Genomic DNA, 57671 nt, shown 5'->3' with positions numbered 1-57671 from the left:
CCGGTCGGCCTGACGCTCGATCTTTCCGGCCTCGACCTCAGCGGTAGGGCGGTGGCTGCTGTCGATGTCGGTTTCGACCTCGAACCCCGCGGCTTCCAATGCCGACTTGGTGCGGGTGATGGTGTGCAGCTTGGGCAGGCGGTCCCGGGACTGCGGCACGAACCAGGCCCTGATGCTGCGCCCCCAGCGCCATCCGTTGATTTTGAGGACGTCGGCGGTTCCGTCGCCCCGGCTGGTGCCCGCAATCAGGGTTCCGGCTTCGTGGGTGTGGGTGATGGTGAGCATTAGCGGGTTCCTCTCGGGGTTGCGCAGGCGTTGACGCGGGAGCCGTTCGGGGTCATGACGATGACGAATCGGCTTCTGGGGTTGGGGTAGCTCTGGCTGTTCCAGAACGTCGACATATCGGCGCTGCTGAGCAGGTTTTCGGCCCCGAGAACTCCGGGAGTCAGGGACGGAATCTGAGTTGTGAGCATGAGTTTTTCCCTCGATCTAGGCGAAGCTGTCGGCGTAGCGGGTGGCCGTGCAGGTTTCGCCCGGCTGAGTGCCTGTGGCACCTTCGGACCGGCACCCGCTGCAGGCACACCCGGAGGCGTAGCATTCCCGGGGATAGGTGTTCTCGTAATCGAAATCTGACTCGGTCATGGGTTCTCTCTCCTTCGTGAACAACTGTTTTTTTGCCCTATCTGGCAAGAGAAATCGACAGCGACCGGAAGAGGCGGAGTGCACGGATTCCCGGGCGAAATAAGCCCGCAGGGCGCGTCCGAGAACCCGGGTGACGCAAGGCACGGACGGGAGCTACGGTGAAACGCCAGAAAGGACAAAAAGGCCCATCGGACAGTGCCGCGCAGCGGCTCCAATTTGCTCCTGACGGCATCACCGTCACGGTTTCGAGACTGGTGTCACGGTGATATTTCGACCCGGGGAGCGCGAAGGGGGGAGAATTGTGGGGTATCCGGGGCCGTGCACCGCGACTTCGGGAAAGGACACCCATGACCAACCTCACGGCCGACCCGACCAAACCTCACACACCCCGGACCTCACCCGATAGCGAGAACACCCTCCTCGGACGGGTGTTCGAGGCGGTGTTGTTCGATAACGACGGGACGCTCGTGGACTCGACCAACGCCGTGAACCGGTCCTGGCTGAGCTGGGCCGAAGAAGCGGGCCTCGGCGCCTCATTCCGGGGTGCCAGCCACGGGGTGCCGGCCCGGCAGATGCTGGCCACGTTGATTCCGGCCGATCAGATCGACGACGCGGTCATCCGGTTGACCCAGATCGAGCTCGCCGACACGATGGGCATCACGATCCTCCCCGGTGCCGGGCCCCTGCTCGCGAGCATCCCCGAGCACCGGCGGGCGATCGTCAGCTCCGCCACCCGGGAGCTCTGCCTCGTTCGCCTGGCGGCCGCGGGCGTCCCGACACCGGCGACCATCATCACTATCGAGGACACGGGCCGGGGTAAGCCCTTTCCGGAACCATTCCTGGAAGCTGCCGCCCGCCTCGGGTTCGACCCGGCCCGCTGCCTCGTCGTCGAAGACGCACCCGCCGGCCTCGAAGCCGCGCGCGCGGCCGGCTGCGCCACCATCGGCGTCGAAGGAACCCATGACGCCACCGACCTGCACGCCGATCTCGTCGTCGCCAGCCTGGACAGGCTACGCATCGTCGTGCAACACAACGGCGTCAAGTTCGAACTACTTCCCGAGTAGCCCTTACTAGCGCTGTCGTCGATGCCTGCCAAAACGATAGCGAACATAACGGGGTCAGGACACCCGTGACGTGGCTGGCCTCGCCGATAGCCCTCGTGCGCAAGGGCCTTGGCCCGTGGCCTGGGCGGGTCCACGGTGGGGTGTATGAAACGGATCTTTTACGGCGGGGCGTCGTTCCTGACGCCCGACGATGTCGCGGACGCTCTCCTGGAGCTGGTCACCGTGCTCGGAATCAGCCACACCACCGAGACCCTGGACCTCCCCGCCGTGGACGATGACGGAAACACCATGATCGTGACCATGCTCGTGGGCCCGATGAGTGCACTGCTGAGCATCCCTGAGAGCTCCCGGTGGACGGGACCCGACACGACTCTGGTACTCGCCGCGCTCAACGCCCGCATCCACGCCCTGACCGCACCACCCTCGTGTTCAACAGAGGAAACGATAGCGGCCACCGACTTCGATTGGCCCGACCTGGACTTCACCGAATAGCCTAACGCGCCCCAGGAACCACCGTCGGACCAGGCCCAGACGGCCACTCATCCGATCATCCAACTGACGTGGCACCAGCTGATTGTTTCAGAAGGGCAATCAGCGAGGCACAGGCCTCGCTGACTCGATCACACGCCAGCGAACACGTTTCCCAGGAATCATGTTTGTCTGCGAGTAATTCACACGCGCTCTTCGACGCCGCGCAGGCGGCCAGACACGTGGCCAGGAGCCGGAGCGTTGTTAACCGGCCCACGGGCGAATACCAGGACAACATCATCTTCGCCAACCGGCACGTTTCCGCGCAATCGAGGTTAGCCAAGAAGCAACTAGTGCTCTCTGCGTCGCTGTCCAGCGCAAGACACGCGTCCGCGCACTCCTCACTCACCCTCACGAGCGCCGCACACGCCTCACGACACGTCAGAATCTGACGATGAATCACCACACCCCCACGTCGCTCTCGCGCATGCAAGCACCATAACCGCACCTCAACAAATCCGCAGCACGACCACCACACACCACAGCAACCACACAGGAGGGCCGGGCCGGGCGCGTCCAAGAGACATCGCGGCACTTTGTGTAAGGCGTTGGACGCCGGGGGGCCCAAGGAATGCCGCTCCAAGGAATAGCCCGTGGTTTGGGGATACCCCGTGGTTTACAAGGTCAGTGGGGAACAAGCGACGAAAGTCGTGCGGCGTGAACCTGCAGCTGCCCGGCTCAAGATGCTCGACGGTGGGATGTCGCTGAGTTCAGGAGTTGATCGCGTAGTGCTCTGGAACTGATGACCTCGGTGCGTTGCTCAATCGTGCTTGGGACACGAACGGTTGCGGCTCGCTCGTGATCCCCTCGTATTTGTCGTGCTGGGTCGCCAGCGGGAAGCCTGCCGGTTGCGAGTGAGGCGCCGAAAGATCGTTGCGACGAGGTCGAAGAGTTCCGCGGTCATCGGGATCCCTCATTCCAAGTTTTTCTTCGACAGACCAGCGACAAGGAGCGCGAGGACTGTGCCGCTGGGCGGGCGTATTGGCGGCTGCTGAGGTGGGTGAGCCCGAGGTCTTCTTCGCAGCTCCGGCCGGCCCTCCGTGGTTTCGCACCTTTGCACCGACGCCTTGGAGTGTATTGCGAACGAGCGGCGGCACAGTCCGCGCCATGGCGTCCGACGTTCGTCTTGGGCGCTGTGAGGTGCCGGGGTTGGAGATTATTTGTTGACCGTGCGGTGGGGCTGTGGCAGTGAGGTTAGTTTGCTGATGAGCGCCGTGTGGCGGAGTCGGGGCTCGATGAGCCTGTTCCAGAGGGGAGCCAGAGCACGATTCCGGCTGTGCTGATCAGGAGGGATCCCAGCACGTCCGTGGGATAGTGCACACCCAGATACAGACGCGACAGCGCAACAGCAACGACGAAGAATGCGCCGATGATGGCGGTGACGATGCGTTGCCTGCGGCTGTTAGCCAGGACGAGAACGGCGGCCCACACGAGGGAGGCGGCGAAGGCTGTGTGGCCGCTGGGGAAGCTATCGTGTCCAGTTTCCATGATCAGCGCGTGGGTAATCAAGGAGGGAGGCCGGAGCCGGGTGACGGTGATTTTCCCAATTTCTGAGGAGAACCAGCCGATAGCAGCCGTGGATGCAAAGGCCAGGGCCGTGAGTGGTTTCCTGAACGCGACCAGCAGCACCAGACAGATTAGGAGCAGGATGAGGACGTTTCCGGCCGGAGACAGCACGTTATTCACCACCATGGCAAGGACTGTTAGCGCCGTGGTCCGCTCACGGATCATGTCGACGTCCCATGCAAGGTCCGGGCCTGGGGAGCCATAAACCTTGGCCAGGGTGCCGACGGTCAGGGTGAGGGCAAATAGGGCTAGCGAAGCAGCCACGAACCACCACGAGCGGAGCGGCAGCCCCAAGGCAGGGACGGGAGGGGTGAACTTTTTCATGTCTTCCTTAGGGCACGTGGGAGGCTAGACGCCACCCGCGCTGCGGCCTCGCGGCCAGGTTGATAGGAGGTTCACCCAGGAAAGAGGGGTGGGCGGCATCGGTGCGGCGCAGCCGCTCCACGCTGTGCTCTTCCTCTTTGAGTTATCCGAAGGTGAATTTGGGCCCGACGATCTCACGGGTTATTTCATCTTCGACCTTGCCATAGGCGGCAATGAGCTTGGCCCATTCCTTGGCCCTGGCGAAAGTGAAGACCTCGCGAAAGTACGCTGCTCCGACGTCTCCCCAGGGAGTCGCATCGATGGTGTCAGCGTACCCGAACCCCGGCGGTCAATTCCCTCACTCGATCCCAGGGCCGTTTCAAAGGCCCGCAGCGCCGGTAGTACCCCCGTGGATACGGGTTCCGCACCGGTGCCGTGTCGTTCACGCCGGACTGCACCCGAAGCCGTGACGGCTCAGCCGGTATCTACACCAGAATCCCTGACAAAGACTCACCAATGTATCATCGGTCACATCAGTGCTGGCCGGAGGAAAAGACCATGATCGGGCAGGAACACGCGTTCCACACCACCCGTGGGGCCCTGGCAGGTCAGCAAGGAGGATGACCGTGAAAGTCACTCCCACAATTTTTGGCCTGCGGTTAGGAACCTTCAGGGGCGCCATGCGCGAGGGGTTAGGTAGCGGCACTGAATCCGTCGTGCTGCCCAACCAGGTGTCGTCGGGCCTGACCGGTGTGCGCCGGTGAGCGGGTTTGTTGACAGCATCCTCAATGTCACCCCAGTCCTGGCGTATCTGATCGTGGCGTGCTTGGTTTTCGCCGAGGACGCCTTATTCGTGGGTTTTGTCCTGCCCGGGGAAACCGCCGCCGTGCTAGGCGGGGTGGTAGCCAGCCGCGGACACGTGCAACTGTGGCTGATGATGGTTCTGGTCGTTCTCGCGGCGATCCTCGGTGATTCCGTAGGTTATGAGATCGGCAAACACTTCGGCCCACGCATTCTCCAAATGCGAATTCTTCGGAAAAAACATGAAAAACTTGACCAGGCGCAGGACTTCCTCCGCCGCCGGGGAGAGCGCGGCTGTTTTCCTCGGACGCTTCATCGCGTTCTTCCGCGCCGTCATGCCAGCCCTAGCCGGGACCTCGCGCATGCCGTATCCCCGGTTCTTGGCCTTCAACGCCGCGGGCGGCCTGGTCTGGGGCGCCGGGTTTGTTCTCCTGGGGTTTTTAGCCGGCAATTCCTATGAAGCCGTAGCCAGAATCGCCGGCCGTGACAGTGCCGTCATCATCGCCCTGGCAGCCCTCATCATTTTCATTATCTGGCGCGTCAGGAAGACTCGCCGGGAACGCCACCGCCCCAGCGTCTCTCCGTCCGGACCACACAACAACTCCGAGGACGACACCTCCGAGAACCTCTAGGCATGGGTGTCCGTAATCACTGCGCTCACAACAATCACGCTTGATAAGTGAAATGACGATTGATGCGTGCGTGCTGATCGTCACGCCGTAAAAATTATCGCGTTAGATGCAAGTAAGTTGCGTGAGTCGGGTTTCCTGGCCCGCGGATACCGCGGCCAGACCCGCTCACCGGGGCCGCCTCTTCTTGCCGGGCGCTGCACTAAGTTAAATAGCGAATATCAGGTGCACGTTCTCGGAGGACAGCGTCAGCTCCGCACCGAAATCGGTTTCAGGAGCTCGAGTGAAGGCAAGGTCAACCTGCCCGATGAAGGGGCCACCGCCCGAGCTTTTCTGCACCAGCGCACACCTCGATCCTTGGGCATCTTCTAGCGTGAACCATTCATCCATAACGATGGGTATTTGCGTGCCATGGTGCCCGCTGGCATGCAGATCATTTCCGCGCAGTCGGATCAGAACGTACTCATCCGTGAGCTCGACCAACTGCAACTGCACGGGCAGCCCGGTCTGGCTGAGAATGGTTGGCACGGACGACATGCTGAAACGCTACTCCGTTGTCCCATACACCGCGTCGTAATACACAGCACCACCAATTCCGGCCCAAGCGTCAACTTCAACGCCCTCCTCAGGCACCGGACAACCTCGATCGGTGCCTGAGGTCAGCGACGTTCCAGGACCAGCCGAGCGAAACATCCCCGCTGTTGACGGCGACCCACCCAACAACAGGCCACACCAAACGGTGCCCGTTACGCCGCCTCGCCCAGGTACTGCCACCGGTTCTCAGGGTTGAGCACACCCGCACCCACCAACTCGAGCGCAGCACGGTGATCAGCACGATTCGTGCTGGCTCGCGGGTACCGCGGCCACACCCGCTCACCCCGCCCGCTCGCCTCAAACAAAGGCCGGCTCGACACGTGCGGGCGCCTCGGCCGGCTCCTCGGGGCTGAATGCATCGTGGACAGTTCCGCTTGCCACCACGCCCACACTTCCCGCTCGATTCGATACCGCTCCGCCCGAACCAACAGGGTTCCCAGCACGTTCAGCTGCGACGCCGCCTGATTCCGAAGATCCTGCTTGGACCTGGCCCACCCATCACGGTGAACAACCAGGAGCTTATAACGCCGCAAACGACTAAGGATCGTGGCCGTATGCCGGGCTGTGACGCCCAAAAGACCAGCAGCTGAATCAACAGTGAGACTCGGGTACTGCCGCAGCAGGGCATAAAGCTTCCCCGCCAGATGCCCCAGGGCCCCGCGCGTGAAGAGATCATGTCGTTGATCCGTAAGTTGCTCCTCCAACACGGCCACCAGGTGGGTCCGGGTGTTAAAGAGCTCAGCCACAGAACGAGCCGGCGCTGACGTGTTTTCGTTCGGGGGGCGGGGGTTATCTAATGGTTGTGACCGGACTGTTCGAGGGGCTGTGGATAACGTGGACGCTAGGCGCCATTCGGCGGCGTTGCCATCGTCGCTAGCACTGACCCGTTCGACATACCCGGCCTTGGCGAGGGCTATGAGAGCCGCTGCTGCGGTCGTACGTCCCAGGCCCCCCATCGGGCCCAGGTCCCGGATCGCGGCGGCCACCGTGCGCTTACCCGTCTGCAAGGTCAAGTAGGCCAGGGAACTCAGAATGGTCTGCTGATTGGAGGACGCCTCCGTACGCCCCCACCGGCCCGGGCTGACCCGGAACCGGGTCAGGAGAGCCTGAACGTCAGTCACGATCCCGTCCAGCTCCGACAGGTCCTGCGGCTCCCGTACAGCCGGCAGGGGGCGTTGGAGCGCGGCGTACTGCTGAGCCTTATCCCACTGCCGGCCCAGCCGGGCACGCGCCTCACCTGCGGCCCGGGGCCTGCGAGAACCTCGCCCGGTGTTCTTCGTCCGGAAATGCTCCAAACCCGGTGCCGTTTTCACGGCGTGTTCCACGTCGGCCAGCTGCCAACCCGCGTTCGCCGCCGCCAGCAAACACATAAACCCCGTCCAGCTCGGGTTGCTGCCACCGTCAATAGTGGCCATATGGGCGCTACCAGCGGCACTCAGTCGCCGGTGCGACCGGTGGTCTGCGGTGACCGGTCCCGACGGGGCACTATCCTCCGCGCGCAGGGAAGGCCTACGCGCCTCGAGCACCGCGGCCAAAGCGGCCAAGTCCGCGATCGTGGTTGACGGGGCGATCAAACTGTTCACACTCCCACGCAACACGGTAGAACTACTCCCATCCCGGTGCGGCGACAAGGGCGGCCGCGCCGCACCCGTGACCGTGTTCAGCAACATGCCATGGTCCAAACGACGGAAATTTGCCCGCGCCGCACCCGCCACCAAGGCAACCACGCCCTTCGAAGCGCCCTCTTGGAGCGCGAGCCAAATATGACGGCCACCCGTCCCCGAGGACTGACACACCACATGCTCAATCGACAAAGCACCCAACAAGCCCGAAAGCACATCACACTCATCGACGGCTTCCTCCATCAACTCCGCGTCAACGCCATGCTTATCCTTGCCATCAAAGTCAAAACAAAGGACCCGGAATAACCCGGCCTCATCAGCCAGATTCAACGCCCACGGCGTCGTGGGTGCAAGGGGACCGACCCGGTGGATCAGAGGGTAACTATTCTCATCCACACGCCCATACGCGTCGCGCTTCATCACACGAACCTGACCCCGCGGACTCATCCGACGCGTCAAAGCCCACGCATCCCATTTTTCGGAAGACACGCCCACAAAAGTCGAAGAGTCAGGTACTAGGTCAAAAACGTGCACATCGGTTACTATGAGAACACCTCCTCCTCGGAGTGGGTACACAAAAGCCTCCGGTTCATCCGGATCTTTTGATTGGCTCCAACCTCTACCGCCGGCAAGCAAGAGAAGGTTTGAGCTACGAAACTTAGAAGGCCCGTCGCGAAAGCGGCGGGTCTTTTCGTTTAAGCGACGTCTGCGATAGGCAGCTCCATCTGACGAATAAGGATGTTGGTCTTGGGGGCGTACTCCGGCATGCCGAGGTCGTGGGCAAGCAGAATCGCAAGATAGTCGCTCATCGAGATACCGAGCTCATCGACTCGGCCTCGCGCGGCTTCCGCCAGCAGCGAGGAGGGCCGCGTGCCAAGAAGCTCGCGGGCTCCCTTGGACTTCCTTCCACCGTTTGATGTACGCATGGGACTACTCAACCGTTAACCGGTAACAGTTATCTCGACATTGGTTCGGCGTGTCGGACATTAGTCCTCCCGAATGTCTTGATGCTCGTGTCGCGGAGCTTCTGGCGCAGCTGAGATTTGCGGATGATCCAACGGTTAGCGACATGGAACGCGGGAATCTCACCGTTGTGCAGCCAGGTGTAGATCGTTTGCTCTGTTATACCCATGAGCAGCATGAGGCGGCTCCCCTATCCCCGAAAAGAGCCGGAGCGGACTGGGCGTGGGGGAGTGGTTAGCCAAGGAGGTAGGCGACGGTGGCGCCGAGGTCGTCGGCGACTAGTTCGCGGCACGCCCAGAACGTGGTCTTAGCCGGCCTGCGCTTGCTGTCCTCTGGGGCGTCGTCCTGGACGTAGCCGAGCCGGCCTAGGTCTTTCAGCGCTTCATGCACGGAGTTACGAGACATGACGTCTTCGGGAATGAGGTCGAAAAGCTCGGTGTACGTGCGGGATTTTTAAAGAAGAATGCGCAACACGATCGCTCGTGTGGGGGCGGAATAGGCCTCATGGAAACGGTCGACCCGTTCGGGAGCATTGATTCCAGGCATGTCGTTCATTTTGTCGGAACTCCCAACGTTCTGGTGAGGGCGGAAGTAGGCGATGGCGGGGCGTTCATGGCCATATCCAACAAACATGGGCATCACGTTTGAGTGTCGGTGACACATGGTATAAGCGACGTGAACCTCAGTCTGTGTCGGCACTTTGGGGGACACATGTTCAATTTCCCGGTGAAAAGGCAAAAATTATATCCCAAACTTCGAGAATCACCCCCGTTTGGGTGGATTTTCGGCGTGAACATGGGACACTGGAGAGGAGGTCGGGGGACTGCTCTATCTCCCTCGAATATGTAAAAAAACTATTCGAGTAGGAGAATTTATGGCGGACAACAGTCAAGGAAATGAAGGCACTGTTTTCGGCGGCGCGGCACGCGCAAGCCAGTACATCGAAGAGGACACCTGGAAGCGCCCACCAGAGGGGCAGGAACCAGCCGAGGAAACAGCGGAGCTGGACCAGTTCAAAGCCGACATCCCGGCTGTGTCACCACTCGTCGTCATCCCACCGTGGTCATCGGCCGACGCCTTTGCGGAATCGTCCCTGCCGACTGATTCAACATCAGTCCTGTTCGGGGGACCGGCAGCAGCATCGACTGCGACCGACTCGGGAAAGGCCACCACGGGTTTCCGCGGCGCTCTGGCCAGAATGGGGTTCCCGGTCAAGCCGAGCCCGGAGGAAGTGGAGGCCCGCCGTGTTGCGTCGGCGCGTCTGGCGGCTGAGACCGTGGTGCGGCAGGCGACGTGGACGCGCGCCGTTTCCGTCCTGGTGAATAACCCCAAGGGTGGGACGGGGAAGACGCCCACAGCGGTCATCCTCGCAGGTGTCATCGCGTCCATCCGTGGGGGATCAACGGCGGTCCTGGAAGTCTCCGACGATCCGGGAGCGCTGGGCTACCGGGCCGAAGGGAACCCGAAGCTGGGCTTGGGGGAGCTGGTGCACGATATTGACCAGGTCAAGACCGCCGGCCGACTCCACGGCTACACCGCCCCTCAAACGTCGTTCGCTGACGTGATCGCCTCGACCGGACGGCGGGACCGACTGACAGGTGAGGCCGTGATCTCGCTCTGCAAGGTCATCGATGAGTTCTACGGGATCCGCGTGATGGACTCGGGTAACGTCACGACCTCCTCCGCTTTCCAGGGCGCGGTCTCCGTCGCCGATGTGCTCGTCATCCCGGTCATGAACGCCGGGGATTCGGTCCTGGAAGCGATCCAGCTACTCGAGGAACTGCGCGAGGCCGGTGGCCAGCCGCAGCGCCTGGCCGACGCCGCGATCGCGATTCGGCTCACGGATGGCCGCCCTGAAAACAAGGCCGTCAGTGAAGAGGTCGCGCGCCTCCTGAAAGAAGCTGGCGTGACGTCGCTGCACGAAGTCCCCTACGACGCCCACATTGCCCAGCGTCAGCAAATTACCCTCGCCAAGCTCGCTCCCGCGACCCGTGACGCCTTCACGGCCGCCGCGGCGGCCGTCGTCATTTCCCTCAAAAATACGGTCTCGACCGACCGTTGAAAGAGCACACACCAATGAACGACCTGATTTACACCGCCCTCGCGAACCTGCCCCTTTCCGTGGACAACCCTCTCAATGGGTTGATCCCCGATTTCTCGTTCGGAGGAACCCAGTTCACCCAGCTGTGGCAGAAGCTCATCACCGCGATTTGGGGAATCTCGATCCTCATTTCGATCGTGTACCTGGCCCTGGGTTTGGTGAGCATGGCCGGCGCTTCCAGTGACGCCAACCCGAACCCGCAGCAGCACGCTCAGGGCCGCAAGAAAGCACTCTGGGCGGCCGTCTCCCTGGCTGGCCTCGCCGCTCTCGCACTGATCGTGGGCGCGATCCTCACTTTCGTCGGCTAACAGCCCACCCCCTAGGAGGCACAGCATGCGCATGTACACCAAAGCCGGCCGTAGCCGGTGGCCCTATGTCATCGGCGCAGCCGTAGTCGTGGTCGGCGTAGCCGGCGGCATCGCCTACTCGGCCGCCCAGCCGGGCGAGCGAACCGCAGTGGCAACAAGCGAACCGAGCGCATCCGCTCCCGCAACCCCGGGACGCTCCGGCGCGGGCGACGGCGGAGGGGACGTAGCGCCCACTGGCTGCCTCGGCGGCCAGGACCGCACCGCAGACATGGTCCTCGCCGCCCAAAAGTCGGCGAAGCACACCTCATTTGGAGCCGTCGAAGTAGCCACCTCGTTCTATCGCTTCCTGTGGCAATATCCCTACCCGTCGGTCGCGGACAGTGGGACGGTGAGCACCACGGTTATGGCCGATACTGCGACAGACGTATGGAAGGACATTGCGGCGTCTTATGTGGCCGCAGGCAATGATGCTACCCAGGGAGTCGTGCCCGCTGGAACGCCTTTTCACACTTCGACAACGAACGGGCTGTGGCGCGTTACCGAAGATTCCACTGTTGACCGCGTGACCGTGGAGCTTGCGGTCGGATACGTAATTGACGGCGCACTTAGCCCGAGCAAGGTAGCCGGAATTGGTCTTGTTATGGTTTGGCAGAACTCCGCTTGGCATGTCGAGAGCGGCACAGCTGTGGACCAGACCAAGCTGGCCGCTGGCGGCCAGCGATACACGGGCGGCTGCTAGTGAATGTCGTGGGGTTGCTGCCCGCCGCCGCCAAGCCTGAATGCACCTTGGGGACGATTCTTTGCGGTGCACAGAGCATCGGTGGGGCAATCGGTGACATAGCCAATGGTGTGGGGGGTGCTGTTGGTGGTGCTGTGGAAACAGCGAAGGGTTTCGCGAATTTCTGGTCTGACCCGGCTGGTAACTCTTTCAAGATGTTGCAGGACGGCGCTAAGGGCCTGGCTGATGATGTGTTGCCTGCGATCACGCATGCGACCCTGCCTGATTTGACGGCTGATTGGTTTATCAGCTCGTATCGGATCAGTTTTGGCTTGGCCGTGTTCGTGCTTGCTGCTTTGCTCATTCCGCAGTTCGTCCGCACCGCCCGTGGACAGCAGTCGGGCCGGGACCTGGCGGAATCGTTGGGCTTGTACGCGCCACTGTTCCTCGTCGGTGCAGCGTTTGGCCCGGCAGTGGGTGCGGTTCTGGTGAAGTTCTTCGGCGCACTGTCGGACTCGCTCATCAGCTGGGGAGTGAACACGTCCGCGCAAACGATCGTGGACAAGTTCTCCGAGATGTTGAGCCACGACGACAACGGCGCGGGCCTGGCCGGCGGCGCGATCGTCGGAATCATTCTCATGATCTTCATGATCATTGGCCTCTTGATCGTGGTGCTGATCCTCATCGTGCAGCTCATCACACTGTATTTCTCGGGGGTGCTGTTTCCCCTCGGTTTCGTCTGGATCGTTGACCCGACAAAGCGCTCCTTCGGGTTGAAGATCTCCTATCTGTGGTTTGGCATCCTGGCGTCTCACCCGTTGCTGTTCTTCATGCTCGCGATCGCCTATTCGATGGTGTCAAGCACCATCAATGTGTTCGATGGAAACGCCACGCTGCAGCGCACGGTAACGCTGGTGGTGTCGATCCTGTCGCTGTTGATCGCAGGGCTCTCGCCGGTATTGCTGACCAAGTTCGCACCGGTTCTGCCCATGGGCGGCAGTGGCGGGGCTCCTTCCCGCGCCGGCAATATTGGTTCTACTTCTATGCAGCAGGCCGATGCGAGAGTCAGCGACTCTGGGTCTAGCTCACAGTCCGATAGCGGCGGGTCCTCTCGCAGCGGTGGGGCCGACTCCACGTCGTCTCGCGCTGGCATGTCCAGTTCCGGAGCTTCCAGCTCCGGCGGGGCTGGCGTTGAGTCTGAGGAGGCTAGCTCCTCGATCACCGCGGCCACTAGAGGCAGCGCTGCAGGCGGGGCAGCGGCAAGCGGTGGTGCAGCTGCGGGCGGAGCCACCGCGGCCACCGCCGCGGAGGGTGCGGCGGCCGCTGGCGCTGCTGAGTCCTCAACGGGTGTGGGTGCCGCTATCGGCGTCCCGACAATGATCGTGGCCGGCGCTATGGCAGCCGGTAACGCCACGAAGAAGGTCTCTGACTCTGTGGGCGCGGCCGCGGCTGAACCAGTCGATGACCATGAAGACCACTACGGGAAGGACTCGACCTCATGAGTAACACCAAGGACACCGCGATTCGTTACCTCGGCGGCGAGTCTGGCCACCGGTCCTTCTTCGGCGGTACGTCCTCGAAGGGCCGCACGATTGGTTTGGCCGTGTTCGTCGTGGGCGGCATTATCGGCATGGCTTTGACTAGTTCTTTGGTTGTGTTGCTGATCGCTGCCGGCGGTGCCGGGGTGACGATGCTTGTTACCGCGCGCACGCACCGCGGCACCATCCTGCAGCGTCGGGCCAAGAGGTCCCGGTGGCGTTCTCGTCAACGTCTGGGCACGGACGTGTACACGCCGTATGACGATGAGGAGTGGGCCCGGCTGCAGCAGCTCGCCACGGTCGGCACCAAGCCGGAGAAGGCCGCCGCGGCTCGGGCTCTGGCTCAGATGAGGGCGAACCCGGACGGCGCCGACGGGATGGGTTGGCTGCAGTACGCGGCGAACCTGCCGGGTATCGCCTGGCATGCCCCGATTGGGCAGCAGCCCTACCTCTCGGTCGCGTTCAGCGTTTCCGGGCAGCTTCGGGGGATGGAGACCGCACAGGCCCTCGTGCGGGCGTCTGCGGGTTGGGGGCGGTTCTTGGCCCGCCGGGCTTCGCCGTCGTCGCTGATCAGCGACATTCAGCCGCTCACTCGTGTGCTGCCGCCGGACTCGGCGCGGCAGCAGCTCTGGGTGACCAATCGCCTAGAGACCGAGACGACGGAGAACCCGTGGACTCACGCGCAGCGGGAGTCTTTCTACGCGCAGACCAGGTCCTATGACCAGGTCATCCGCCGGGCCAGCGCGGACGCCATGGTGCAGCGGCATTACGTTGTCGTGTCCTGGCCGCTGACTCAGCAGTTCACGGATGCGGCCGCGAAGTTCGGTACGGGTCGTGACGCGTGGCGGGCTCTGATGGACGATGAAATCGGGGCTACCGTGCGCGGTCTGACAGACGCGCGTGAGGGTGACGTGGTCGCGTTGACGGCCAAGCAGACGGCCGCGCTGATTATTCACCAGCAAAACCCGAGCATGCCCATTGACCTGGTGCGCCAGGTCGAACCCACACAGTTCGGGTTGGCCTCGCATGATGAGTTCTCGGCGCATGTGGTCGAGAGCTTCGATCCCACGTTCGTGCACCCGGGCGAGTCAGACGAGAACGCTCCGGCGGTGACTTGGTGGCACCGCACCGCCGCGATCCATGGGGAGAACCTGGCCGTTGCCGGCCGGTCACCGTTGTGGAGCTTGGACCTGCTCATCGGGCGGGAACTCACCTTTGTCCGCACGGTTTCCTTCCACCTGCACTTGGTCCCCGCGGGCCAGGCTAAAGCCGCCGCCCGCGCCGACGTTGTGCGCGATATGGCCGGTGTTGTTGCTGACCAGGAGAAGGGCCGTTTGGTCTCGGACGACTCGACCACCAGAATGTCGGCTGCGCAGCGGCGCGCCGCGGACCTGTCCGCCGGCTCACACCACCACGGCGTTTCCTGGGTCGGTTACATCACCATTTCCGCCGAAAGCCGCGACGAACTCGCGCAAGCCTCACGGCAGCTCGAAGAAGCCTGCTCCACCGGTTTGGGCATCGACCGCCTGGACTGGCAGGACTCCTTTCAAGCCGCCGCTTCTGGCAGCACTTGGCCGATTGGGCGCGGGCTCCGCGCTGACTCGGCGTCCTTCGCAACCCGCTTCATCGGCCGCCTCTCCGGCCGGAGCGAGAAAGAAGCAATCTCATGAGCAACACCCGCATCAAGACCAAGCCGGCCGCATCTGCCGCCGGCGAAAACGTGGCTATGCCGCGCCGGCAGCCGCGCCTGGCCAAGATTCCGTTCCTGAAAATGTTCGTCGCCCCGGAGGCTCTGGCCCCGGCGCTGACCGGTACCGAGAGCGCGGCAACAGGTGGAAGCCATGCGCCGCTAGACGTGACACCGTTCAGCCTGCCCGGCTCCCGGCTGCGCTCATCGCCCTCCGCGGCCGCCCGCGGTTGGTACGCACCCGCCCTCGCCGGGGCACCGACGACGACACGACAGGCGGAGATTTTGAATACGGGCATCATCGGCGCCCCGACCGGGATCGAGGGAGTCGTCAACGGGACAGACAATTTGTCGTCCACGATGATCTGCCACGACGCACCGACCGCATACAACATGACACCTAGGCGCATCACCAGCCCCAACGTTCTGGTGCTCGGCACGGTGGGTTCTGGGAAATCATCATTCACCAAAACGGTGATGGTCATGCGGCCGTTGCTGCTGCGCAATCACCGCGCCGTGGTGTTTGACAAGAAGGACCAGGGCGGCGAGGGCGAATACTCCTCCGTGGCCCGCCGCCTGGGCGCAGAACCGTTGCGGTTCGACCCGGACGGTTCCGGCACCCGCCTGAACCTGATGGACCCCCTGATCGCGCAAGGTACGGGTCTGCAGGGGCAAATGTTGCTGATCAACGCGGTTGCGCGCATCGCGCGCAATGACCTGCCGGCTTCGGAGTGGGAAGAGAAAGCGACCCGCTTCGCCCTGCAGGAATTGTTTATCCAGCGGGACGTGGCCGGCATCACCCGCCCGGCCACCACGGCGGATTTGCTGCCACACCTGGGCGACGTACCGGCGAACCAGCATTTGTCTGACCGTGCGAAGGAACGATTCCACCAGGCTGGTTTGTCGATCCGTTTCGGCCTGGAAAACCTGTTGGAAACCTACGCGGGAGTCTTCGATGGGGAGACCAGCCGAAACGTTGACCTGGCACACAAGCTGACGACCTTCGACGTGTCCCAGCTCCCGGACGACGGCCCTGCGGTGCCCACGGTTATGGCGATCGGCAACATGTGGCTGATGGGCCGGTTGAGGGCCGAGCGCGGGTACATCACCAACGTTGTCTATGAAGAGGGCTGGCACATGATCGGCGGGCCCTCCGCTCGCCTGGTCAAGGCCAACCAGAAGCTCTCCCGGTCCTTGGGTATCTCCAACGTGTTCGTGATGCACAAGGGCACCGACATTCCAGAAGACAGCCCCGGCTACACCGTTGTCCAGGAAGCACAGACGGTTTACGCGTTCCGGCAGGACCGCGACGAGGACGCTAAGTGGGTCACTCAGACGTTCAACTTCGCCGCGGACACCGCGGAGACGCTGATGAAACTGGACGTTGGAAACTGCGTGTTCAAGTACGGTTCCAACCCGGAAACCCACATGTACCACGTCCGCTCCGATTGGGAAATCGACGTGACCAACACCGACGAGGCCATGGCAGCCGGCGCGGCGACAGCGTAACCGGGGGAGGGGGACACTATGGGAAAGCTTGGGGGCGTAGCCCTACTGATCGTACTGGTCTTCGCCTTTACCGGCATCGTGTTCGTCACCGGCGGCGGGAACAACTCCTGCGCGGTAGCGGCCACCATCAGCCCCGCCACGGCGACCGGCCTGAAACCTGTGGCCGGGTATTCCGGCGACCAGCTCATCAACGCCGCCGCGATCATCACTGCGGGCGCGGCCGCGGGCGTGAACGTGAAAGGCCAAACGTTGGCCGTGATGACGGCCATGGGCGAATCAGGCCTCCGCAACATCGACTACGGCGACCTGGCCGGGCCCGATTCCCGGGGCCTGTTCCAACAGCGCGACACCTGGGGCACCCTGGCGCAGCGCCTGAACCCGACCGTGTCGGCCGGTTTCTTTTTCAACGCCTGGTGAAGGTCCCGAACTGGGAGACGGTCACGCCCACCGCGGCAGCTCACGCCGTGCAGATCAACGCAGACCCTGACCACTACACGCCCTACTACGCACCCGCAGAGTCCGTTGTTGCCGCTCTGTTGGGCGGTGACGCGGCCTGCGCCGCGACAGCAGTTACCGGCAGCAATGCGCAGCAGCTCGCGGCCGACCTGGTCGTGAAAATCGACGCGGGTAACATCACCGGGATCGCACCGGACCACCTGAGGGAAATCCGTTGGATCGCCGCGGGTGAGGTGCACGCGAACTGCGGAATCAACCTGGCCATTTTGCAGGTCATCACCATTGCCGTGAACACGTTTGGCAGCGTCGGGATCTCCGACATTAACCGGCTCTGCACCAACCAATACTTGGGCAACACGGACAGCTCCCACTGGGCTAACGGGGGCGGCCACGCCGTGGACTTCTACTCCCTGGACCGCACCCCGACAACGGGCGCGGACGCTAACGCAATCAAGCTCCTGAAAACCCTGCTACCCCTGATGCCTGCGGGCTCCGCCACAGGCCAGGTGCAATGCCGTGCGAAGGCGGGGACCTCGCTGGAACTGGCGGGAGTGCGGCAGTTCGAGGACACCTGCAATCACGTTCACCTGCAGGTCGATCCCGCCTACACCGGCTCACTCAAAGCCGACCCGGCGAAGGCCAGCTCATGATACGAGTCAGCTCGCTCACTTCCTTGGCCATTCCCTCGGCCACGGCCGAGATGATTGCGACCTCCGGGCAGCTGCTCGTGGTGCTGGGCGTGATCGGTGCCGGTGGCGCGGCAATCATGTTCGCAGTCGTCGCGGTTAAGCGCCGCCGCCCGTCTGTTGCGGCCTCTCTGAGAAGCCTGCAACGCGGGACTGTTGCGCTCTTCCTCGGCGCGGTTCTCCTCGCGGCCCTGGGCATTGTGGTGGTGGGCAATGTCTGAGGCAGCTTCCATCGCCAATCTCGCTAACGAAGAGTGGACGATCACCAACACCGTGCACGACGTCGTCACCGTGGACCTGTGGCTGAACGTCGCGCTGCGCCGGCACACCGAGGACCTGGCCGGGATAACCAGCCAGGCCGTGCCGGTTCGCTACCAGCTGGACGGCGTGGACATCGACGCTGACGTGTGCGCCGTGCGCGCAGTCCTGGACTGGCTGCATGAGGCCTACCGGGTTGCGAAAACGTATGACGTGACGACACGGCCGGAGCGCTACGCGCTACTGCAGCGCCTCGCTGAGAGCCGTGTCATGCCCTCAGAAATGGCGGTCATGGTCGGCGTTGACGTGTCGATCGCTGAACGGTTCGTGGGAGCCGACGACGAAGCGCGGATAGCGCGCTCAATCCTGCGCCGACTTAAAACCGCCTAACGAAGGGGTCACCTATGAACGACACCAAAACCAAGTGGCTGACAGCCGGCCTAGGAGCGCTGCTGCTGGGCGGGCTCTATCTCGCGGTCCACGTCGGCGCGGCGATCACGCCGACCGGACACACGTACTCCTGGAACTTCTTTACCCTCCTGGGCGATATGGTCCTCCGGGGTGCACTCTGGCCGCCGGCAGCGACCGGGGCCTCTATCGTCGCCGTGATTCTCGCGCTGATCGTATTCGTGGGGCTCCTGGCCTGGCTGGCTAGGCGGGCCGCGAACAAGCGCGGAAACGCCGCAATCGCGCATATGGCAACCCTCAAGCAGTCCGCGGTACTGCGCGAGAAGGCACGCGCCAAGGAAGCCGCGCAGCTGCACCCGAACGCCGAGTCCCTGCCGGCGGGGCAGAGCGTGGGCCGGCTAATCGGGACGAAGAAATGGGTGCTGCAGGGCTGGCGTGAGCTGGGCGTGTACGTGTTCGGGCCCGGCCGCGGCAAAACGTCCGGCATCGTCATCCGGCACATGATCGAAGCACCCGGAGCGGCGATCATGACCTCAAACAAGGTTGACGGAGTCCGCGAAACCTTGGCCGGCCGGCAAGACCGCGGCCGTGCGTTCATCTTCGACCCCAACCGCATCTACCGGCGGGACTTCACCCCCGATTTTGTGTTCAACCCTCTGGACTACATCGAGAACGCGGCCGACGCGAAAGAGCTGGCCGCGATCTTCGAGGCCTCGACCCGGAAGGCCTCGGACAGGGGCGGTGACGCCCAGTTCGATACCAGCGGCCGGGACTTGCTGGCGTATTTCTTCTTGGCCGCGAAGCTGGAATGCCAGCCTTTGTCGATGGTCTACACCTGGATTGCACGGGGACTGGGCAAGGACGTTCAAGCGATTTTGGAAGAGCACGGCAAGCAGGGGCCGGCGGATGCCATAGCCGGAGTCATGCTGTCACCGGATAAGACCCGGGGCAGCGTGTTCGCCACCGCGCAGCGCATGGCGTCCGCTCTCGCTGATGATGAGCTGCTGCTGTGGACTTCGGCCGAAGGGGTCCGCAGATTCGAGCCGGCGGAATTCATCACCGGCAGTGACACTCTCGTGCTGCTTTCCAAGGACGGTGAAGGTTCCGGCGGTGCCCTGCTGACGGCTCTCGTCCGGGCTATCTGTAAGACCGCGCAGCGGGCCGCCGAAAGCAACGGCGGCCGCCTCACCGTGCCTTTGGTGATGGAGCTGGACGAGTGCGCCAACATCGTGAAGTGGCCCGAGCTTCCGTCGGTGTACTCGTACTACGGTTCGCTCGGGATCATCCTGAACACCTATTTCCAGTCCCGCGCCCAAGGAATCGAAGCGTTCGGCCAGGGCGGCTGGGGCACCCTCTGGGATGCCGCATCCAACCGGGTCTTTGGTGGCGGTGTCCTGGACGACGAATTTCTCAAAACGATCGCCGCATTGATCGGTGAACACGACGAAATCACCTATGGCAGCTCCACCGGCCGTGACGGCGCTATGTCCACCTCGACCAACACCCGGAAAGTGAACACGATGGACGTTGCCGCCCTGGCCGCCCTGCCCCAGTGGCGGGCGATCGTGTTCAACTCCAAGTCCCGCCCCGTCATGGTCCACACCGTGCCGTGGTTCATTGACAAAATCCTCAAGGCGAAGATCGAGGGCGCGGCCGTCCCGGTTGAAGCCCGCGGTCGGGTCGGCGGTGCCCCGTGGCTGACGGCGACGTGACCGGCCTGACCGACGACGAGATAGAAGCGCTCACGGACGACGAGCGCGACACTGGGAACGACGAAACCGCCGAAGGGGCCGGCAATGAAGAGCCCATAGATAACCGGGCCGATTTTTGGACTGGTTCGCGGAGCACTTCCGCACGGTCGAGGTAACCGATAGTCGCGAGTCCGCGCCGTGGTGCCCCGAGTGGTGGCTACACCCGGAAGTAAACGCCCGACTGTGGGCGCTGTTTCTGGCCCACCAGGAAATAGAGACGAGCGAGTCGCTCGGGGCTCTGTCGGATTGGTGGCTACGCCACTGGGACGCCCACCGAGCCGTCCTCTTCAACCCTCAGACCGGCCCGTTCAAAGACTGCTCCCTGACCAAAGGTCATCTGACCCAACGAACCCGCAACACAAACATCGCCGCCATTGCTGCTGTTCTGCCCCCAGACGAATGGCAACCGCCAGTCGGGCAATAGACGAAGGCCCCACAGATGGTGTGTGTCCAGGGGCTACGTTCAATGCCCTGATCCCGGGCGGGAGCCTGATCCGCCCCCGACTGCCGGCCGTCGCGGTCACCCGTTTTCTGCACCTTCACGTTGACGCCCTGCCGGCGCAGTTGCTCGACCCGTTCGGCCGCACGCTTCTGCTGCTACTCCTTCATCCTCTGAGCCGTTGTTTGAGGGGTGGCTTGTGAATTCGCGAAATATCCGACACTAGGGATTGCTAGCCTGATGGCGTGAATCGAGCTCTGACCAGACCCGCGGTCTGAAAGTGTTCTGCAAGACTGGAGTCACGGCCGAGTAATTTTGCGTTCTTACTCGGGGTGCGATGGTTCGTACGGGTCGCGGGCGAGATCCGTTGGTACTGATTACAGCAGGTTGTTAAGTCCTGCAGCGGCGCCAGCCCCAGCCAAGAATAGAAGCGCCAGCGGTGCTCCAGGGGAAAAATAGCAGCCGACGAGTATGAGTGCGCTAATTGCGAAAACGAAGCCAGCCCACGAAGATTTCATTGATCCATTCAATTCTAATTCGCGGTGCGTGTCGTCAAGCGCGGCCGGTCGGAACGAATCCCACCGACCACGCTCAGCTGGCTAGTAGACGAATGCGAACGGCTGTGTTGACTTCTGCAACTCCAACGGGGAGCCAGATGTGCTCACGGAGAGGGCTCCGTATGAAGCCGACACGGAATTCACGGAACCGCCCTCAAAGGCGTCATAGGTGAAAGCGGCCTGGCCGTTGTAACGATTGAGGGGGCAGTTGTCGGCCGTTAGCCAAGCTAGTGCCGCACCAGAGTCGGCTTGGTTTAAAAGCCGCTCTCTTGGTCGTGCACGTTATAAATCGGGCTGTGATTGATGACGTTGGCATCCTTCAGCGAGCCGAGACTCGTTGTGTTACCAGCAGTGTCGTAGGTGACGATATCGAGGTTCGACAGCTGGAGCGGCGAAGACGGTCCTGGCACCGGCGTCCTTCGCTATATTCGGTTCGGAGCTTCCGAGGTACTCGGCTCGGCCGATCAGAACACCACCGGATGGAGGATTACTGAGGATGGGAACCACCCGGATCTGTGAAACTGTTGTCCCCGCGTCGGGCGCGTTGAACGAGCAGCCCGCCACCACGGACACTCCGACACCGAACACGACGCCTAACCTCACGAAACGACGCATGTTCAGACCTCCGCTCGAGTGACGATTCATGGTGTGATCTCAGTTCCCGATGCTCTTACGCAGGGCCGTGGAATACCCGGTGATCCGCCTCTTCCACCCTTGACGCAGTCTTTGGGGTCGGTTCCGCTGCAGGCAAAGAATGCCCGCACGAGGGCGGCATATAGACACTTCAAGGTCGAGGCTCGCACAGTAACTTGTGACGCACCACCGCCGTGGATACTTAGAATCCACGCCTGCAAGGAGTGCAAGCGACAGTCTGGGTCAGCTCCTTGTTGAGCCAACCGAGAATCGCTTCGATTCGAGACATTTCGGGCCTGTTTGTATAGGCGGCGGCATTTGAAAGAGCAGCTGAAGGAGTGGAACATGAAAATGCCCTACGTGAAACGCAGCCGAGCATGGTGGATTGGGTTTCTTGTCCTTAGCGGCGTACTAATTCTGGTGCGTGTCCTTCCGTTCGCTGACGGACAGTTGGGAAGTTTGTCGGCAACGGATTTACTCGGAACAGGGGCTGTCGTAGCGGCAACCTTCGCCGTCCTCTTCATCGCGTACGAAATCATCGCGAAGGCAATGGGTTTGAGTCGGCGTGACGCCGCAACGACTACCGCAATTAGACAAGTGATGCCAAACGCTCTGATCGTATACGCGGCCCAAACTCCGATGTCGAAGCAGGTGCTGGGGGCGCTCAGAGCGGACACGCTCCCGGAGTGGGCACTCGCGATCGCCGTCGACGACTCCGGACTCAGCATCTGGCAATCGTCCTCGGACGATGCGGTTGTGCAATTAATCCACCAGGAATGGCGGACAATTACACAGATGGGTCTGGTTATGGAACAACTGCGCACCGGGACCACGCCTACACTCGAACTTGACTTCACTGTATCGAACGGGCAGAGCGTAGAGATTCGGCTCATCGTGCGGCGTGGCGCGGGATCCGCGATCGGGTTGGGACATGGGGCACGCCTTGAGAGTATTGCCGACAGCTTGGATGTCTGGCGAATAAACGCTGGCCGATGAAATAGATCTCCGCATTCACGGGTGTCCAGTCGCTGTCTCGTGCGCGGTCGCAATGGCTTGATGTGGATGACCGCCTTGAGGCGATGTGGATGATTCTGATGACGGGGATCGGCGCCACAGACAGGAAGGACCGCCTTCCGGACATCCACTCGTTAATCCACGCGTAGGGGATATAGGCCCTGCCCACGTGCCGGCAGCGGTGTGAGACGATGTTGCGCGCAGATAGAAGAGTGCGTGACGATAGCTGAGCAGTGCCGGCGCACTTTTCGGTCTCCGCCCGGAGACGCGAAGACCAAGCGCTACGAGCGAATCCTCTGAAACGGAAACAACGGTGGGCCGACGCAGCCGGCAAGCGCGATGCGCTCCACGACCTTCGTGAGCTCCGTAGGGACTATACGATTTTCGGTGTAACTCCTAACAATGGAGGTGCCTGATGACTGATGTGATTCTTGACGTCGTGGAGGACGAGGCCGTGGCGACGGTGAAGGATGAGGACGTGGTGGATGGCCGGCTCGTGGATCAGTTGGTCGGGCGGGCACGGGAACAGGGGCTCGCGCTGACGGGCGAGAACGGGTTGCTGGGCCAGCTGACGAAGATGGTCCTGGAATCCGCGCTCGAGGGCGAGATCACCGATCACTTCGGCTACGAGAAGCACGAGAGGTCCGGGTCGGCCTCGAATACACGGAACGGGTCCCGGACGAAGACGGTCTTGACGGATATCGGGCCGGTCCCGATCGAGGTGCCGCGGGACCGGGACGGGTCGTTCCAACCGCAGATCGTGCGCAAGCACCAGCGGTGCTGCCTGCGCCAGATACATCGCTCACAAAGGTGTCGAGTTCCTTCTTTTCAGTCGTGGCATCGCTGCCGTTCGCCGCTGTGGTGATGCGATCGAGGCGGTTGATCGCGCCTTCTTTTTGGGCTTGTTCTCAGAGCCTGGTCAGTGTGGTCGTGTCCAGTGTCGTGCCGATCCAAAGTCCCTCGATACGAGGTTTGGGCCGTACCTTGCTAAGCAGCTAATCCGGTCGCCACCGGTTCGCATGAATGCGGCCGAGCCGGACGAAGCTTACCTCGGCAATTTTGGGACCAATCTCGGGACGTGACCTCACGTTAGTCCCTGGGTTACCGCAACGATTTCAGTTGAGTTTCGTACTTCGTTGTTTCACCCTCAGTCGTAACGGCGATGACGTACGTGAGGTAAGGCTTCTTCTTGTCCCATTGCATAAAGTGAGAAGGCATTCCCGACGCGGTCTCGGCGCGAGGATCGTCTGTGGTTTGTGTCCAGCCGTTCGCTGCCAGTGCGTGCGAGTAGAAGGCGAGGACCTCGCGTTGCGTGTGCGTTGTCGTCCCGGATATACCGGTCATGGCCACGTCGCCGCCATCGAGCCCGAATTGAACCCGCCCCGGAACATTATTGGTGCGGACGTCAGTGCTGCCGGGGTAGGTCAATGCGGCTTCGGGTTGTTTGGCCAGACTGTCGATGGATTGTCCGGGCACGCAGCCAGTCAGCAGCAGCAAACACACGCCGACTGCCGTCACCGCGCTCAAAGACCGAGTCGTTCTTGACACCGTTCTCCTTGCCTGCCGCGTCGAGTTGGTCAATTGGGATACTAGGGCACGGTCGGGTCAGGCGCGTTGCTGTCCGAGTTCGAGGGCGCGTTGTCTGGTTGCATGGTCATGTAACGCCACTGGCCCCCGGTGTAGATGAGGCGGAGGTGGGCTGTGACTTCACCGGGAACACCGCTCTTGACGTAGTCGAAGGTGATCGGGGTGAGCGCGAAGTCCGCCCCGGCACTAGTTGTGACGTACGTCGTGGCGCCTGTGGGAGTCAAACCTGTGACGCTGCCGCCGCCGGTAGCACCGATGGTGGCGACGAACTGTTCCCGGGTGAGCCCGTTTCGAAGGCTCGGGTCTCCCAGGTCGTAGAGCGCACCCAGGTCTGTTGCTTTGAGCGCTGTGATGACCGCGGTCAGGGTGGGGCCGGCGTTGCGCGGGGCGGGCGCAGCTTTCAGGGTGAAGTGCTTGCCGTTGATCCACACTTCCACGTTCGCGGTGCGCGCGGTCGGGTCGTCATGACCGATGACTTTGATGGTTGCCGTGCCCGATGCCCCGCTCGGGACGGGTTGGGCGATGTCGCTGGTCAGCACAGCCGAGGCATACTGGGTGCCGGCACCATCGAAGCGGAACTGTTCGTCGTGGGCGCTGTGTGGGTCCAGGGTCGCCGGCTTCGCGGGGACGACGAGTCCCACGCCCGGTGCGCTGAAGTAGAACTGGCCCACTCCAACAGCCGCGGAGTCCAGGTCGATGCGCAGGTACGCGCCGCTGGCTTGGTCACGGAAGCCAACGCTGGGATCGCTGAAATTCACGGCCGCTTCCGCGTGACCGGGAAGGTTGACGACGACCAGTGCTGCCAGGCCGATGACGGCGAGGCCAGTCAAGCCGAAACGAGTGCGTTTTCTCATGATGGTCCTCACGGTTTGCAGTTGTAGGGGGTGCCGTTGGCACGGCCGTTGAGCAGAAGCACCAACTCGTCATCCGCACTGATCGACGCATTGGTCTGGCAGTCATTGACAAGGGTCTGGCCCATGTCAAATCTGACGTTCAGGTGCTGCTCGGGGGCATCGAACATGGCCTGACCCAAGGCGATGGATTCACTGGGCGGATACAAGGGATCCCAGGTGTAGCGGTGCAGTTGAACGAATTCCCAGTTCTGTGCGCCGCGAGGTCCATTGAGAAATTTCTGGCCACCCTCAGCTGACGTGTCGGTTGGTTCGTCTGTGCCGCGGAGCACAACATCGTCGCCCAGTGAGGTGTTGTCGCCGTAATTGAAGCAACCGTAGAGACCAAATACCGGACAGATGGGAGCGACGATTCGAAGGTCACCGTAGGTGTTGAAGAAAGGGATAGGAGGTAAATGAGAGGAATGAGAATTGACCCATCGAAACCATGCGCTGCCCTCCTGCAATTCCTGGCTGGCCGGACGGTTCAGTGGCAGGTGAATCAAATCGCTGATACCCACGATGCCCGAGCTCAGAGGCGGGACTGGAAAAAAACCGCAGAACGAACAAGCAGCGACTTGCCCAATGTTCGCCAGGTAGGACCCCTGCTGAACACCATGGATGAAGGACACGCTATCGATCATCGTCTCCGCAACATGGTCGTTGACGGTTTGAGAGTACGCCAGCATTCCGCGGATGATGCTGCCACCCATGCTGTATCCGACGAGAATCACGGGCTGGTTGCCACTGTCGTGGTATTCCTTCTGGATTTGTTCATCCAGTTTGATCGCATTGATCCCAATGTCACTGGATCCATCACAGTTGGGCGTCCCCGTTGCATCGCTGATGGATATTGGCATGCCCTGCGCACTCGCCGCCTTCGTGAGCACGTCAGCGGGCAGCCCATCGCGACAATCGGGTATCCCAAGGACCGGACTTGCTGGCGCAAGGTCCTCGTAGTAAACAAATCCGACGTACTTCTTGTTCGTAACACGGTCGAACATCGACTTGAAATCCGTCGTTGTAATTCCTGTGGACTCTTCGTTGATGCCGTGCACGTAGATCAGGGTGTGTTGTACGGTGTTGCCTTTCAGCGGGCCTGTGCGTGCGGTCAGTTGTGCGTACTGCAGGGGGCCTTCAAGCGAGAAGTAGGCGGTGGCTCCTGGCTGAAGAGCGGGGTGAAATCAGCCTCGGCCGAGTCGGGCAGGGTCGGACTGGTCACCAGCGAAGTACCGGGACCTTCATAACCAGTGGGTCCGTAGCTGCAGCCGGCATAAGCGCAGAGTCCGTCGCCATCGAATCCCGCCAGGCCAGAGCCTGGTCCCGTGACCGTTACAGCGGCCACTGGCACGGTTGAGTTGTTCACGATGCCCACCAACGTGTCGTCCGCGCCATCGTATGTCCCCACAGAGGTATCTGCGGCGACCGAGACCGAACCATCCTGGTTCACCTGCAACTCAATCCCGCAACTCGATGCATAGTTCACGGCTGGGCACTCAGTGAACGGTGGGCCCCCGGCCGCATGCGCGGCCGCCGTAGGCACCATCATCGCGCCAACGATCAGAGCCGTCGCTGACATGTATGCAGGCAAAGACCAACGCATATTTCCCCCAGAAAGACGATGGTGCGGACGTGATCTTCAGACAGTGCTACCGCAGGCGAGAGCGACCATTCCGGTGGAATTCCGGTCCCCGGCTACTTTTTAGCAGGGAGGTCGGAATGCAAACCAGCCCCCAAACGGGCTGATGATGCAGATCAACACAGCGCGGGTGCCCTTCCGTGTGTCCAGGGGCTACCGTTCGATGCCCTGGTCACGGGCGGGAGCCTGATCCGCCCCCGATTGCCGGCCGCGGTCACTCGCTTTCTGCACCTTCACGTTGACGCCCTGCCGGCGCAGTTGCTCGACCCGGTCGGCCGCACGCTTCTGCTGCTGCTCCTTCATCCTCTGAGCCGTTGATTTAGCATCCGTGGCCTTCTGTGGCGCTTTAACAGCGGTGGTGCCCGGTCGTGCCGCCGCGGCCTGTCGGGCGCGGAGAGCGGCGGCTGTGGCCGCTGCTGCGGCGCGCTGCCGGTCCTCTTCGGTGGCGGCGGGACGTGAGCTGAGAACCTGAGACTTGTGCATGGCCGTGACCCGTTCGGCCAGGTCAGCGCCCACGGGGCGCTGCCGGTAGTCCGCCGGCACTGCGACGGTTTCCTCAGGGTCGATGCGGTACTGGCTGCGGAACACGTAAACCTCGGCGGCCAATTCCGTCCACTGCTGCCGGCGGTCGACGTCGGCGGGAACCTCGCCCAGCCCGGCCGCCCAGGCGGGCTGTTCGGCCGCGATCGTCGCGCCGCGCTCCTCGAGACGGGTGTGTAGGTAGTCGTAGCGTTCGGCCAGGTGTTCGCGCCACTCGGGCGCGGTGTGTTCGGAGTCGATCGCGCGCCGCGGCGCGATCCAAGCCGGCACTACCGGGGCGGCCTTCTCCTGTTCGGCCGGCACGGTGGCCCGGTGGCGGTCGGTGTTGTCGCTGATCCGGGAGGCCAGCACGGCGGCCTGGTCTTGGGCGTTGTTCATGTCGCGTTGCGTCCACGCCTGGCGGATGGTGTCGGCGGGGTCCATGCCGGCGGCCTCGGAATGGCGGAGCGCAGCCTCGACCGCGCCCCAGCTTTCCTGCTCGCGCAGCGTGGTCGCCAGGTCATCGCCAAGTCCCTGGTTGGCGATCTTCGCAAAGCGCAGCACGTCCGCGCGCTCGTGCACGTCGCCGTACTGGTCGATGAGGGTCACCAGGTCATCTACCCGGGCCTGTTCGGCGCGGATAGTCTCGGTGGCCGAGAGCATGCCGTCAGCGTTGCCCGCGATCTGGTCGAGAACATCACTGACCGGCTGGGCGTCGGCGGTCTCCAAATACAGGTGGTTTTCGTGCTTGCCACGGGTCAGTCCCACGTAAACGAGTTCCCGGCTGGTGCTGCTGTCTGCCAGGACGTGGGCGGTGTCGGCGGTCATGCCCTGGGCGCGGTGAATGGTGGACGCGTAGCCCAGTTCAACGGCTCCTGTCACGTAGTCCTTCGGCAGGGTGATCGTGCCCCCGGTGCCCTGGTTGCTGACGGTCAGGGTTCCGTCTCGGTGCGCCTTCACCACAGTCCACAGGTCACCGTTTTTGACGATGTCGCGGCCGCCGCTGACCTTCAACTGCGAGTTGTTCACCCGGGTCACAACCGTGTCGCCCCGGTAGGCGGCCAGGCCGTCCCGCAGCGGCGCTGACTGCGTGCCCGTGACGATTCCCTCACTCATGCGGAACGCCTGAGCGCGGGCGTTCAGCTCGGCCACGGTGCTGTTCTGCTGTGCGAGCATCACCGAGTGCAGGCCGGCTGTGGTGTCCGACTGCCAGGCCGAGAACACTTCCCCGGCCATCCGGTCCACGCTGCCGCCGGCTACGCGATCATTCGTGACGTACCAAGCGAACGGGTCGCCCGTCGTTGCCGGGTCCCGCAAAAGCTTCGTCGCCTCGGCTTCGTCATTGTTGGAGAACCGGTGTAGCTGCTCAAGCTTGACGGAGCCAACTTCGTTCTCCAGGAGGCGCAGCGCGCCGCCGGCCTCGACGGCGGAGAGCTGGCGGTCATCTCCGATGAGGCGGACGTGTGCGCCGTGCAGCTGGGCAATGCGGGTGACCTTGGCCAGGTTGGTGGTGCCGGCCATGCCGGCCTCATCCACCACGATCACATCGCCCGGGTTCAGGTCCACACCCTCGATGCGTTCCGTTTGCTGCAGCAGCTCGGCCAGGCTGCCTTTCTGGAAAGTGAATGAGTGAATCGTCCGGGCGTCGATCCCGATTGCGTCTTTCATCACCGCGGCCGCGGTCGCGGACGGGGCCAAGCCGATCACCTTGCCGCCCTGCGCTTCGACGGCCCGGGCCGCTACGCGCAGCGCCGTGGTCTTACCCGTGCCGGCAGGGCCAGAGCCCACGACAAGGCGTGTACTGCTGGTGGCGAATACCCGGGCAAGCTCGCGCTGGCCGGCGTCGAGGTGCCGGCCTTCCTTCGCCGCAACCTGGTCGAACACGTCCCGGGACACGGGCGCAGCCGTGCGGGTGCGCGCAGCATCCAGCAGTGTGTCCTCAGCGGCCAGGATGCTCCGAGAAGTGAGGAGCTGGCGGCCCTTGTGTTCGTAGACACTCGTGCCGTCGCGGCGGGTGAGGGGCTGGAAAGCGCCGTGCGGTGCCGGCGGCGTGACAGTAATGGAATCGGTGTTCAGAGCGTGCCGTGTGATCTGCTCGACCGTGCCCTCAACAGTGTTGCCGGAGCTGCGTTGTGCCTGAATGTAGCGGCGGGTTTCGGCCTCGATCGTGTGCGGTCCCCACACGGCGTGATGCTCGGACACGGTCTCGACAACCTGGGCGGCCGCCTGCGCCAGGGTGATGTTCTGGGCCGGAGCCTTGGGGGTGCCGTTGTCCCGTGCATGAGCCTGGGCGGCGCTTAGGATCGCTCCCACAGCACGATCCCCTACGAGGATTGCGGCCTGTGCGCGCCAGAGCGTCCGCAGCTCCGACAGTGCCCGGGCGTGGAGCTTCTGCGGCCGAGTGTCCAAGGTGGCCTGCTGTGCCAGGGCAATACGAGCCTTCATGTCCGGGATACGTCCGTGGGTTTCGCGGTACTCGGCTTCGAGTTTGACTATGGCCTCTTTGATCCCGGCCGACCTGGTCGAAAAGCCGGCGGTGAGGCGTTCATCGATCCCGGCGATTTCGATCACGGGGCGTTTGCCCGGGGCGACCTCGCGCAGCTCGGTTGCCAGGTTCAGCCGGTCGGTAACTCTGTCCATCACACGTTGGTTGTAGAACTCCGATGCGGCCACACCCTGACGGTGCAACAGCTTGGAATCGATCGTGCGCCACTTCCCATCCACGCCTTTGACCTTGTTCGCAACCACCAAGTGATCGTGCAGCTGCGGGTCACCGTTGCGGGAATCGTAGTGTCGGAACCTTGTTGCGATTAGGCCGCCTTCAACGTCGATCTGGGCGACACCGTTAGTGCCGGCGCGGGTGGCGATTGCTTCGCGTTCGAGGTAGCCGACGGTGTCACTGATCGCGGCCTCATGCTCCTCCTCGATCGCCTTCCGGGTCTCGTTATCGCCCAGCGCCCAGAGCGTTGACACACTCTTAGCCGGCGAAAAGACCAGGTCGAATCCGGCCACGGCCTGCTGTGTCGGGCGGGTGGCCGCGGTAATGAACCGGCCCAACTCTTCCTTGTCTGCCGGCTGCCGGCCCTTGGCCGTGCGGAACGCCTGCGCGCCCTCGCGGACCCGGATCACGCGGCGTTCTTCCGCGTTAGGTTCGCGGTGATTGATACGGGTGAAGTCGCCGTAGCCCGTTTCGATCTGCTCGCGGAGGTCGGTAGTTCCCTGCTTGTACGAATAATAAGCGCGGCCCAGCTTGGCCAGCTCCATCGCCTCGGCAGCGGTCTTACCCTGAGCTTGGGCTGCGGCAATGATCTGCTCCGCATCCGGGTGCAAACCCTCACCAAAGAGGGCCTTCATCTGCTCCTCCGTGACAGCACCTGAAACGCCCAGAGCGGCCAATCCTGAACCCACCCAGACGCCGGGAGGGTTGCCCTCGATGGTGTAGTAGTCGCCCAGCTCCTGGCCCGCCTCGCGCTTCACATCACCGCTGGCAGTCTCGCTGATGTAGTACGCATACCCGTCTCCCGCGGAAAGGATATGCACAGTCATCATGGGGGTCAGCCTACCTCGTTGATTACTAATGCCAGAGGTGTGACAGATTGAGTGACGAAGAATGAGGAGTGAATGTGGCCAGGATCGTCAGAGACTGCGTCTGTGCTTTGAGACCGCTGGGAGTGCACGGAGCCGACGAGGAACGAGGACAGCGCAGTGAACGCGGTCGATAAGCAACAGACGAGCGCTCCGCTTTTCCCGACCTCGCCCCGTGTGGTCCGACCCCTTCCCTGCTGCGCCGCTTGTGCGCCCGCGGAGCGTGCCCGTGATGGTCGGGCTGGCGACTCCGTAAATAGCGCAACGGGCCAGAAGCTGCTTGACTTTCGACATGACTGAACTCGACCACGGCATCGAACCGCACGCCCCCGGCCACGCCGAACGGCTCAACTGGCTGCGCGCCGGTGTGCTCGGCGCGAATGACGGTATCGTCTCCGTCGCCGCACTCGTCGTCGGTGTGGCCGCGGCCACCCCGGATTCCGCGGCGATCCTGATCGCGGGCGTCGCGAGCCTGCTCGCTGGGGCGATCTCGATGGCCCTCGGCGAATACGTCTCGGTGAGCAGCCAACGCGACACCGAGCGCACCCTGATCGCCAAGGAACGCTGGGAGCTTGCCAACGTGCCAGAGCAAGAGCTCGCCGAGCTTGCGCACATGTACCAAGCGAAGGGGCTCAGCGCGGAGACGGCCCGGCGCGTCGCCGACGAGCTCACCGCGCACGACGCCCTCGCCGCGCATCTCGAGGTCGAGTTACACATCGGCACCGAAGAACTCCCCAACCCGTGGCATGCGGCGTTCGCCTCCGCCCTCGCGTTCACGGTCGGCGCGATCCTGCCGCTGCTCGCTGTGCTGCTGCCACCGCCGGCGTGGCGCCTGCCCGCAACGTTCCTCGCCGTCACGGTTGCCCTTGTGATCACCGGCTGGCTGAGCTCCTACCTCGGCGGCAGTCCCCGCGGCCGCGCGATCGCCCGGGTGCTCATCGGCGGCCTACTCGCCCTCGGCGTGACGTGGGCGATCGGCGGTTTGATCGGCACGGCGGTCTGACCGTAGTAGGAGGCCCACCGGCAGCAAAGGCCGGACGCACCACCCTGGCCGCCACCAGAAACCTCAGATCACGCCCGAGCGAGCCCACTCAACCGTCAGGCCCGGGCACCGCGACCCAACCGTTAGCCTCACGCCATGAGATGGCAGTACTGCGAGTAGCCGCATGTCTTCCCCAACCCGCCAACGCCGACGTACTTCCACCAGGCCTGCTGCAACGTGACGTTCCGGTTGGCTTTCATCGACCGCAGTACTGCTTTGAAGTCAGGTGGTTCATACTCGTCGAACATGCGTTGGCGTTCGTCCGGGAACCTCGCCTGAACGGCGGATTCGGTCGTTGGCTCCGCAAGCGCAGCCGTGAGGTCTCTCGGGGCGACGGTCTTCTTGACCACTGATACGTCCCGCCGCGAACACCCCGCTGCCTCGACGATGTCGTTATAGCTGCGCCCTTCAAAGAGGAGCTCCATGGTTTCGGTAGTTGCTCACACTGGCCCGGTTCTAGTTCGAAACGGCGACACCGACGTGCCACCACTTCGATCAGGAGACCGCAGACCCGGACGCAGTACCAACTACCCAGAAGAAGTGGTTAATACCTGCCCGGACTATCAGTACCGCCAAGGGCTACTCGCCAACAGCGACCGGGGCGCCGAAGAGCGCTTGTCCGCGAATGACTCCATGGCTCCCAATCGCTCTAAGGAGGATGATGAGCGTCGTGGCAGTCGAACCAACGAGCGTCGCAACCAACTTCTTCCAGCCGCGCCAACTCTTTGAGAACCAGATCAAGACAATTCCGCTGCCGCCAGCCCCCGATAGGAACGAGAAGTCCACCGAACGCCTCTGCAGCGATAAGTGCCGGGTCACCGAGCCCCGGCGACGCCGACACCCAACTTTGCCCGAACGAATCCGAGCGGGACTTCCTGCCGGGCTCGCCGTGCGAGGTCGTTTCGGCTCATGGACGTGGATGGAATGTCCGAGGCGAGGCGTTTGGACACCCGGCTGGCAAGCTCTATAGCCGAGATTCCCAGGCTGGTCTCAAATTCGGCAAGGGCGGGGCTCTGTCAAAGCATGGTTCGTGTTCGACTGACGTGACGTGTCCGAGTTTCAAGTGGCGGAGGAGGCCGTTGTAGAAGGTTTAAGGTAGTCGAACTGAACCGGCCCGGGTTTCATGTCGTCGTTTTGTTGTCGGCTTCGTTCGACTGTGCGCCAAGATTTCGCGGAACTGGTTTGCCGTGGCATCGCGCTAGGTGAGCAATCTTTCTGGCAACGATCAGGCCGAATTCCGGAAGCGAGTCATCCCGTCACTCATCCAGCGGGGCTGAACCGGATCGCCCTCGTTCTGAAGCGCGCGTCCCGTTGCGGTTTTCAAAACGGTTATCAAAACGAGACAATCCGTTTCAATCCTGGCGTGACAGGCGATGCAGTGCGGGGAGTATGGTGATCACGGTTGGTGTGACCGTTCACACTTGAAGTGACGACGCAAGAACCAACCGATATACCGGTCGGCTTCTTTTGCTGCCGGCACGGGAACGGCGATTTTTTCTGCTACCCATTTTTTGCGTCAGCACTGTAGGACAAAGGAGTCGAATTGTGGGCACAGGTGCCGCTTGTCGTGAATGTGCGGAGCGTGCTGCGGGTCCCGGCTCTTTCGGCGCAGATCATTTTGGTCGTTGTCTGGCTGAGGGCGCTATCTCGCCAATGGCCCTCCACCGCTTGGCGCCGCCTTCAACTTGTGCAGTAGGGACCGCGCCGGCGGTCGCCGACCTGTCGGCCGGGAGCGTTTTTGCGACTCCCGGCGGCTGCCCGAGCGTGACGCTGCCCGGTGCCGCCTCACTCGTCGATCACGTCCAACGCCGGACGTCATCAGGATCACCTGAATCAAGGAGCACAATAATGTCCATTGAACGGCGTGCGGCGCGCGAGCCCGTCATCCTGGAGATGCGCTCGATTACGAAAGAGTTTCCCGGGGTTAAGGCGTTGTCCGATGTGTCGCTCACGGTGACGGCGGGGGAGATCCATGCGATCTGCGGTGAGAACGGGGCGGGCAAGTCGACCCTGATGAAGGTGCTCTCGGGCGTTTACCCGTATGGCACCTACAGCGGAGACATCGTGTTCCAGGGGAAGGACGTCCATTTCAAGGACATTCGCTCCAGCGAGGCGGCTGGCATCGCGATTATCCACCAGGAACTCGCGCTCATCCCTGAACTCTCGATCACCGAGAACATCTTCCTCGGCAATGAGCCCACCAGATGGGGCGCCATCGACTGGATCAAGGCCAAGAAGACCGCTCTGGAGCTCCTTGCCCGGGTCGGCCTGCGCGATGACCCTGACACCCTGATCAAGAACATCGGCGTAGGTAAACAACAATTGGTTGAGATCGCCAAGGCGCTCAACAAGTCGGTCAAGGTCCTGATTCTGGACGAGCCGACGGCGGCCCTCAACGAAGCGGACTCTCAGCATCTCCTTGACTTGATTCGGGGGCTCAAAGGCAAGGGCATCAGTTCCATCATGATCTCGCACAAGCTGAACGAGATCGAGCAGGTCGCCGATTCCATCACCATCATTCGCGACGGCAAGACCATCGAAACACTCGACGTCGTCAACGACGGCGTCAACGAGGACCGAATCATTCGTGGCATGGTCGGCCGGAGCCTCGAAAGCCGGTTCCCGGAGCACACCCCCGACATTGGCGAGGTGTTCTTCGAGGTACGCGACTGGAATGTGCAACACCCGCAGGTACCCGAGCGGATGGTCGTGAAGAACTCGAGCCTTACTGTTCGCCGGGGCGAGATTGTCGGCATTGCCGGCCTGATGGGTGCCGGGCGAACGGAGCTTGCGATGAGTATCTTCGGCCGCTCCTACGGCAACTACTTGTCAGGCCGCCTATTCAAGGACGGCGTGGAAATCGAGCTCCGCAGCGTTTCGGATGCCATTGACCACGGTCTTGCCTACGTGAGTGAGGATCGCAAGGCGTTGGGTTTGAACCTGCTCGATGACGTGAAACGGTCGATCGTGTCCGCGAAGCTGTCTAAGATCTCCCGCGGGCCTGTTGTCAACGACGAGAAGGAATACGCAATCGCGGAAAGCTTCCGCACGAGCCTACGAATCAAAACGTCGAGCGTGGACGCGGGTGTGAACAAGCTCTCGGGCGGCAACCAGCAGAAAGTCGTGCTGGCTAAGTGGATGTTCACCGATCCGGACCTTTTGATCCTCGACGAGCCGACCCGGGGCATCGATGTCGGCGCGAAGTACGAGATTTACGGCATCATCCAGAAACTGGCCTCCCAGGGTAAGGGAGTGGTGCTCATCTCCTCGGAGCTGCCCGAGCTGCTGGGCCTCGCCGACCGCATTTACACGGTCTTCGAGGGAGCAATCACCAATTGCATCCTCGCGGCGGAGGCCGACCCCGAAACCCTGATGAAGAGCATGACCAGCGCCCGAAAGAAGGCCTACAGCAAATGAGCCAGCAGTTGAATACCGAAAAGAACACGAGCGGCGGGATCCGCGACCTGCGGAGAATGTTCGGCGGCGGCAGGTCCAGTCTGCGCCAGTTCGGGATCCTGTTCAGCCTGATCGCGATCATCGTGCTGTTCCAATACCTGACGCACGGCCTGACACTGTCTTCGGGCAACCTGATCAACCTCGTTAGCCAGTATTCCTACATCCTGATCCTCGCGATCGGCATGGTGATGGTCATCATCGCGGGCCACATTGACCTCTCTGTCGGGTCCGTTGCGGCTTTCGCCGGCATCGTCGTGGCGACCTCAATGCAGGACTGGCACTTCCCTTGGCCGGTTGCCATCGTGTTCGGCCTCGTCGTTGGTGCCCTAATTGGGGCGTGGCAAGGTTTCTGGGTTGCCTATATCGGCGTGCCGGCCTTCATCGTCACCCTCGCCGGGATGCTCATATTCCGAGGCGGTAACCAACTCATCGGCAACGCGAACACGGTCCCCGTCCCAGAAGGCTTCACCGTCATCGGTGCCGGATATCTCCCGGAGGTGGGCCCGTACACGGGGTACAACAACCTCACGCTTCTGCTCGGACTGATCATCGTGATCGCCGTGGTCATGTCTGAGTGGCGCAGCCGAAAGGTGCAGCGGATCATGGGCTCTAGCCCCGCCCCACTCTGGGTGAGCGCGGTAAAGGTCGTACTCCTCAGCAGCGTCGTCGTATATGCGACGGTACTGTTCGCGGGTGGGCGCACCGGAACGAGCTTCCCCGTTTCAGGAATCATCCTCGGAGTACTCGTGTTGTTCTACGCCTTCGTGACGAAGAACACGATCTTCGGACGCCACATCTACGCCGTCGGCGGAAACAAGCTCGCGGCCGAACTCTCCGGCGTCAAGTCCCGCCGGGTCAACTTTCTCGTCATGATGAACATGTCGATCCTCGCGGCCCTGGCCGGGATGATCTTCGTAGCCCGCTCGGTCGCCTCTGGTCCACAGGACGGCCTCAGCTGGGAACTCGACGCGATCGCCGCGGTCTTCATCGGAGGCGCCGCCGTGTCCGGCGGCATCGGCACCGTGACCGGTTCCATCGTCGGTGGGCTCGTGATGGCTGTGCTTAACAACGGCCTGCAACTGCTTGGTGTCGGCGCGGACCGCGTACAGATCATCAAGGGCCTCGTACTCCTGGTCGCAGTGGGAGTGGACGTCTTGAACAAGAGCCAAGGCCGACCATCAATCATTGGACTCCTCACCCGCAACCGCAAGACAAATGAGTTCCCGCCCGAACCACCCCTCGTTGTGCCCGGATCTGGAACACCAGACACCGCGAGGCCCACGGCGACCCTGTCGTCGTGACCTCGGCCGCGCCCTCTCCCCACACCTTCACCACCCTGCCCAACACCACTGAGAAGAAAGCGAAACACACATGAAAAAACTCCTCGCGACCACAGCAATAGCCGCGGTGGCACTGATGGCACTCTCCGGGTGTTCCACCCGGAGCGACACGAGCAGCGGATCGACGGCTGCAGCGGCCGGCTTCGCCGCTGACTCGTTGATCGGAGTCGCCCTTCCGTCAAAGACGTCGGAGAACTGGGTCCTCGCTGGCGGACTCTTCGAAGACGGTCTCAAGTCTGCGGGCTTCACAGGGGACGTGCAGTATGCGGGCGCGTCCACCACGGTCAAGGACCAGCAAGACCAGATCTCCGCGATGGTCACCAAGGGCGCCAAGGTGATCATCATCGGCGCGGCCGACGGCGGCCAGCTCAGCACCCAGGTCAAGGCAGCCCACGACGCCGGCGCGATCGTGATCGCCTACGACCGGCTCATCCTGAACACCGCCGACGTGGACTACTACGTCGCCTACGACAACTTCAAGGTGGGCGCCCTCCAGGGCCAGGCACTGATCGATGGGCTCAAGGCCAAAAAGGCGAGCGGCCCGTACAACATCGAACTGTTCTCAGGCTCCTCCGACGACGCCAACTCAGCAGTCTTCTTCAAGGGCGCGATGAGCGTCCTCCAGCCAAAGATCGATGACGGCACCCTCGTCGTCGGCTCGGGCCAGGTCGACATCAAGCAGACGGCGACTGCGGCTTGGAAGGCCGAGAACGCGCAGAGCCGGATGGACTCTCTCCTGACCAGCACCTACGGAACCAAGACGATCGATGGAGTTCTCTCACCCAACGACACGCTCGCACGGGCAATCATCACCTCGGTGAAGTCCTCCGGTAAGCCCATTCCTGTGGTCACGGGTCAGGACTCTGAAGCGGAGTCAGTCAAGTCGATCATGGCGGGCGAACAGTACTCAACAATCAACAAGGACACTCGCGTGCTCGTCACCCAAGCGATCACCATGGCCCAGAAGCTCCAGAAGGGCGAAACCCCCGAGGTCAACGACACCAAGTCCTACGACAACGGAAAGAAGGTCGTTCCCGCCTACCTGCTCCCGCCCGTCATCGTGACCAAGGCCAACGCGGCAGAGGCCTACGCGAACGACCCGAAACTCGCACCGCTCACCAAATAATCCCATAACCGCTGCAGCATCCAACGGCATCAGGGCCGGCCTCACACGAGGTCGGCCCTGACGCATGCACGCCCTCGCCGGCACTCACAGGTGACATCGATTCTCGGTCAGATCGGCGGTCACGATCGGCGGAATACTCGCCGACTACAGCTCGGAACCTGCCGGCTGCAGGCCTTCTCGTGACCTACGCAAAGACGGCGCGTTCAGCGTTTCTCTCACGCGAAAGATCTGGTCGTATGCGGTGAGGCATCGTTTGTTGGGGTTCCGAGGAGCCAGTTGTGCCAGATTCCTGCGGCAAGGGCGAGGAGGCGACCGGCAACGCGGGAATAGACGCCGGGGACGGTGCGTCCACCGTGGTCCTCGAGGGTGAGTTTTCCCGTGAGGGTGTCGAAGAAGGACACGACCCATTGGCGGATTCCGTCGAGCTTCCCGAAGCGTTTTTTCTCGCCCGTGCGCTATTTTATAAGGCCTTCTATGACCGAGTAAACGATTCGTTTACTCAGCGCTATATTGTTTTAGTCATGGAACTTGCGACGAACCCTTTCAAGCCCGGCGCGGGACGGGTGCCACCGGTCCTTGCCGGCCGGTCAGATCTACTCCGTGAATTCCGCAACCGGCTCTACCAGGCGCGGGAAACGGGGGAGGGGGAACGACCCTGGATCCTCTCCGGGCTCCGCGGAGTGGGGAAGACCGTCTTGCTCAACCAGCTCGGACGCGATGCAGCCGAACTCAAGCTGGTTTTTGTGAAGGTCGAAGCCTCGAGCAGTAAGCCGCTGGCCGTCGCGTTGGCCAAGGAACTCCACCTCGCACTTCGACGAATCCTCTCAAGCTCTGACCGCGCAAAAGCGCTCTGGTCCAAGGCCGCCAGCGTGCTGCGTTCCTTCCAAGTGCGTGTCGACCCGTCAGGGACCTACTCCTTCACTGTCGACGTCGAACCTGAGCCTGGCGTGGCTGATAGCGGCGATCTCGCCGTCGATCTCCAAGAGCTCTTAGAAACCATTGGCCTCGCTGCGCGTGAGGCCAACACGGTCATTTTGCTGGCCGTCGACGAGCTCCAAGAAGCCTCATTCGAGGACCTCGCTGCGCTCAACGTGGCCCTGCACAATCTCGGCCAAGATGTCTTCCCCGTCCCCGTCGTCTTCGTTGGAGCAGGGTTGCCGTCCCTGCCTGCCGTGCTCGCCGATGCAACCAGCTACGCGGAACGCCTCTATGACTATCGCCAGATCGGGTTGCTCGACACCGCCGCAACCTCTGACGCCCTCACCGCCCCGACCCGAGCCAACGGAGTCGACTGGGAGCCTGACGCCCTGGATGCAGCGGCGACAGCAACCGGGGGATACCCCTACTTCATCCAAGCCTGCGGAAGCCATGTCTGGGCCGTGCGAGCCACGGACACCATTACTCTTCAAGACGCCCAAATCGGCATCGAGTCAGCGCGAACTGAGGTCGAGCAGGGTCTCTACCAATCGAGATGGGAGCGGGCTACCCCGACACAGCGGGCCTTCATGTCCGCAATGGCCACCGACAACGACGCCCCCTCATCAATGGCCGAACTCGTGACCCGTTTGCGGAAGAAACGCACTACGGACCTCTCCGTCAATCGCCGAGACTTGATACGGAGCGGACACATCTACACGCCCGAACGCGGTTTCGTCGCATTCACCGTGCCCGGCATGGCCGACTTCATCACCAGACAAGGCCAATAGCCCGCCAGGCACCCGCGTCGACATCGGCACCTACCCGTGAGCAATGAACGACCGTGCCGCAGCGACCACGATCGGCCCGACTACAACCAACGGCTCACCACGCAACAAGGCCGCCGGAGACTTGTCACCCAACTCCGGATTCACCCCTTGGAACCACGCCTGGACAATCGTCGCGCTCTCTCGTTCACTCAAAATGCCGGCCACATAAAAAGAGGTACGCAACCGCTGGACGACGTCCGCGCCAGGTGCACGGGAACCGTCCGCCCATTCACGAACAGAGCGCGTGTTCGACACCCGGCCCAGATAAGCGACGAGCTGGGCACCGAGGAGCTCGCGGAGACCCGTGACAATCCCGCCGGTATCCAGCCGCACAGAGTCCTCGTACGCGCGATGACCCGGCTGCGCAGCGGAGACAGGGATGCTCATACCCACAATTCTTCCGCATCACACACCCGATAGCAAGAATCACTAGTGTATCAACGGGTAATATCACAGGTAAAATAACACCCAATATGACCGATAATGGTTATTATGTCAGTTTTGGAAGCCGACATCTTCGCATTGGACGCGTCCCCCGCGGATTGGACTCGACGACGATCCAAGACGTCGCGGCGTGGATCGAGGACCGTTACAACCGTCGGCGGCACTCCTCGATCGAGCATGTCACCCCGGTGGACTTCGAGATGCAATTCTCATCACAGGTTGCAGAGATCCAACTCGCCGCTTAACCCGTGTCCACTCTCGGGGGTCAAGACCAGGCAGGGAAGAACGACCCCTGGCGCAGCTTGGGGATCTTCAGGTTGAGGTCCCCGGCCGTCGTCGTCAAGACGCGCGGGCGGGTCCCGTTGCGCTGGGTGGTGCGCTCATCGGAGCGTTCGAACCGGTCGGCACCGATGTGGGCGGTGGCCTCCGCGTCGATGAGTTCTTGATAGAGCGTTTCGGTCACCATCCGGATTCGATCGGTGACGTTGGTGAGCTTGAGTTCCGAGAGGAGCGCGAGCAGGGCAGACTGGTCTAGAGCCGTCTCTAATGGTTAGTAGCTGGCCTGGGGCTGGCTGGCAAGCTGGTATCGGCCTTTCCCAACGTGACTCAAGAGCCATCTGTCCCGCGCAAGCGGTGGCTTTCACACGACCTGTCCGCTGGGCTAGGTCGGTGCCGGCCTGACCCGTTTCGATGGCTTCATAGAAGGTTGTCCACCCACGCTCCGGCGGGGGTGTGACTCATTAGAGATCTGCCTCGCGACGATTCTCCCAGGCCCGGATAACGAACCATTTACCGTAAGAAGACACTTCGTGAGCACCGTGGCTGACACATACAAATACGTCATCGGCGTGGATACCCACGCCAAAACGCACACCTACGCAGTCGTCGCTGCCGCTACTGGCGCAGTCATTGACACCGCTTCATTTCCCACCACCGACGCTGGCACCGCCCGCGCGATCGCATGGATTGAGCGACGCTCGGATGGGCAGCAGCTTGCCGCTGTCGAGGGCACCGGCTCCTACGGAGCCACCGTGACTCGCGCTCTCACCACCGCGGGGATCCGCGTCTGCGAGGTCAAACCACCCAAACGGCAGGCCCGGGATGGTCACGGCAAAACCGACCAAATCGATGCCGTGGCTGCCGCCCGCACCGCGCTTGGCACCGATGCAACCGCGCTGATTCTGCCGCGCGCCGACGGGCTTCGCAGCGCCCTTCGAGTTCTGCTCGTCGCGAGACACAGTATCGATTCCCAACGCACCAGCGACCGCAGCGACCGCAACGCGCTCCTGCGGATAATCAACCTGGGCCTCGACGTCCGCGCACCCCTGACCAACACTCAAGTCGACATCATCGCCGCATGGCGCGATCGCTCCAGCGATGACACTGCCGCTGCCGTCGCCCGATCTGAAGCCCGCAGGCTCGCCTCCGCGATCCACCAGCGCACTCGCGAGTTGGAAACGAATCACGCGGCCCTGTCAAAGCACGTCGACGAACTCGCTCCAGGCATCCAGGACATCCCCGGTGTCGGACCGTTCACGGCCGCTATCATCCTGACCGCTTATTCCCACCAAGGCAGAGTGCGCTCGGAAGCCGCCTTCGCGGCGTTGGCGGGCGTTAGCCCAATTCCGGCATCATCGGGAAATACGACCCGGCATCGCCTCAACCGCCACGGCGACCGTCAACTGAACCGAGCGCTCCACATCATCGCCCGCTGCCGCATGATCACCGACCCCACGACGAAAAGCTACGTTGACAGAAGAACCGCCGAAGGCAAGACCCGGCGAGAGATCCACCGCTGCCTCAAACGATTCATCGCCCGCAGCATCTATCGCTCACTGGCGACCCTTACTGCTTGACTTCAACCATAGAAGGGTCGTGTGACGTGTCTTTCTGTGAGGAACTTTGAACGGTTCTCACTGACCATCGCACGGTGGTTTCCTACGTTGTGAATCCAACGATCGAAACCCGGGAACTACACCACTCGAGAGGACGCAACCGTTGTTAATCCAACGCTCGAAACCCGGGAACTACACCACTCGAGAGGACGCAACCCTAACGGTTGCTTCTTACCGGCTGGCCTTCAAGCTTAGTGAGAACGGGCCGCACCCCCGAAGGAATGCGGCCCCTTTCTACCTAGATGCGGAAAGCCCGACCACAGTTACCGCAATTGAGGGTCCATGCCGCTCAGCGGTGGGCAATGGAGGCTCGAAAGCGGCTGGATTCTTGGTAAATAGCGCAGCTGACCAACACTTTTCCAAAGTGCCCCTGGAGGGACTCGAACCCTAAAAACGTCCCAATCGCCGAGCGGGAGTGGCCCAAACACCCCGGAAAGTCAAGGGTTTTTGATGACTACAGCTGCATACGATCTAGGTCGTTTGCCCACGAGTGTGGGCAAAGTGTGGGCAAGCAGATACATCCCAGTATCCATATAAATACAGATACATGTTTCCATATTTATGTAAAACCTGCGAGCATGATGCTATGAAGAATGTGGAGATAGTCTGGCGCACTTCTGGCCGACGCCGCGCTGGACGGCCGGCGAGACTGGAACAGCATCGGGGACATCGCTGAAGCATCGTCGGTCGCGCCGTCGACCACTCATCAAGCTCTCGGGCGACTCGTCGACATCGGTGCCGTCCGCCCAAACTCGCGTCGCGGCTACACCGTCGTCTCGCCCGAGAAGCTCCTCGAAGCCTTCGCGGCTCACCGCAACTTGCGTGCTGACACCATGGTCTCAACCACCCTTCCCGCCGCCCAAACGTTGCTCGACGACGTCGAAGAGGCCTACGCGCTCAGCGGCAGCAGCGCCGCGGTGCACCATCTCGGCGGACGCAACACCGTCGCCGATCTCGGCCGGCGCATCGTCTACACAGCCCGCGCGCTGTCCCAAGCCGACTTTCCTGTGGGAGACGAGGTGATCATCCTCAGCGAAGATCCACTGGCCGCACGCACCTGGAAGTCCGGATACGCCAGCCTCGCGCAGACCTACGCCGATCTATGGGCAAGCCCGGGCTGGCAGGCAGCAGAGTTCACCCGTGCGCTGAAGGCCAAGCTATTCGCGGACGCGGATTGGGAGCAGCGAACCAGTGCCTAACCTCTACGAAGACGAGCACGGAGTTATCCGTGCTCTGGTCGACCGACTCGGTCATGACCTCGAGCCGTCGATCCTCATCGGCGGCTGGGCGGCATTCGTGCGCGTCGGCGGGGAGATCAGCCTCGACATTGACCTGATCACCTCGCAGGACAGTCGCCACAAACTCGAGCAGTTGATGGCGGACCTCTCCCCCAGCAACAACCACCAGGGGCGAAAACTGCGCGCGACGATCGACAACGTGCACCTCGACATCTACCTCCCGTACGAATCCCAACTCGGCGGCAAGCTACGCCTCAAAGTCGAAGTACTCGCCGAATACCCCGACGAGCTCTCGTTCGAAAAGTGGACACTGCTGCGACTCGAAGCTCACATCGCCACCAAGATGGCGGCACTCCTTGACCACCATTTCTCGGAGAAGGGCCAGAAGGATGCCCGCGAGATTCTCGCGCTGCTGAAGCTCGACGGTGTCGACCCCGCGGTTGCGGCTGAAGTACTTCATCGAGCATCGACAGTGAGCATCGACGATCTGCCAACGATGATCGGTGAAGCTTTCGACCTGATCGGCAACATCAGCCGGCTAACGAAGGCGGACCAGAAACTCATCGGCTCGGTAAAAAATCATGGGTGAACGAGCTAACACAGCGCGCAGTGCGTCCGCAGGAACTACGTCCGTCCCTATAGGTTCTGCTGCCGGTTTGGCCACGGTGTCAACTAGATCGACAGCAGACCCTGTCATGAGGTAGAGGGCGGCGGCGGCCCGGTGGAACCCCGGATGACTAGAGATGGTTCGAGCGAGATGTTGCGGGGCCGTTCCCCCTCCACCAGGCGCGCCAGTTCCTGAAACGCCTGCGCGCCAGTTTCTATGAAATCCTGGTGAATCGTGGTGAGCGTAGGCGTGAAATGCTGCGCGTCGGGGATGTCATCGAATCCGACCACGCTGAAGTCGCGAGGCGCGTAGAGACCTGCATCCGAGTACGCGTGCATGACGCCAAGCGCCATCTGATCGTTGGCACAAAAGATCGCGGTCACGCCCACATGCCGCATCAGTTCTTGCCCCGCACGGTAGCCGCTCGCGGAGCTGAAGTCGCCGTGCAGGTGCCGCTCGAGAGACTGGCCTCGCTGATATAAGGCGCTTTCGATACCCGTCAGCCTTTCGCCGGCATAGCCCTCATCGGCAGGCCCGTCGACGAAGGCGATACGACGGTGGCCGAGGTCAAGGAGGTGCTCACCCGCGAGGACGCCACCATGTACGCCATCAGTTCCCACGCTCGAGATCCCCGCAGCGGGGTTCCGTGACATCTCGACGACAGGAAGGGTTGCGGCGATCTTCTGCGGCGCGGAGTAGCGTTGAGACATCGGCGACGCAAGGATGATTCCTTCAACGCGCTGACCAAGCAGTCGATGCAAATGCTCGGGCGACAGCGTCTTCAGACGCGTGGCCCGTCTCAGGTTCGAGCACTGTGGCGAAGATCGTTGCGATCCCGGCAGATTCGGCAGACTGCCCGATGCCGAACTGGCTTTGGCCGAGGGACACGTTCATCGGAATGCCCAGGTTGATCACTCCGATTGATTCGGACCTGTTCAACACCAAGCTTCTGGCGATACGGTTTGGCTGGAAGCTGAGGGCGTCGAGGGCTTCGCGTACTCGGGTGAGAGTCGGCTCCGCGACGTTGTTTTTGCGATTGACGACGCGAGAAACAGTCTGAGCAGAAACCCCCGCCAACCGGGCAACATCGGCAAGACTCGCGTGGCCGTTTCCTGCTTGGCTCTCCGAGGAGATCAACCCGCTGGTCAGAGCGTCCGTCGCCATAGTCCATACTCCTGCCTGATATCTAAAAAAGACTCTACTAGAGAGGATGGCAGCGCTAACAACAATTTCATTGTTAGCGTTGACATTACGTTCCGTATATGTACAAAATTACTTACCCAGGCTGCATGGCGATCGACTCCCGCTAGCCAAGAGCCGGTACTTCGCCCGCAAAGTGCGCGAGCGAGGAACCCTGAAGTACCTATGAGAGGACCCCAATGATGAGGTACAAAAATTTGCGCTTGCTCGGCGCATTCGTCGGCGTCGCGGTGGTGACATCCGGACTTCTTTCCGGATGCAGTACGGGACAAAGCCCGGCGGCATCGTCGACCTTGAAAGTTCTTGCCTGGAAGGGCGGTGGAACCGAGCCGGCGGGGGTTGCTGAGGTCAACGCCGCTTTCGAGAAGTCTCACCCTGGAGTGAAGATCGACTTCACTTACATGCCCGCTGGCGACTCGTACACGCAGAAGCTCTCAGCCGAGCTTCTCGCCGGCAATGCGCCAGATGTCTTCATGGGCGACCCTGTAAGCACCAAGACGCTTGCTTCTTCCGGATATCTGGCCGATCTAGGAAAGCAGTCGTGGGCGTCGGACGTGCTTCCGGACCTGAAGTCCTTCACCGAAGGGAGCGATGGGAAGGTCTATGCCGCTCCCACCGAACTGATCGGCATCACCACATACGCGAACATGGATTTGCTCAAGAAAGTCGGCATTACCGAAGTCCCGACCACTCGGTCCATCTTCCTTGACGACATGGCGAAGCTGAAGGTTGCGGGCATCACCCCTCTCTCTCCCCGACAAGTCGGCATGGACGGCGCAGGCCACGCTCCAGCAGATCGCCTCTACGCTTGTTTATCGCGACGATCCCACGTGGGATCAGAAATTCATCGCGGGGAAGACCAGTTTCGACCGCGATTGGTCGTCGAGCGCAAAGCAGTTGGTGGACTTGGACTCTCAAGGCTACGTAGCTTGGAAGTCGGAGCTCGGCACCGACGAATGGAGTCAGGGCCTTCAGGATTTCAAGGCCGGCAAGAGTGCATTCTGGGTTCAGGGTGCATGGAACCTGGCTGACGTTCTCCAGGCCGGCATCAATGCGCAAATCTTCCCCTGGCCCGCAGATGATGGCAAGCAAGTCTCGACTCTGTTCGCAGGCGTGATGTGGCAGGTGAACAACGCTTCCAAGGCCGACAATGTCGCAAAGGAATACGTCGACTACTGGTCCACCGGACACTCTGCGCCGTTCCTGAATTCGGAAAATGCCATCAGTGCGTTCAAGTCCGTTACTACTCCAAAGTCGGATGCGACGGCGCCTTTCAACGCCGCATACGCCGCGGGCCAATACCGGATTCTGCCCGGGAATACCTGGCTCAACGGAAACGAGGCACAGCTCGGGCAGGCGATCCAGGGGATGTTGTTGGGGCAGACCACACAGCAGCAACTGCTCGCTACTTATGACACGTTGGGCCGCAAAGCACTCACCAGCAAGTAAGCACCCATGATCGAAGGCGGGAGGCGAGACAACTCGCCTCCCGCCGGAAAGAGGAACATCGTTGTTCGCGAACCGAAAACTCACCGCCATTGGATTTCTTGCCCCGGCGATTGTCATATATGGGGCGCTAATTATCTATCCCCTGATCCGTGGGGCCTACCTCAGCTTGACGGACTCGCGCGGTGGTCCGGTGGCGAATTTCGTCGGGCTGCAGAACTTTGCGGAGGCACTGACCGACCCCGTCGTGCTAGAAGCGTTCAAAAATACGATCATTTACGCGGTCGTCGTTGTCGTGATTCAGACAGTGTTGGGTGTCGCGCTCGCACGGGCGATATTCAGTCGGCCGAGGTGGCGGCGTGCTCTCAGCATCGTGATGCTGCTGCCGACCCTTGTTGCCCCAGTGCTCGCAGGATTCATCTTTTCCTACATTTATGCTCCCGATGGGCTTCTCAATCGGACGCTCGATGGGGTCGGCCTGGGCGGGTTGAAACATATTTGGCTCGGTGACCCTTCCACGGCGTTAATGTCGGTCGCGGCAGTGAACGTGTGGATGTTCGCTGGCTACTCCGCGGTGATCTTCCTGGCCGGGTACCTATCGATGCCGGGCGACATCATCGACGCGGCCCAGATGGATGGTGCGGTTGGGTGGAAACGGTTCGCCCTAATTGAATGGCCACTTCTTGCACCATCGCTGACCGTGAACACGACGCTGTCCCTCATCGGCTCGCTTCGGGTCTTCGAATTTCCGCTGGTACTCACCAACGGTGGTCCGGCTAACTCGACTCAGACCCTATCGCTTGTCATATTTCAGAAAGTGTTCTCCGGCGGCAACCAGTTCGCCTACGCCGTCTCGATCTCAGTCCTCTTGTTGTTGGTCGTCGTCATTATCACCGCCAGCATCAACAGGGCCCTCCAGCTTCGCGAAAGGCGGATGTCATGAATCTCGTAGCTCACTCATCGAAGAAGCGCGGGGGCGCTGGGTCGCGGTTGCGCGTTTCTCCCGCGCAAATCCTTTCCAACATCGGGCTGACCTTCGCCATCGTTGCGCTGATGCTTCCGTTCGTTCTGACGTTGTCAGTCGCGTTCAGACCGGCGAAAGACGTCGCATCGAATGCCATCGCCATCCCGACGCATCTGACGTTCTCGAATATCACAGACACTTTCACCAAGCTGGACTACGGCATTAGCGTATTGAACACGGTCATAGTGGTTCTCGGATCCACGGCCCTCACGATCGTGATCGGCGCAATGGCGAGCTATCCGCTCGCGCGCATATCTCGCCCATGGACGAGCGCCGTCTATCGGTCCTTTCTGCTCGGAACATCCATTCCGATTTTCGTGTTGCTCGCCCCTCTGTACTTGCTCATCCGCGACCTGGGACTGCTCAATACCCACCTCGGAGTCGTCTTCATCTACACGGCGTTGAATCTCCCGCTGGCGATCTTCTTCTTCACCAGCTTCTTCCGTCAGATCCCCCTCGAGCTGGAGGAGGCAGCGGCCCTCGACGGGGCGGGGCCCCTGCGCAGTTTCTTCTCGATATTGCTTCCCTTGCTTCGGCCTGTCACAGCGACACTCGCGACCTTCATGACGCTGAACATTTGGAACGACCTTCTGATCCCATTCGTGTTTCTTCAGGACACCGGAAGTCGCACAGTGATGGCAAACGCGTACGCGTTGGTGGATCCGAAATCGGTGGAACCGACTGTTCTCTTCCCAGCAGCGCTCCTCGGGGTTGCCCCCTTCTCGTGATATTCCTTCTCCTTCAGCGAAACGTCGTTGAGGGATTGACCTCGGGGGCGGTGAAAGCATGATCGCCGAGCAGCTCACCCATGAGGGCACGGTACTCGAGTGGGGCAACGGCCTACTTCGTCTCCGGCTGACTCACGGAATGGATCAACCCGTCGTCCTCGAGGACATCGTGCGGGGCGTCGCCGACGCCCCACGAGGACGCCGAAGCAATCGCTGGTCGAAATCTTGATCCCCAGTCTCGGGTTGACTGACACCCCCAACCGTATGGACAAGACCGCCCTGGGGGCACGCCTTCGATACCGAACTCATAGCGAGGAGCGAGACGCGGATACACTCCGTCTGATCGTCGAGCAACATGATGATGTGATCGGGCTGATCGTCGTGACTATCTTCGAAACCGTCGAAGGAGCGGCCGCCTTTCGCACCCGGAGCGTTGTCAGCCTTGAACCAGGGCGACCGGCGATACGAATCGCCGCGGTATCGAGCTTCGCCACCGGCGCGATCCTATCGGATGACTTGACTAGCTTAAAGAATTTGGCGTGCCCGGAGCAGTTGGTCGGCGGAGAACCGCTGGGAGGTCGTGCCCCTTCGGGACCCAGCTGCTCAACTCATAGCCCCTCATGACCCTGCCGAATATCGGCGCGGATTCACATCAGCCACCAGCTTCGGGACGTGGTCGTCCGGCTCTTTCGCGCCCGCTGCGGTTGCCGTGAACTCGGTGCGCGCTCTCGCCTGGCAAGTGGATAGCCCCAGCCCGTGGCGATGGGAAGTGGGGGAGCGAGCCTGGGACCGATCGGCGCTTCCGCGATTTATGGAACCTGAACCGATCGGCCAGATCGTGCGCCGGGACATCGACGACGGTGCGTACTTGGTCGTCAGTGGGCCGACTGACGACTTTCATCAATGGACGCATCTGCTGGTACAAGGAGACGCATTCGAGTCGGTCACGGTGAGCGTCGGCGTCGGGCAGAGCGTGGAAGATGCCCTCGCTGGGCTCACTGAAATACGACGCGCCTGGCGCCGAATGCGAGGCGGTGCCCCTGAATATCCGGTTATCTATAACGATTTCATGGGAACTCTCGAGGGAGACCCCACGGAAGAGAAGTTACTCCCTCTCATTGAAAGCGCCGCACGTGTTGGGGCCGACTATTTCTGTATCGACGCCGGATGGGCCGATAACGGAGAGGGTTGGGCTGATTCGGTCGGGGACTGGAACCCTTCCCTCTCCCGCTTTCCGCGCGGGATTTCGACCACCCTGGACGCTATCCGGGCGCGCGGCATGAAACCAGGGCTTTGGTTGGAACCGGAAGTCGTCGGTGAAACGAGTGACGCAGCCATCGAACTTCCCGAGGAGGCTTTTCTCCACCGATTCGGTGGCCGGATCCGCGATCGCGGCCGCTTCTACTTGGATTTCCGGAGTTCCGCCGCTACAAGCCATCTCGACCGGGTCTTGGACCGACTGGTCGTCAAGCTCGGAGTCTGCTTTTTCAAGTTCGATTACAACTCCATGCTCTCTCCTGGGCCCGACGGAGATGGCGGCAGCGCTGGCGGTGGATTATTAGAAAATGCGCGGGCTCACGTAGCTTGGCTCGCCCGGCTTCGGCAGCGCCATCCGGAAGTTCTCATCGAAAACTGCGCCTCGGGCGGGATGAGGTCCGACTTCGGGATACTCGAGAACGTACACATCCAGTCAACGTCGGATCAACCGAATCCACTTCTTTACCCGAGCATTGCGGTGGGCGCTCTGGCGCACATCCTGCCCGAGCAAGCCGGTAATTGGTCATATCCCCAAGCGGATATGACCGACGAGATGATCTGTTTTACGATTGCCAACGGTCTTGCGGGGCGTCTTTATTTGGCTGGGGTGCTGAGTCGAATGGACGACCGGCAGCTGGACCTCGTCGCCGCGGGAGTCTCCGTTCACAAGCGTCTGATCAAAATCCAGTCAAGCTCTATTGTCAGGTATCCGACCGGCATGGCTCGGTGGGGCGAACCACGGACGACCGTCGCTTTCGACAACGCGGAAAGCGGCGAGATCGTCGTCATCGTTTGGCGCCAGAGTGGTGCAGATCCCGCTGTCGTTCTCGAGATCGGAGTCGATGACGGCGCGACCGTCGAGCAGGTTTTCCCGCCGCCGGAAATCGGTCGTCCGTGGACGGTGGAGTTGAAGAACAGGCGGCTTCTCATCACGGGGTCGGGTGATGAGCCTGCTGCGCGGGTTTATCTCGTGACGAAGACGGTCGGCTGATGCCTTACTTGTTCTCGTACTTCACAACTCAGGATGAATCCCTGCACCTTTCCCTCAGCTGGGATGGCATCGTATTCGAGCCCGTCGCAGGCGGCGGTTCTATCGTTAGCAGTCCGATCGGGGAACGGACTCTCCGCGATCCCTTCATCGGGCGCGCATCCGACGGGCTCTTCCACCTCCTAGCCTCGAACGGCTGGGCAAGCACGAGCATCGTCCACGCCACGAGCGCCGACCTTCTCGAGTGGGTCGATTTTGAGGCCATCCCTGTGATGTCGAAAATTGCCGGCGCGAAGAACGCCTGGGCGCCTGAGTTCTTCTCTGACCGCGACGGAACGATCAACATCATCTGGTCGTCCTCGGTGGGACCGGAACCCGACGCTGGCGTCGACTGGCTGGCCAGCGAGCAGTACCACTCCATCTGGAGCTGCAAAACGCGCGACTTCCGCTCCTACACCGAATCGACGATCTACCTCGATCCAGGGTTCTCGTTGATCGACGCGACCGTGTTCAAACGACCCGACTCGTCGGGCTTTTTGGTCGCCAAAGATGAAAGTGGAACCAACGAGACACCCCAAGTCCGAAAAGATCTCCTCATCTGGGCACTGAGCCCAGATGGACGGCCGGAAGGAACCGGCGTGCGCTTTGGAAGCCCGTCATTTGTCGAAGGCCCCACGGTTTTTGAAAGCGGTGGCCGTCTCGTCATGCTGTTCGACCCATTCCTCGAGGACGGCTATCAAGCAATGACTTCCGTGGACGGGTGGGATTGGGCGGCTGCCCGGCTGGAGTTACCACGGGACGCACGCCACGGATCCGTGACGGTGATTTCTAACGCCGAGGCGGCTCGGCTTCATTCAATGAACGAAAGGTAGATAGGTCTGCTGCACGGTTAGGTGACATCTGAGTTGGCTTGCCTTGCGGGGTGGCCTCAAAGGATGTTGTTGTGCCTAAGCCTTATCCGAAAGAGTTCCGTGAAGATGTTGTCGCTGTCGCGCGTGGCCGTGAGCCTGGCGTGACGATCGAGCACATTACCAAAGATTTTGGTATTCATGCGATGACGTTGCAGAAGTGTGGCGAGTAGCCCCAGTCGGTTGCTGCACGGCCTGCTGCCCGATGACGGTGAGGTGACCGGGATGCTCGGGATGCTGCTGCTCACCGACGCGCGCCGTCCGGCAAGGGTGTCATCGGCGGGTGAGCTGATCCCGTTGGGTGAACCTGTGGGATGTGGATCAGATATCCGAAGGACACGCGCTCGTCCGTGAGCGATTGGCCTCCAAGGACGCGCCTGGCCGGTACCAGCTTCTCGCGGCGATCAACGCCGTGCACACCGACGGCGACGCGACGGACTGGACGCAGGTGGTCGCGTCAGGCTCGACGGCTCGCCGATTGTGCGGCTCAACCGGGCGAGCGTGACAGCGCAGAGGTGGGACGCGCGCTCATCGACGAAATCAAATCGGCGCTCTCGGGATACCACGCCCACCACGCCGCTCGCGCGCACCTGTTGCGTCGGCTGGGTCGGCCCATGGCATCCCGCGACGCTTACGACGCAGCGATCAGCCTCGCAGAAAACACTGCCGAGATCGCGTTCCTCAAGAGGTGCCGGGATCAGGCACGACCAGAAGACAACGGTCGTGGCGGCTGACCAGCCCAAGGCTGACCTTTAGTGTGAAAACAGATAACGGACTTCACTGTTAACTTTTCGGCTCTCGTGCCGACACGGACTCGCCGCTCCCGTGCTCGCCCCGTGTCATCTGAATCGAGGCGCTCACGAGCGCGTCAGTAAGAGGAACCATCTACGGCCATCTCAACCAAGCAAGCATCGGCCGAAAACCGCAACTCGCCTAATAATCCTGCTGCCCTTCTCGAACGTTTTCGTTCTACTATTACCGAAACTCCGTAGTGAGGATAAGTCTGGCGTTCCTCGTTTCGGATATTACAGCCCAGCGTCCGAGGTAGTCACCTAGCTGCCCTCCGTGCCGGTTGTGAGGTGTTTTCTGCGCACCACGATTACCGCGCAGGCCGCCGCAGCGGCGAGGAACAGCGCGGTCGAGACTGTCGCGATGGCGGTATCCGGATGCACGATCGATTCGCCGGACAGCGCCTGAACTGTGAGCACCGCGATGACACCGAGATAGAGCGCCGCGATCACCACGAGAATGCCGAGCCTGGTGGCGGAATCGCACAGGGCCAAGACGCGGCGAGAGCCCAGCTCGAGGAGCAGCGCTGCGACGGGGATCACCTGCATGGCGTGCATCCCGACAAAGTGCGGGATACGCAGGTCGCCCGCAACAGTGCTCCAACCGAGCAGCGGCAGACCGAGGCCCCCATCGGGGAGGCCCACAGTGTGGGCGCCAGCAATCCCCTGGAAGTGTGACAGTTGGGCGGCGGTTGGGCTCGTCATCAAGAACGCGAGCCCCATGCCGATCACCGCGACGATGAGGCCGGACCGGATGGCGAAGCTGCGAGCGGGGTCACCAAGATCGGCGCGAAACAGCAATACGGCCACGAGGATGGTTGCGGCCCAGACGATCACGATCGACACCGCCATCGTGCCCCAGATTGCCGTCGAGAACGGTGTCGACACGTTGAAGTGGCTCGTTGTGTCGGCGACAGCGGCCCCGTCGATGGCCATTATCTCCACGGCGAGGAAGGCAGCGGTCACCGTGCCGGCCCACCAAGCGAGTCGGCGGCGACGCGGAAGCTGGCCGAGCAGCCAGGACAGCGTGACGCTGTAAATCAGTATTGAGAGGGAGAACTTGAGTGGCTTCTCCCAGAGCGGCATCCCCGTGATCGTACGGGGGTCCACTACCAGCCCGACGAGGGCAATCACGGAGAGGGCGACCATGGCGAGGGCGAGCCAGAGCAGTGGTCGGTGCCCACCGAAGCGAGTGAGGACGGAGGCGGGGGACGCGTTGAGCGTGCGGGTCATGGTGGTCATTTCTTCTTCAGGAATATCGCTGGGATGTGACGTGCTCCTGGGCCGCACGGCGCAGCCCGGAGATCAGGGCATCGCCGAGTACGGTGCCCACAACGACGGTTTCGGCCTTGGCTGCGCGGTCGGGTCGCGACTGGATCTCATCGAGGTCGGCGGTGGCGATGAGTAGGGCGGCCTCGGCGTAGCGGGCGTACCAGCCCCGCTCATCCGCCTGCCCGACTCCGCGGAAGGCGGAGAGCACTCGTGCTGCGGCGAGACGCCCGGGGTTCTCCGGTGAGACGTGCCAGCCCTCGAGCAGCGCGTCGATGCTGGCGAGATCCGCCGGGTCAAGGTCACCCGGCTCGATGGCCGCCGACACAGAGCGCTGCGCCACCTTGAAGGCTTCGGGCAGCGAGGCATCCGAGTCAATGGCTTCGAGCACGCTGCGGGCGGATGCCACGCTGAGCCCGCCGACGTCGATGAGCGCGCGGATGAGACGCAGACGATCCAGGTGAACGGCCCCGTAGCTGGCCTGGTTAGCCGTCTCACTCTCGCCCGCAGGCAGCAGTTTTTCGCGTAGGTAGTACTTGATGGTCGCCACCGGGATGCCGCTGGTGGTGCTGAACTCAGCCATTCGCATACGGAGAGTATAACTATCCGACAGTGAAACTATCTAGTAGTAATTTTCTCAGACCACTCCGGAAAAAGGCTCTCGGGACTGCACCTCCACACTCATGTGAAAGCCCTCACCTGTATTCGTGCCATCTTGGCGAGTAGCGCTTGTTGGTAGCGTGAGTCCGGAATTTGATGCTCCTATTGTTGTCAAGCGCTGACTTTCGGTTGTTTGCTGAGCCATGTGCGGTAGCGCTCAGAAAGGACTCGATCTTGGGTGGCGCCGCGTTCAATCCGCGAGATGGCTTTGGGCCAGGCGCTCAGCTCGAGTGCTACTGCGGTCTGGGTGAGGTGCAATGCGAGGCGCCGTGGACGCAGGTCGTTGGTTAGCAGGCCGGGCCGTGGGTGATCTGGATCGGCGGCAAGTCCACGAACCGGGGCGAATTCACCACCGCCAGGATCCGGCCCCGCTCGAGGACACCGAGCTTGTTCGCCGGCACCAACGCCGGACCGCGGGCCAGGGTGCGCGGCGCCCGGGTCGCCGTCGACCGCGGCAACCCCGCCAGGACCGCGGCGGTCCGGGTGGACACTCCCCGGCGGGTCAGGGCACGGTAGGTGGTCATCACGGTTTCGTCTGCGGTGTTTCGTCCCGCGAGCTCTTCGACAAATTTTCGAGTAGCTCGTGCATTTTTGACATGATCTCCAACGCCACCCCGGTCGTGGGCAGACGCCGTTCGGTCACATCGAGCTGCCGGCGAAGCCGGGCGATCTCGGCCTGCTCGGGCGTGAGCCGGCCGATCCTCTCCCCCGCCTTTTTGCCCTGCAGCACGCCCGCGTCGCGGAGCTTGCGCCACTCGGTGATCTGCGAGGAATAGATGCCCTGCTCCCGCAGATACGCCCCGCTCCCGTTCCGAGTCATCGCGTCCTCATACGCGGCCAAATGATCAAGCTTCTGCACGGGCCTGAACGACCGCCTGGCTGTCGGACCACCCGCACGCAGGCCGAGACTGCTGTTCTTTACTCATCGCACTATCGTCGCGCACGACGATCGAAGACGGGCTGGACATGATCGAAACTTCCTGATTCTCGCCCTACGTCACACAGCGGACTTGCTCTGAGCTACTGGCCTCAACTCACCCTGACACGCAGGGCGGCGACGCGAGACGTTTCATAGACACCTTCGTCGAGGGTTACAACCACACCCACCGCCACACCGGCATCGGCCTGAACACGCCCGCCGACGTCCACTACGGGCTCGCAACCGGCAAAGCCGCCAAGAGGTCCGCGACCCTGGCCCAAGCCCGGGCTCGGAACGCTTCAGTACCAGCGTCGATCCCAAAATCCTCGCCACCCCCAACGCGGCCTGGATCAACAAGCCAGCCGAAGCACAAGAAGACGAGCCAAAACTAGCCGCCTAACTCACCCTGGCCCCATTCACCTTGACGTAGGGATCCCCCGATGCGGCTAGAACGGGACACACTGCAGAAACTCGTTGCCGAGCTTCACGCGCAAGGGATGAGGACAAGGGCTATCGCGCCGATTATGGGAGTGCGCGGCGACATCATGGTAGAAGACATTCGAGGTGGCGGAAATCCGCCACCTGCGCCGGGTCCGGAACCTGAGTCCTACTGGTCACCCGAAGAGTCATTCGTCGGGACGCACAGCCTTGGGGCAATCTACACACCACCAGTTATCGTCGACTGCCAGCATAGGCTCGTCGCACTTGGGACAGTTCGGCGTAATGAGGTAGTCCATGCCATGAGTCTGCTCCGAATTGGTGATCGGGTGTTGGAAGAGCGACCAGATGTCCAAAAGACAACTGGCTTTGGCTCTAGGAGCGTGAGTCAGTAACGCCTATTCGGCTTTGATGCCAATGAATGCCTCCGATGTCGTCGGGTTGGGTTGGGGCGTTGCCGACGCGATCGTCGTGGGCTGGGGCTCTGTATCCGTTCGCGTGCCGATCGAAAATAGGGCCACGGCCGTGTTGACGACGCAGGGCAGGATCGCTGTCGCCCGTCAGGGCGGTCTTGCCTGGTCTTTAGGTTGCCGGGTGGGGAGTGCTTTGCGTGGCGAGGCGGGCTTTGGTTTGCAGGGTGTGGAGTTTCATTAGGTTGTGGCAGGCGGCGATCAGGTCCCACTCGTGGGCTGCTTGCTCCAACCCGCGCAGCAGCAGGAATTTTCCTTGCCTCGTGTGGATTTGACCGAACACGGGCTCCACGATCGCTTTGCGCCTGGCGTAAACGGCGCGGCCTTTCTTCGTCTTCAACTTCCGGGCCATGCGTTCCCGGAGCGTCGCATCGGCGGGGATCCGGCCCCGAGGAACCTCGGGAACACGTTCGCCATGCTTGACCCGGCCGGTCGCGATGAAGAACTCGGTCCCGCCGTCGCTGGCCGTCTCAATGGTCTTGGCGTAGTCCAGGTTCGCGGCTGAACAATACCCGGCATCGGCGAGGACCTGCCGGGGCAGAACGCCCGTCGTGGTGTGGAGTTTCTCGACCAGGGGCACGACCTGTTCAACATCCACGCCAATATTCGTCAGCGTCGTCGCGACGATGATCTGATGATCCGCATCCACGATGGCCTGCGCGTTGTAGGCGTAATGGAAGGACCCGTCAGCGGTCTTCATGATCCGCGCGTCCGGGTCGGTGAAGTTGCGTTGAGCCTTCGGATTCACGACCGCGTTCTCGGCCGCATCCTCACCCTTCGCCGTGACAGCATCGTCGTCATCGCCCTTATCCCGGGCTTTCTTCTCGGCCTCTTTCCGCGCCCGGGCGGCCGCGTCCGCCTCCAAAGCGGCGCGCGCCTCGGCCAGTTTCACGAGGCGTGATTCCCGCCTCGCGAGCTCCGGCGGCAACTCATCACCGCGTTTGTCTTTCCCGAACCGGGCATCCTCGGCCTCATCGATCGCATCGGCGTCCGCCAGGAGGGCGGAGACTTCATCGGCGAGGACTTTCTGCTTCTCCGTCAACCGGGCGTAACTCATCGCTTTGCGCCTGGACGCGTTCGCCCGGACCTTGGTGCCGTCCAACGCGACCTGCCCCAGCGACACCATCCCAGCCGCACGACACAGTTCCAACGCCTGCAAAAACACGTTCCCCAGGCTCGCGAGGTGCCGTTTCCGGAACCGGGCGATCGAGCGAAAATCCGGTGCCTGCTGCGCGGCCAACCAACGAAAAGCGACCACGTCCACACAGACCCGCTCCAACTCCCGTGACGAGCGAACCCCGACGCAATACCCGTAAAGCAGCACGCGGACCATCAGCCGAGGGTCATAAGGCGGCTGGCCCTTCGACTTCGCGTAGGACGCGTAGAACTTCTTCAGGTCAATTTGAGTTTCGACGATGTCGGCGATGAAACGAGAGAGGTGGTTCTGCGGCAGCCACTCATCCAAAGACGGTGGAACCAACATCACGGCCGCCGGCTCGAACGCCCGGAACCGCTTGTTCACGCCGGCGCCAGCCTCGACTCCGTCGTCCATGACCAGGTCAACATGTTCGAGTTCTGTCGCGGGAAACAAACCATCAAAATCGCTCATAAGCAATTTTCCCAGACCAACAACCCCAGCCCAGGAAATCCGTCGGCGTTTTAAACTTCGCCGTTACTGACCCACGCTC

Annotated in this window: 53 protein-coding genes and 5 pseudogenes (1 of these 58 running past the window's edge); 36 read left to right on the top strand and 22 right to left on the bottom strand. The window is 62.0% G+C overall.

Going from position 1 to position 57671, the window contains the following annotated elements:
• Both RGU41_RS00285 and RGU41_RS00280 read right to left on the bottom strand, forming a co-directional pair.
• A protein-coding gene (locus RGU41_RS00285; protein ID WP_322135134.1) for a DUF3560 domain-containing protein crosses the window boundary here: on the bottom strand, positions 1-285 show its start. Its footprint begins 651 nt before the window's first position; 285 of the gene's 936 nt are visible here — the first part of the coding sequence; it begins with the start codon at positions 283-285; its stop codon lies beyond the left edge, outside the window.
• Positions 285-473, bottom strand: a complete 189-nt coding sequence (locus RGU41_RS00280; RefSeq protein ID WP_322135133.1) for a hypothetical protein — start codon at positions 471-473, stop codon at positions 285-287. The genes RGU41_RS00285 and RGU41_RS00280 overlap by 1 nt, the downstream gene beginning before the upstream one ends.
• Positions 474-989: 516 nt before the next feature.
• Here RGU41_RS00280 and RGU41_RS00275 point away from each other — a divergent pair.
• A complete protein-coding gene (locus RGU41_RS00275) occupies positions 990-1706 on the top strand; it encodes an HAD-IA family hydrolase (protein ID WP_322135132.1) in 717 nt (238 codons plus the stop codon).
• A 144-nt stretch (positions 1707-1850) separates the two neighbouring features.
• On the top strand, positions 1851-2198 hold the full coding sequence (locus tag RGU41_RS00270) for a hypothetical protein (RefSeq protein ID WP_322135131.1): 348 nt from the start codon (positions 1851-1853) through the stop codon (positions 2196-2198).
• A gap of 1230 nt (positions 2199-3428) precedes the next feature.
• Here the strand turns inward: RGU41_RS00270 and RGU41_RS00265 are convergent.
• Entirely contained in the window at positions 3429-4124 is a 696-nt protein-coding gene (locus RGU41_RS00265) for a phosphatase PAP2 family protein (RefSeq protein ID WP_322135130.1), read from the bottom strand.
• A gap of 142 nt (positions 4125-4266) precedes the next feature.
• A pseudogene (locus tag RGU41_RS20610) lies at positions 4267-4428 on the bottom strand (Chromate resistance protein ChrB); the annotation flags it as partial.
• 435 nt (positions 4429-4863) lie between these two features.
• Between RGU41_RS20610 and RGU41_RS20605 the strand changes: the two are divergent.
• Together RGU41_RS20605 and RGU41_RS00250 are read left to right on the top strand one after the other, a co-directional pair.
• Entirely contained in the window at positions 4864-5364 is a 501-nt protein-coding gene (locus RGU41_RS20605; protein WP_416173123.1) for a DedA family protein, read from the top strand.
• On the top strand, positions 5285-5536 hold the full coding sequence (locus RGU41_RS00250) for a hypothetical protein (RefSeq protein WP_322135185.1): 252 nt from the start codon (positions 5285-5287) through the stop codon (positions 5534-5536). The genes RGU41_RS20605 and RGU41_RS00250 overlap by 80 nt, the downstream gene beginning before the upstream one ends.
• A 204-nt stretch (positions 5537-5740) precedes the next feature.
• On the opposite strand, the gene RGU41_RS00245 is transcribed toward RGU41_RS00250, so the two are convergent.
• The 4 genes from RGU41_RS00245 to RGU41_RS00235 all read right to left on the bottom strand — a co-directional run bounded on the left by RGU41_RS00245 (position 5741) and on the right by RGU41_RS00235 (position 9117).
• Positions 5741-6061, bottom strand: a complete 321-nt coding sequence (locus RGU41_RS00245; RefSeq protein ID WP_322135129.1) for a hypothetical protein — start codon at positions 6059-6061, stop codon at positions 5741-5743.
• A gap of 2383 nt (positions 6062-8444) precedes the next feature.
• The gene (locus tag RGU41_RS00240; protein WP_322135128.1) at positions 8445-8675 is read right to left on the bottom strand and encodes a hypothetical protein; all 231 of its coding nucleotides are present in this window, start codon (positions 8673-8675) and stop codon (positions 8445-8447) included.
• Between the two features lie 29 nt (positions 8676-8704).
• On the bottom strand, positions 8705-8881 hold the full coding sequence (locus tag RGU41_RS20600; RefSeq protein WP_416173127.1) for a helix-turn-helix domain-containing protein: 177 nt from the start codon (positions 8879-8881) through the stop codon (positions 8705-8707).
• 65 nt (positions 8882-8946) lie between these two features.
• A complete protein-coding gene (locus RGU41_RS00235) occupies positions 8947-9117 on the bottom strand; it encodes a hypothetical protein (protein ID WP_322135127.1) in 171 nt (56 codons plus the stop codon).
• A 469-nt stretch (positions 9118-9586) separates the two neighbouring features.
• Between RGU41_RS00235 and RGU41_RS00230 the strand changes: the two genes are divergently transcribed.
• The 14 genes and pseudogenes from RGU41_RS00230 to RGU41_RS00170 form a co-directional block, all read left to right on the top strand.
• Positions 9587-10774 carry a hypothetical protein gene (locus tag RGU41_RS00230; protein ID WP_322135126.1) on the top strand — a complete coding sequence of 396 codons (1188 nt, stop codon included), beginning with the start codon at positions 9587-9589 and terminating at the stop codon, positions 10772-10774.
• Between the two features lie 14 nt (positions 10775-10788).
• Positions 10789-11121 carry a hypothetical protein gene (locus tag RGU41_RS00225; RefSeq protein WP_322135125.1) on the top strand — a complete coding sequence of 111 codons (333 nt, stop codon included), beginning with the start codon at positions 10789-10791 and terminating at the stop codon, positions 11119-11121.
• Between the two features lie 25 nt (positions 11122-11146).
• Entirely contained in the window at positions 11147-11860 is a 714-nt protein-coding gene (locus tag RGU41_RS00220; protein WP_322135124.1) for a hypothetical protein, read from the top strand.
• A 134-nt stretch (positions 11861-11994) separates the two neighbouring features.
• Positions 11995-13341 (top strand): hypothetical protein, encoded by a 1347-nt coding sequence (locus RGU41_RS00215; protein ID WP_322135123.1) that lies wholly within the window; start codon positions 11995-11997, stop codon positions 13339-13341.
• On the top strand, positions 13338-15047 hold the full coding sequence (locus RGU41_RS00210) for a hypothetical protein (RefSeq protein WP_322135122.1): 1710 nt from the start codon (positions 13338-13340) through the stop codon (positions 15045-15047). The genes RGU41_RS00215 and RGU41_RS00210 overlap by 4 nt, the downstream gene beginning before the upstream one ends.
• Entirely contained in the window at positions 15044-16573 is a 1530-nt protein-coding gene (locus tag RGU41_RS00205) for an ATP/GTP-binding protein (protein WP_322135121.1), read from the top strand. Before RGU41_RS00210 ends, RGU41_RS00205 begins: the two co-directional genes overlap by 4 nt.
• A gap of 18 nt (positions 16574-16591) precedes the next feature.
• Complete coding sequence (locus RGU41_RS00200; protein ID WP_322135120.1) at positions 16592-16990, top strand: hypothetical protein; 399 nt, start codon at positions 16592-16594, stop codon at positions 16988-16990.
• Positions 16987-17679 (top strand): hypothetical protein, encoded by a 693-nt coding sequence (locus tag RGU41_RS00195; protein ID WP_322135119.1) that lies wholly within the window; start codon positions 16987-16989, stop codon positions 17677-17679. The genes RGU41_RS00200 and RGU41_RS00195 overlap by 4 nt, the downstream gene beginning before the upstream one ends.
• A gap of 23 nt (positions 17680-17702) precedes the next feature.
• Positions 17703-17936, top strand: coding sequence for a hypothetical protein (locus RGU41_RS00190; protein WP_322135118.1), 234 nt, complete (start codon positions 17703-17705; stop codon positions 17934-17936).
• A complete protein-coding gene (locus tag RGU41_RS00185) occupies positions 17929-18363 on the top strand; it encodes a hypothetical protein (protein WP_322135117.1) in 435 nt (144 codons plus the stop codon). The genes RGU41_RS00190 and RGU41_RS00185 overlap by 8 nt, the downstream gene beginning before the upstream one ends.
• A gap of 14 nt (positions 18364-18377) precedes the next feature.
• The gene (locus RGU41_RS00180) at positions 18378-20093 is read left to right on the top strand and encodes a TraM recognition domain-containing protein (protein WP_322135116.1); all 1716 of its coding nucleotides are present in this window, start codon (positions 18378-18380) and stop codon (positions 20091-20093) included.
• A 115-nt stretch (positions 20094-20208) separates the two neighbouring features.
• Positions 20209-20556, top strand: a complete 348-nt coding sequence (locus tag RGU41_RS20595; protein WP_416173122.1) for a DUF4913 domain-containing protein — start codon at positions 20209-20211, stop codon at positions 20554-20556.
• 1550 nt (positions 20557-22106) lie between these two features.
• Complete coding sequence (locus RGU41_RS00175; protein WP_322135115.1) at positions 22107-22757, top strand: hypothetical protein; 651 nt, start codon at positions 22107-22109, stop codon at positions 22755-22757.
• Between the two features lie 430 nt (positions 22758-23187).
• Positions 23188-23553: pseudogene (locus RGU41_RS00170) on the top strand (transposase); the annotation flags it as partial.
• A 323-nt stretch (positions 23554-23876) separates the two neighbouring features.
• On the opposite strand, the gene RGU41_RS00165 reads toward RGU41_RS00170, so the two are convergent.
• The 4 genes from RGU41_RS00165 to mobF all read right to left on the bottom strand — a co-directional run bounded on the left by RGU41_RS00165 (position 23877) and on the right by mobF (position 30959).
• Complete coding sequence (locus RGU41_RS00165; RefSeq protein WP_322135114.1) at positions 23877-24302, bottom strand: hypothetical protein; 426 nt, start codon at positions 24300-24302, stop codon at positions 23877-23879.
• Between the two features lie 62 nt (positions 24303-24364).
• Positions 24365-25216 carry a hypothetical protein gene (locus RGU41_RS00160; protein ID WP_322135113.1) on the bottom strand — a complete coding sequence of 284 codons (852 nt, stop codon included), beginning with the start codon at positions 25214-25216 and terminating at the stop codon, positions 24365-24367.
• A gap of 8 nt (positions 25217-25224) precedes the next feature.
• A complete protein-coding gene (locus RGU41_RS00155; protein ID WP_322135112.1) occupies positions 25225-26310 on the bottom strand; it encodes a hypothetical protein in 1086 nt (361 codons plus the stop codon).
• A gap of 734 nt (positions 26311-27044) precedes the next feature.
• On the bottom strand, positions 27045-30959 hold the full coding sequence (mobF, locus tag RGU41_RS00150) for a MobF family relaxase (RefSeq protein ID WP_322135111.1): 3915 nt from the start codon (positions 30957-30959) through the stop codon (positions 27045-27047).
• A gap of 328 nt (positions 30960-31287) precedes the next feature.
• Between mobF and RGU41_RS00145 the strand changes: the two genes are divergently transcribed.
• The gene (locus RGU41_RS00145; protein WP_322135110.1) at positions 31288-31998 is read left to right on the top strand and encodes a VIT family protein; all 711 of its coding nucleotides are present in this window, start codon (positions 31288-31290) and stop codon (positions 31996-31998) included.
• Between the two features lie 128 nt (positions 31999-32126).
• Here the strand turns inward: RGU41_RS00145 and RGU41_RS00140 are convergent, their stop codons facing one another.
• On the bottom strand, positions 32127-32462 hold the full coding sequence (locus RGU41_RS00140; RefSeq protein WP_322135109.1) for a hypothetical protein: 336 nt from the start codon (positions 32460-32462) through the stop codon (positions 32127-32129).
• Positions 32463-33885: 1423 nt separating this feature from the next.
• Between RGU41_RS00140 and mmsA the strand changes: the two genes are divergently transcribed.
• The 3 genes from mmsA to RGU41_RS00125 all read left to right on the top strand — a co-directional run bounded on the left by mmsA (position 33886) and on the right by RGU41_RS00125 (position 37959).
• A complete protein-coding gene (gene mmsA, locus RGU41_RS00135) occupies positions 33886-35454 on the top strand; it encodes a multiple monosaccharide ABC transporter ATP-binding protein (protein WP_322135108.1) in 1569 nt (522 codons plus the stop codon).
• Complete coding sequence (gene mmsB, locus RGU41_RS00130; protein WP_322135107.1) at positions 35451-36794, top strand: multiple monosaccharide ABC transporter permease; 1344 nt, start codon at positions 35451-35453, stop codon at positions 36792-36794. Before mmsA ends, mmsB begins: the two co-directional genes overlap by 4 nt.
• Before the next feature lie 70 nt (positions 36795-36864).
• Positions 36865-37959, top strand: a complete 1095-nt coding sequence (locus RGU41_RS00125) for a sugar-binding protein (RefSeq protein WP_322135106.1) — start codon at positions 36865-36867, stop codon at positions 37957-37959.
• Between the two features lie 231 nt (positions 37960-38190).
• On the opposite strand, the pseudogene RGU41_RS00120 reads toward RGU41_RS00125, so the two are convergent.
• A pseudogene (locus tag RGU41_RS00120) lies at positions 38191-38414 on the bottom strand (IS982 family transposase); the annotation flags it as partial.
• A gap of 66 nt (positions 38415-38480) precedes the next feature.
• Between RGU41_RS00120 and RGU41_RS00115 the strand changes: the two are divergent.
• Positions 38481-39665: an ATP-binding protein gene (locus RGU41_RS00115; protein WP_322135180.1), complete on the top strand. Its 1185-nt coding sequence runs from the start codon at positions 38481-38483 to the stop codon at positions 39663-39665.
• A 30-nt stretch (positions 39666-39695) separates the two neighbouring features.
• Here RGU41_RS00115 and RGU41_RS00110 read toward each other — a convergent pair whose 3' ends face one another.
• A complete protein-coding gene (locus RGU41_RS00110) occupies positions 39696-40091 on the bottom strand; it encodes a hypothetical protein (RefSeq protein WP_322135105.1) in 396 nt (131 codons plus the stop codon).
• 328 nt (positions 40092-40419) lie between these two features.
• Positions 40420-40668 (bottom strand): annotated as a pseudogene (locus RGU41_RS00105) (transposase); the annotation flags it as partial.
• 289 nt (positions 40669-40957) lie between these two features.
• Between RGU41_RS00105 and RGU41_RS00100 the strand changes: the two are divergent.
• The 3 genes from RGU41_RS00100 to RGU41_RS00090 all read left to right on the top strand — a co-directional run bounded on the left by RGU41_RS00100 (position 40958) and on the right by RGU41_RS00090 (position 43870).
• Positions 40958-42004: an IS110 family transposase gene (locus tag RGU41_RS00100; protein WP_322135104.1), complete on the top strand. Its 1047-nt coding sequence runs from the start codon at positions 40958-40960 to the stop codon at positions 42002-42004.
• An 872-nt stretch (positions 42005-42876) separates the two neighbouring features.
• Positions 42877-43242: a hypothetical protein gene (locus RGU41_RS00095; RefSeq protein ID WP_322135103.1), complete on the top strand. Its 366-nt coding sequence runs from the start codon at positions 42877-42879 to the stop codon at positions 43240-43242.
• Positions 43243-43339: 97 nt separating this feature from the next.
• The gene (locus RGU41_RS00090) at positions 43340-43870 is read left to right on the top strand and encodes a hypothetical protein (RefSeq protein ID WP_322135102.1); all 531 of its coding nucleotides are present in this window, start codon (positions 43340-43342) and stop codon (positions 43868-43870) included.
• A 104-nt stretch (positions 43871-43974) separates the two neighbouring features.
• Here RGU41_RS00090 and RGU41_RS00085 read toward each other — a convergent pair whose 3' ends face one another.
• Positions 43975-44598 (bottom strand): substrate-binding domain-containing protein, encoded by a 624-nt coding sequence (locus RGU41_RS00085; protein ID WP_322135101.1) that lies wholly within the window; start codon positions 44596-44598, stop codon positions 43975-43977.
• A gap of 22 nt (positions 44599-44620) precedes the next feature.
• Positions 44621-45052 carry a helix-turn-helix transcriptional regulator gene (locus RGU41_RS00080; protein WP_322135100.1) on the bottom strand — a complete coding sequence of 144 codons (432 nt, stop codon included), beginning with the start codon at positions 45050-45052 and terminating at the stop codon, positions 44621-44623.
• Positions 45053-45291: 239 nt separating this feature from the next.
• Between RGU41_RS00080 and RGU41_RS00075 the strand changes: the two genes are divergently transcribed.
• The 9 genes from RGU41_RS00075 to RGU41_RS00035 all read left to right on the top strand — a co-directional run bounded on the left by RGU41_RS00075 (position 45292) and on the right by RGU41_RS00035 (position 51944).
• Positions 45292-46119, top strand: coding sequence for an ABC transporter substrate-binding protein (locus RGU41_RS00075; protein ID WP_322135099.1), 828 nt, complete (start codon positions 45292-45294; stop codon positions 46117-46119).
• Positions 46120-46201: 82 nt separating this feature from the next.
• Positions 46202-46537 (top strand): hypothetical protein, encoded by a 336-nt coding sequence (locus RGU41_RS00070; RefSeq protein ID WP_322135098.1) that lies wholly within the window; start codon positions 46202-46204, stop codon positions 46535-46537.
• Between the two features lie 61 nt (positions 46538-46598).
• Positions 46599-47477: a sugar ABC transporter permease gene (locus tag RGU41_RS00065; protein WP_322135097.1), complete on the top strand. Its 879-nt coding sequence runs from the start codon at positions 46599-46601 to the stop codon at positions 47475-47477.
• Positions 47474-48286 (top strand): carbohydrate ABC transporter permease, encoded by an 813-nt coding sequence (locus RGU41_RS00060; RefSeq protein ID WP_322135096.1) that lies wholly within the window; start codon positions 47474-47476, stop codon positions 48284-48286. The genes RGU41_RS00065 and RGU41_RS00060 overlap by 4 nt, the downstream gene beginning before the upstream one ends.
• An 811-nt stretch (positions 48287-49097) precedes the next feature.
• Complete coding sequence (locus RGU41_RS00055) at positions 49098-50534, top strand: glycoside hydrolase family 36 protein (protein WP_322135095.1); 1437 nt, start codon at positions 49098-49100, stop codon at positions 50532-50534.
• Complete coding sequence (locus RGU41_RS00050; RefSeq protein ID WP_322135094.1) at positions 50534-51403, top strand: family 43 glycosylhydrolase; 870 nt, start codon at positions 50534-50536, stop codon at positions 51401-51403. Before RGU41_RS00055 ends, RGU41_RS00050 begins: the two co-directional genes overlap by 1 nt.
• 71 nt (positions 51404-51474) lie before the next feature.
• Positions 51475-51612: a hypothetical protein gene (locus RGU41_RS00045; RefSeq protein ID WP_322135093.1), complete on the top strand. Its 138-nt coding sequence runs from the start codon at positions 51475-51477 to the stop codon at positions 51610-51612.
• Positions 51613-51664: 52 nt separating this feature from the next.
• On the top strand, positions 51665-51793 hold the full coding sequence (locus RGU41_RS00040) for a hypothetical protein (RefSeq protein WP_322135179.1): 129 nt from the start codon (positions 51665-51667) through the stop codon (positions 51791-51793).
• Positions 51756-51944, top strand: coding sequence for a hypothetical protein (locus tag RGU41_RS00035; RefSeq protein ID WP_322135184.1), 189 nt, complete (start codon positions 51756-51758; stop codon positions 51942-51944). Before RGU41_RS00040 ends, RGU41_RS00035 begins: the two co-directional genes overlap by 38 nt.
• A gap of 1532 nt (positions 51945-53476) precedes the next feature.
• On the opposite strand, the gene RGU41_RS00025 is transcribed toward RGU41_RS00035, so the two are convergent.
• From RGU41_RS00025 to RGU41_RS00015, 3 genes are all read right to left on the bottom strand, one after another.
• On the bottom strand, positions 53477-54079 hold the full coding sequence (locus RGU41_RS00025) for a MerR family transcriptional regulator (RefSeq protein WP_322135091.1): 603 nt from the start codon (positions 54077-54079) through the stop codon (positions 53477-53479).
• 364 nt (positions 54080-54443) lie between these two features.
• A complete protein-coding gene (locus RGU41_RS00020) occupies positions 54444-54680 on the bottom strand; it encodes a hypothetical protein (protein ID WP_322135090.1) in 237 nt (78 codons plus the stop codon).
• Positions 54680-54976 carry a hypothetical protein gene (locus tag RGU41_RS00015; protein WP_322135089.1) on the bottom strand — a complete coding sequence of 99 codons (297 nt, stop codon included), beginning with the start codon at positions 54974-54976 and terminating at the stop codon, positions 54680-54682. Before RGU41_RS00015 ends, RGU41_RS00020 begins: the two co-directional genes overlap by 1 nt.
• A gap of 236 nt (positions 54977-55212) precedes the next feature.
• Here RGU41_RS00015 and RGU41_RS00010 point away from each other — a divergent pair.
• Positions 55213-55475, top strand: a pseudogene (locus tag RGU41_RS00010) (IS3 family transposase); the annotation flags it as partial.
• A 620-nt stretch (positions 55476-56095) separates the two neighbouring features.
• Here the strand turns inward: RGU41_RS00010 and RGU41_RS00005 are convergent.
• The gene (locus RGU41_RS00005; RefSeq protein WP_322135178.1) at positions 56096-57535 is read right to left on the bottom strand and encodes an IS1182 family transposase; all 1440 of its coding nucleotides are present in this window, start codon (positions 57533-57535) and stop codon (positions 56096-56098) included.
• Between the last annotated feature and the right edge of the window lie 136 nt (positions 57536-57671).

Source organism: Cryobacterium sp. 10C3, from assembly GCF_034314285.1.
In the GTDB taxonomy this organism is placed as follows: Bacteria; Actinomycetota; Actinomycetes; order Actinomycetales; family Microbacteriaceae; genus Cryobacterium; species Cryobacterium glucosi.
Note: the sequence above shows the minus strand (reverse complement) of the source record. Positions and strands in the feature narration are given on the sequence as shown.

Excerpts from the sequence above, each read along its gene's own strand:
- RGU41_RS00040 (WP_322135179.1), top strand. The coding sequence starts at position 51,665 with ATGCTCGGGATGCTGCTGCTCACCGACGCGCGCCGTCCGGCAAGGGTG.
- RGU41_RS00200 (WP_322135120.1), top strand. The coding sequence starts at position 16,592 with ATGGGAAAGCTTGGGGGCGTAGCCCTACTGATCGTACTGGTCTTCGCC.
- RGU41_RS00185 (WP_322135117.1), top strand. The coding sequence starts at position 17,929 with ATGTCTGAGGCAGCTTCCATCGCCAATCTCGCTAACGAAGAGTGGACG.
- RGU41_RS00015 (WP_322135089.1), bottom strand. The coding sequence starts at position 54,976 with ATGACTCGGAACGGGAGCGGGGCGTATCTGCGGGAGCAGGGCATCTAT.
- RGU41_RS00140 (WP_322135109.1), bottom strand. The coding sequence starts at position 32,462 with ATGGAGCTCCTCTTTGAAGGGCGCAGCTATAACGACATCGTCGAGGCA.
- mobF (WP_322135111.1), bottom strand. The coding sequence starts at position 30,959 with ATGATGACTGTGCATATCCTTTCCGCGGGAGACGGGTATGCGTACTAC.
- RGU41_RS20600 (WP_416173127.1), bottom strand. The coding sequence starts at position 8,881 with ATGGGTATAACAGAGCAAACGATCTACACCTGGCTGCACAACGGTGAG.
- RGU41_RS00240 (WP_322135128.1), bottom strand. The coding sequence starts at position 8,675 with ATGCGTACATCAAACGGTGGAAGGAAGTCCAAGGGAGCCCGCGAGCTT.
- RGU41_RS00160 (WP_322135113.1), bottom strand. The coding sequence starts at position 25,216 with ATGAGAAAACGCACTCGTTTCGGCTTGACTGGCCTCGCCGTCATCGGC.
- RGU41_RS00055 (WP_322135095.1), top strand. The coding sequence starts at position 49,098 with ATGGAACCTGAACCGATCGGCCAGATCGTGCGCCGGGACATCGACGAC.
- RGU41_RS00235 (WP_322135127.1), bottom strand. The coding sequence starts at position 9,117 with ATGTCTCGTAACTCCGTGCATGAAGCGCTGAAAGACCTAGGCCGGCTC.
- RGU41_RS00180 (WP_322135116.1), top strand. The coding sequence starts at position 18,378 with ATGAACGACACCAAAACCAAGTGGCTGACAGCCGGCCTAGGAGCGCTG.
- RGU41_RS00275 (WP_322135132.1), top strand. The coding sequence starts at position 990 with ATGACCAACCTCACGGCCGACCCGACCAAACCTCACACACCCCGGACC.
- RGU41_RS00125 (WP_322135106.1), top strand. The coding sequence starts at position 36,865 with ATGAAAAAACTCCTCGCGACCACAGCAATAGCCGCGGTGGCACTGATG.
- RGU41_RS00085 (WP_322135101.1), bottom strand. The coding sequence starts at position 44,598 with ATGTCTCAACGCTACTCCGCGCCGCAGAAGATCGCCGCAACCCTTCCT.
- RGU41_RS00230 (WP_322135126.1), top strand. The coding sequence starts at position 9,587 with ATGGCGGACAACAGTCAAGGAAATGAAGGCACTGTTTTCGGCGGCGCG.
- RGU41_RS00080 (WP_322135100.1), bottom strand. The coding sequence starts at position 45,052 with ATGGCGACGGACGCTCTGACCAGCGGGTTGATCTCCTCGGAGAGCCAA.
- RGU41_RS00005 (WP_322135178.1), bottom strand. The coding sequence starts at position 57,535 with ATGGACGACGGAGTCGAGGCTGGCGCCGGCGTGAACAAGCGGTTCCGG.
- mmsA (WP_322135108.1), top strand. The coding sequence starts at position 33,886 with ATGTCCATTGAACGGCGTGCGGCGCGCGAGCCCGTCATCCTGGAGATG.
- RGU41_RS00115 (WP_322135180.1), top strand. The coding sequence starts at position 38,481 with ATGGAACTTGCGACGAACCCTTTCAAGCCCGGCGCGGGACGGGTGCCA.
- RGU41_RS00265 (WP_322135130.1), bottom strand. The coding sequence starts at position 4,124 with ATGAAAAAGTTCACCCCTCCCGTCCCTGCCTTGGGGCTGCCGCTCCGC.
- RGU41_RS00220 (WP_322135124.1), top strand. The coding sequence starts at position 11,147 with ATGCGCATGTACACCAAAGCCGGCCGTAGCCGGTGGCCCTATGTCATC.
- RGU41_RS00050 (WP_322135094.1), top strand. The coding sequence starts at position 50,534 with ATGCCTTACTTGTTCTCGTACTTCACAACTCAGGATGAATCCCTGCAC.
- RGU41_RS00145 (WP_322135110.1), top strand. The coding sequence starts at position 31,288 with ATGACTGAACTCGACCACGGCATCGAACCGCACGCCCCCGGCCACGCC.
- RGU41_RS00020 (WP_322135090.1), bottom strand. The coding sequence starts at position 54,680 with ATGACCACCTACCGTGCCCTGACCCGCCGGGGAGTGTCCACCCGGACC.
- RGU41_RS00060 (WP_322135096.1), top strand. The coding sequence starts at position 47,474 with ATGAATCTCGTAGCTCACTCATCGAAGAAGCGCGGGGGCGCTGGGTCG.
- RGU41_RS00225 (WP_322135125.1), top strand. The coding sequence starts at position 10,789 with ATGAACGACCTGATTTACACCGCCCTCGCGAACCTGCCCCTTTCCGTG.
- RGU41_RS00175 (WP_322135115.1), top strand. The coding sequence starts at position 22,107 with ATGAAAATGCCCTACGTGAAACGCAGCCGAGCATGGTGGATTGGGTTT.
- RGU41_RS00095 (WP_322135103.1), top strand. The coding sequence starts at position 42,877 with ATGGTCTCAACCACCCTTCCCGCCGCCCAAACGTTGCTCGACGACGTC.
- RGU41_RS00110 (WP_322135105.1), bottom strand. The coding sequence starts at position 40,091 with ATGAGCATCCCTGTCTCCGCTGCGCAGCCGGGTCATCGCGCGTACGAG.
- RGU41_RS00270 (WP_322135131.1), top strand. The coding sequence starts at position 1,851 with ATGAAACGGATCTTTTACGGCGGGGCGTCGTTCCTGACGCCCGACGAT.
- RGU41_RS00210 (WP_322135122.1), top strand. The coding sequence starts at position 13,338 with ATGAGTAACACCAAGGACACCGCGATTCGTTACCTCGGCGGCGAGTCT.
- RGU41_RS00025 (WP_322135091.1), bottom strand. The coding sequence starts at position 54,079 with ATGGCTGAGTTCAGCACCACCAGCGGCATCCCGGTGGCGACCATCAAG.
- RGU41_RS00205 (WP_322135121.1), top strand. The coding sequence starts at position 15,044 with ATGAGCAACACCCGCATCAAGACCAAGCCGGCCGCATCTGCCGCCGGC.
- mmsB (WP_322135107.1), top strand. The coding sequence starts at position 35,451 with ATGAGCCAGCAGTTGAATACCGAAAAGAACACGAGCGGCGGGATCCGC.
- RGU41_RS00280 (WP_322135133.1), bottom strand. The coding sequence starts at position 473 with ATGCTCACAACTCAGATTCCGTCCCTGACTCCCGGAGTTCTCGGGGCC.